50 protein-coding genes and 1 pseudogene (1 of these 51 cut by a window edge) are annotated in these 56,866 nt (G+C 71.7%); 21 read left to right on the forward strand and 30 right to left on the reverse strand.

Annotated features, from left to right (window positions below; translation table 11 throughout):
• Positions 1-36 precede the first annotated feature (36 nt).
• Together LG395_RS28055 and LG395_RS28060 are read right to left on the reverse strand one after the other, a co-directional pair.
• Positions 37-393 (reverse strand): ATP-binding protein, encoded by a 357-nt coding sequence (locus LG395_RS28055; RefSeq protein WP_225811631.1) that lies wholly within the window; start codon positions 391-393, stop codon positions 37-39.
• Positions 390-611: a hypothetical protein gene (locus LG395_RS28060; protein WP_225811632.1), complete on the reverse strand. Its 222-nt coding sequence runs from the start codon at positions 609-611 to the stop codon at positions 390-392. The genes LG395_RS28055 and LG395_RS28060 overlap by 4 nt, the downstream gene beginning before the upstream one ends.
• Positions 612-726: 115 nt before the next feature.
• On the opposite strand from LG395_RS28060, the gene LG395_RS28065 reads away from it, so the two are divergent.
• Both LG395_RS28065 and LG395_RS28070 read left to right on the forward strand, forming a co-directional pair.
• Entirely contained in the window at positions 727-1,590 is an 864-nt protein-coding gene (locus LG395_RS28065; RefSeq protein WP_225811633.1) for a helix-turn-helix domain-containing protein, read from the forward strand.
• Positions 1,562-1,765: a DUF397 domain-containing protein gene (locus LG395_RS28070; protein WP_225811634.1), complete on the forward strand. Its 204-nt coding sequence runs from the start codon at positions 1,562-1,564 to the stop codon at positions 1,763-1,765. The genes LG395_RS28065 and LG395_RS28070 overlap by 29 nt, the downstream gene beginning before the upstream one ends.
• A gap of 61 nt (positions 1,766-1,826) precedes the next feature.
• Here LG395_RS28070 and LG395_RS28075 read toward each other — a convergent pair whose 3' ends face one another.
• The 3 genes from LG395_RS28075 to LG395_RS28085 form a co-directional block, all read right to left on the reverse strand.
• Positions 1,827-3,767: a S53 family peptidase gene (locus LG395_RS28075; protein ID WP_225811635.1), complete on the reverse strand. Its 1,941-nt coding sequence runs from the start codon at positions 3,765-3,767 to the stop codon at positions 1,827-1,829.
• Between the two features lie 210 nt (positions 3,768-3,977).
• Complete coding sequence (locus tag LG395_RS28080; RefSeq protein ID WP_225811636.1) at positions 3,978-4,607, reverse strand: DUF305 domain-containing protein; 630 nt, start codon at positions 4,605-4,607, stop codon at positions 3,978-3,980.
• On the reverse strand, positions 4,607-5,290 hold the full coding sequence (locus LG395_RS28085) for a thioredoxin-like domain-containing protein (protein WP_225811637.1): 684 nt from the start codon (positions 5,288-5,290) through the stop codon (positions 4,607-4,609). Before LG395_RS28085 ends, LG395_RS28080 begins: the two co-directional genes overlap by 1 nt.
• 137 nt (positions 5,291-5,427) lie before the next feature.
• Between LG395_RS28085 and LG395_RS28090 the strand changes: the two genes are divergently transcribed.
• The gene (locus tag LG395_RS28090) at positions 5,428-5,877 is read left to right on the forward strand and encodes an RrF2 family transcriptional regulator (RefSeq protein ID WP_225811638.1); all 450 of its coding nucleotides are present in this window, start codon (positions 5,428-5,430) and stop codon (positions 5,875-5,877) included.
• 88 nt (positions 5,878-5,965) lie between these two features.
• Here the strand turns inward: LG395_RS28090 and LG395_RS28095 are convergent, their stop codons facing one another.
• Positions 5,966-7,150, reverse strand: coding sequence for a globin domain-containing protein (locus tag LG395_RS28095; protein ID WP_225811639.1), 1,185 nt, complete (start codon positions 7,148-7,150; stop codon positions 5,966-5,968).
• Positions 7,151-7,458: 308 nt separating this feature from the next.
• Between LG395_RS28095 and glnA2 the strand changes: the two genes are divergently transcribed.
• Positions 7,459-8,820, forward strand: coding sequence for a gamma-glutamylpolyamine synthetase GlnA2 (gene glnA2 / locus LG395_RS28100; RefSeq protein WP_030653337.1), 1,362 nt, complete (start codon positions 7,459-7,461; stop codon positions 8,818-8,820).
• 74 nt (positions 8,821-8,894) lie between these two features.
• On the opposite strand, the pseudogene LG395_RS28105 reads toward glnA2, so the two are convergent.
• A pseudogene (locus tag LG395_RS28105) lies at positions 8,895-9,091 on the reverse strand (site-specific integrase); the annotation flags it as partial.
• 217 nt (positions 9,092-9,308) lie between these two features.
• On the reverse strand, positions 9,309-10,031 hold the full coding sequence (locus LG395_RS28110; RefSeq protein WP_225811640.1) for a hypothetical protein: 723 nt from the start codon (positions 10,029-10,031) through the stop codon (positions 9,309-9,311).
• An 831-nt stretch (positions 10,032-10,862) separates the two neighbouring features.
• Here LG395_RS28110 and LG395_RS28115 point away from each other — a divergent pair.
• Positions 10,863-12,212 carry an MFS transporter gene (locus LG395_RS28115; protein WP_225811641.1) on the forward strand — a complete coding sequence of 450 codons (1,350 nt, stop codon included), beginning with the start codon at positions 10,863-10,865 and terminating at the stop codon, positions 12,210-12,212.
• A gap of 17 nt (positions 12,213-12,229) precedes the next feature.
• On the opposite strand, the gene LG395_RS28120 is transcribed toward LG395_RS28115, so the two are convergent.
• The 4 genes from LG395_RS28120 to LG395_RS28135 form a co-directional block, all read right to left on the reverse strand.
• The gene (locus LG395_RS28120) at positions 12,230-14,593 is read right to left on the reverse strand and encodes an Orn/Lys/Arg family decarboxylase (protein WP_225811642.1); all 2,364 of its coding nucleotides are present in this window, start codon (positions 14,591-14,593) and stop codon (positions 12,230-12,232) included.
• 140 nt (positions 14,594-14,733) lie between these two features.
• Positions 14,734-15,756 (reverse strand): TolB family protein, encoded by a 1,023-nt coding sequence (locus LG395_RS28125; RefSeq protein WP_225811643.1) that lies wholly within the window; start codon positions 15,754-15,756, stop codon positions 14,734-14,736.
• The gene (locus tag LG395_RS28130) at positions 15,753-17,006 is read right to left on the reverse strand and encodes an MFS transporter (RefSeq protein ID WP_225811644.1); all 1,254 of its coding nucleotides are present in this window, start codon (positions 17,004-17,006) and stop codon (positions 15,753-15,755) included. The genes LG395_RS28125 and LG395_RS28130 overlap by 4 nt, the downstream gene beginning before the upstream one ends.
• Position 17,007: 1 nt before the next feature.
• A complete protein-coding gene (locus LG395_RS28135) occupies positions 17,008-17,904 on the reverse strand; it encodes an alkaline phosphatase family protein (RefSeq protein WP_171156909.1) in 897 nt (298 codons plus the stop codon).
• Between the two features lie 127 nt (positions 17,905-18,031).
• Here LG395_RS28135 and LG395_RS28140 point away from each other — a divergent pair, with 127 nt between their 5' ends.
• Positions 18,032-18,922, forward strand: coding sequence for a DUF72 domain-containing protein (locus LG395_RS28140; RefSeq protein ID WP_225811645.1), 891 nt, complete (start codon positions 18,032-18,034; stop codon positions 18,920-18,922).
• 676 nt (positions 18,923-19,598) lie between these two features.
• Complete coding sequence (locus LG395_RS28145; protein WP_225811646.1) at positions 19,599-22,619, forward strand: bifunctional [glutamine synthetase] adenylyltransferase/[glutamine synthetase]-adenylyl-L-tyrosine phosphorylase; 3,021 nt, start codon at positions 19,599-19,601, stop codon at positions 22,617-22,619.
• On the opposite strand, the gene LG395_RS28150 is transcribed toward LG395_RS28145, so the two are convergent.
• Positions 22,601-23,461: a phosphatase PAP2 family protein gene (locus tag LG395_RS28150; protein WP_225811647.1), complete on the reverse strand. Its 861-nt coding sequence runs from the start codon at positions 23,459-23,461 to the stop codon at positions 22,601-22,603. The two genes, LG395_RS28145 and LG395_RS28150, sit on opposite strands and share 19 nt — an antisense overlap.
• Before the next feature lie 69 nt (positions 23,462-23,530).
• The gene (locus LG395_RS28155) at positions 23,531-24,565 is read right to left on the reverse strand and encodes a LacI family DNA-binding transcriptional regulator (RefSeq protein ID WP_212768283.1); all 1,035 of its coding nucleotides are present in this window, start codon (positions 24,563-24,565) and stop codon (positions 23,531-23,533) included.
• Positions 24,566-24,942: 377 nt separating this feature from the next.
• On the opposite strand from LG395_RS28155, the gene LG395_RS28160 reads away from it, so the two are divergent.
• The 7 genes from LG395_RS28160 to LG395_RS28190 all read left to right on the forward strand — a co-directional run bounded on the left by LG395_RS28160 (position 24,943) and on the right by LG395_RS28190 (position 37,574).
• Entirely contained in the window at positions 24,943-26,217 is a 1,275-nt protein-coding gene (locus LG395_RS28160; RefSeq protein ID WP_225811648.1) for an extracellular solute-binding protein, read from the forward strand.
• A 103-nt stretch (positions 26,218-26,320) separates the two neighbouring features.
• A complete protein-coding gene (locus LG395_RS28165; protein WP_171156919.1) occupies positions 26,321-27,325 on the forward strand; it encodes a carbohydrate ABC transporter permease in 1,005 nt (334 codons plus the stop codon).
• A 19-nt stretch (positions 27,326-27,344) separates the two neighbouring features.
• Positions 27,345-28,250, forward strand: a complete 906-nt coding sequence (locus LG395_RS28170) for a sugar ABC transporter permease (protein ID WP_225811649.1) — start codon at positions 27,345-27,347, stop codon at positions 28,248-28,250.
• A gap of 117 nt (positions 28,251-28,367) precedes the next feature.
• Positions 28,368-30,035, forward strand: a complete 1,668-nt coding sequence (locus tag LG395_RS28175; protein ID WP_171160064.1) for a glycoside hydrolase family 13 protein — start codon at positions 28,368-28,370, stop codon at positions 30,033-30,035.
• 177 nt (positions 30,036-30,212) lie between these two features.
• Complete coding sequence (locus tag LG395_RS28180; RefSeq protein WP_225811650.1) at positions 30,213-31,589, forward strand: alpha-amylase; 1,377 nt, start codon at positions 30,213-30,215, stop codon at positions 31,587-31,589.
• Positions 31,590-31,680: 91 nt separating this feature from the next.
• Positions 31,681-37,080: a pullulanase-type alpha-1,6-glucosidase gene (gene pulA / locus LG395_RS28185; protein ID WP_225811651.1), complete on the forward strand. Its 5,400-nt coding sequence runs from the start codon at positions 31,681-31,683 to the stop codon at positions 37,078-37,080.
• Positions 37,081-37,211: 131 nt separating this feature from the next.
• Complete coding sequence (locus tag LG395_RS28190) at positions 37,212-37,574, forward strand: 5-carboxymethyl-2-hydroxymuconate Delta-isomerase (protein WP_225811652.1); 363 nt, start codon at positions 37,212-37,214, stop codon at positions 37,572-37,574.
• Positions 37,575-37,587: 13 nt separating this feature from the next.
• Here the strand turns inward: LG395_RS28190 and LG395_RS28195 are convergent, their stop codons facing one another.
• The gene (locus tag LG395_RS28195) at positions 37,588-38,034 is read right to left on the reverse strand and encodes an ATP-binding protein (RefSeq protein WP_171156929.1); all 447 of its coding nucleotides are present in this window, start codon (positions 38,032-38,034) and stop codon (positions 37,588-37,590) included.
• A gap of 246 nt (positions 38,035-38,280) precedes the next feature.
• On the opposite strand from LG395_RS28195, the gene LG395_RS28200 reads away from it, so the two are divergent.
• The 3 genes from LG395_RS28200 to LG395_RS28210 are packed head-to-tail and all read left to right on the forward strand — an operon-like array spanning position 38,281 to position 40,258.
• Positions 38,281-39,153, forward strand: coding sequence for a Sco1979 family transcriptional regulator (locus LG395_RS28200; RefSeq protein ID WP_225811653.1), 873 nt, complete (start codon positions 38,281-38,283; stop codon positions 39,151-39,153).
• Positions 39,150-39,401, forward strand: coding sequence for a DUF397 domain-containing protein (locus LG395_RS28205; RefSeq protein ID WP_225811654.1), 252 nt, complete (start codon positions 39,150-39,152; stop codon positions 39,399-39,401). Before LG395_RS28200 ends, LG395_RS28205 begins: the two co-directional genes overlap by 4 nt.
• A gap of 38 nt (positions 39,402-39,439) precedes the next feature.
• Positions 39,440-40,258 (forward strand): SAM-dependent methyltransferase, encoded by an 819-nt coding sequence (locus LG395_RS28210; RefSeq protein ID WP_225811655.1) that lies wholly within the window; start codon positions 39,440-39,442, stop codon positions 40,256-40,258.
• Here LG395_RS28210 and LG395_RS28215 read toward each other — a convergent pair.
• From LG395_RS28215 to LG395_RS28225, 3 genes are all read right to left on the reverse strand, one after another.
• Positions 40,255-40,944 carry a TetR/AcrR family transcriptional regulator gene (locus tag LG395_RS28215; protein WP_225811656.1) on the reverse strand — a complete coding sequence of 230 codons (690 nt, stop codon included), beginning with the start codon at positions 40,942-40,944 and terminating at the stop codon, positions 40,255-40,257. The two genes, LG395_RS28210 and LG395_RS28215, sit on opposite strands and share 4 nt — an antisense overlap.
• A 106-nt stretch (positions 40,945-41,050) precedes the next feature.
• Positions 41,051-42,970, reverse strand: coding sequence for a hypothetical protein (locus LG395_RS28220; protein ID WP_225811657.1), 1,920 nt, complete (start codon positions 42,968-42,970; stop codon positions 41,051-41,053).
• Positions 42,971-43,019: 49 nt separating this feature from the next.
• Entirely contained in the window at positions 43,020-43,520 is a 501-nt protein-coding gene (locus LG395_RS28225) for a tetratricopeptide repeat protein (protein WP_225811658.1), read from the reverse strand.
• 115 nt (positions 43,521-43,635) lie between these two features.
• Here LG395_RS28225 and LG395_RS28230 point away from each other — a divergent pair, with 115 nt between their 5' ends.
• The gene (locus LG395_RS28230; protein WP_225811659.1) at positions 43,636-44,028 is read left to right on the forward strand and encodes a hypothetical protein; all 393 of its coding nucleotides are present in this window, start codon (positions 43,636-43,638) and stop codon (positions 44,026-44,028) included.
• An 80-nt stretch (positions 44,029-44,108) separates the two neighbouring features.
• Here the strand turns inward: LG395_RS28230 and LG395_RS28235 are convergent, their stop codons facing one another.
• From LG395_RS28235 to LG395_RS28265, 7 genes are all read right to left on the reverse strand, one after another.
• Positions 44,109-45,659, reverse strand: coding sequence for a DUF1996 domain-containing protein (locus tag LG395_RS28235; protein WP_225811660.1), 1,551 nt, complete (start codon positions 45,657-45,659; stop codon positions 44,109-44,111).
• A gap of 136 nt (positions 45,660-45,795) precedes the next feature.
• Complete coding sequence (locus tag LG395_RS28240) at positions 45,796-46,449, reverse strand: LuxR C-terminal-related transcriptional regulator (protein ID WP_171156944.1); 654 nt, start codon at positions 46,447-46,449, stop codon at positions 45,796-45,798.
• The gene (locus tag LG395_RS28245; protein WP_225811661.1) at positions 46,434-47,711 is read right to left on the reverse strand and encodes a sensor histidine kinase; all 1,278 of its coding nucleotides are present in this window, start codon (positions 47,709-47,711) and stop codon (positions 46,434-46,436) included. The genes LG395_RS28240 and LG395_RS28245 overlap by 16 nt, the downstream gene beginning before the upstream one ends.
• A gap of 31 nt (positions 47,712-47,742) precedes the next feature.
• Positions 47,743-48,792, reverse strand: coding sequence for an NAD-dependent epimerase/dehydratase family protein (locus LG395_RS28250; protein WP_225811662.1), 1,050 nt, complete (start codon positions 48,790-48,792; stop codon positions 47,743-47,745).
• Between the two features lie 201 nt (positions 48,793-48,993).
• Positions 48,994-49,569: a winged helix-turn-helix domain-containing protein gene (locus LG395_RS28255; RefSeq protein WP_171156950.1), complete on the reverse strand. Its 576-nt coding sequence runs from the start codon at positions 49,567-49,569 to the stop codon at positions 48,994-48,996.
• A 493-nt stretch (positions 49,570-50,062) separates the two neighbouring features.
• Positions 50,063-51,094 carry a glutamine synthetase gene (glnII, locus tag LG395_RS28260; protein WP_225811663.1) on the reverse strand — a complete coding sequence of 344 codons (1,032 nt, stop codon included), beginning with the start codon at positions 51,092-51,094 and terminating at the stop codon, positions 50,063-50,065.
• Positions 51,095-51,291: 197 nt separating this feature from the next.
• Entirely contained in the window at positions 51,292-51,756 is a 465-nt protein-coding gene (locus LG395_RS28265; RefSeq protein ID WP_225811664.1) for a MarR family transcriptional regulator, read from the reverse strand.
• Between the two features lie 68 nt (positions 51,757-51,824).
• Between LG395_RS28265 and LG395_RS28270 the strand changes: the two genes are divergently transcribed.
• A complete protein-coding gene (locus tag LG395_RS28270; RefSeq protein ID WP_225811665.1) occupies positions 51,825-52,679 on the forward strand; it encodes an alpha/beta fold hydrolase in 855 nt (284 codons plus the stop codon).
• A gap of 3 nt (positions 52,680-52,682) precedes the next feature.
• Here LG395_RS28270 and LG395_RS28275 read toward each other — a convergent pair whose 3' ends face one another.
• Entirely contained in the window at positions 52,683-53,366 is a 684-nt protein-coding gene (locus LG395_RS28275; RefSeq protein ID WP_225811666.1) for an SCO2207 family protein, read from the reverse strand.
• Positions 53,367-53,485: 119 nt separating this feature from the next.
• Positions 53,486-53,857 (reverse strand): ArsC/Spx/MgsR family protein, encoded by a 372-nt coding sequence (locus LG395_RS28280; protein WP_225811667.1) that lies wholly within the window; start codon positions 53,855-53,857, stop codon positions 53,486-53,488.
• A gap of 164 nt (positions 53,858-54,021) precedes the next feature.
• On the opposite strand from LG395_RS28280, the gene LG395_RS28285 reads away from it, so the two are divergent.
• Positions 54,022-54,336, forward strand: a complete 315-nt coding sequence (locus LG395_RS28285; protein WP_059263820.1) for a hypothetical protein — start codon at positions 54,022-54,024, stop codon at positions 54,334-54,336.
• Between the two features lie 82 nt (positions 54,337-54,418).
• On the opposite strand, the gene LG395_RS28290 is transcribed toward LG395_RS28285, so the two are convergent.
• Entirely contained in the window at positions 54,419-55,600 is a 1,182-nt protein-coding gene (locus tag LG395_RS28290; protein WP_225811668.1) for a winged helix DNA-binding domain-containing protein, read from the reverse strand.
• 181 nt (positions 55,601-55,781) lie between these two features.
• Here LG395_RS28290 and LG395_RS28295 point away from each other — a divergent pair, with 181 nt between their 5' ends.
• Positions 55,782-56,063: a hypothetical protein gene (locus tag LG395_RS28295; protein WP_171156964.1), complete on the forward strand. Its 282-nt coding sequence runs from the start codon at positions 55,782-55,784 to the stop codon at positions 56,061-56,063.
• Positions 56,064-56,088: 25 nt separating this feature from the next.
• Here the strand turns inward: LG395_RS28295 and pspAB are convergent, their stop codons facing one another.
• Positions 56,089-56,673, reverse strand: a complete 585-nt coding sequence (pspAB, locus tag LG395_RS28300) for a PspA-associated protein PspAB (protein ID WP_225811669.1) — start codon at positions 56,671-56,673, stop codon at positions 56,089-56,091.
• A gap of 3 nt (positions 56,674-56,676) precedes the next feature.
• Positions 56,677-56,866, reverse strand: partial view of a zinc metalloprotease HtpX gene (gene htpX, locus LG395_RS28305; protein WP_171156968.1) — the final stretch only. The gene runs 731 nt beyond the window's last position; 190 of the gene's 921 nt are visible here — the last part of the coding sequence; the start codon falls outside the window, past its right edge — the gene reads right to left on this strand; its stop codon occupies positions 56,677-56,679.

Here is a 56,866-nt window from a genome sequence, read left to right on the forward strand (position 1 = left end):
CCCGGCACGCGCTCGACTCAGGCCGCGTAGCCCCGCTCAGTTCCTCAGTTCGCACCACACCGTCTTCCGGTCCGGTCCCTGGACCACGCCCCACCGCTCGGCCAGCGCGTCCACGAGCGCCAACCCCCGCCCCGACTCGGCCGTTTCCCCTGCCGACAGCAGGACGGGCAACGCGCGCGGGTCGGGATCGGTCACCTCGATCCGCGTACGCCCCACCGCCGTACCCCCGACCCGGACCGTCACCGGTGTTCCCTCGCCGAGGTGGTCGATGACGTTGGTCAGCAGCTCCGTCGCACACAGGCGGACGTCGAAGCCGTGCGCACGGAGGTGGTGGCGCAGTTCCGGCGCGGCCTTCGCGGTGGCCAGCAGGTGCAGTTCCAGCGACGTCGTCACTCCGCCGCCGCCTTCCTCAGCACGGCGGCCAGCGCCCGCGCCGTGGCGGTGTTGCAGTTCCCGAGCGTGACGAGTCCGGCGGGCGGGGCGTACGTACCCGCGAAGCTCGGCAGGTCGGCCCGGAGCGAGGGGAGGGTGATGCCGTGCAGGGCGAGCGCGGCGCGGAGGTCCTCGACGCAGAGCGTGACGTCGTAGGCGGTGGGGGAGCGGTCGGACATGAGAGGCGGCAACCTTCTGTGCTGTGCGTGACGAACGCCTCACAGACTGTCGCCGCGCTCGCTACCGTGGAAGAGGTTTCGCGTTCGCGACCAGGGCAGCGGAGGAGAGTGAGCGGTGGCCCGGGGCAAGGACATTGACGGCTCGATGAGCGTCCCGACCTTCTACGGCAAGGAGTTGCGGTGGAAGCGGGAGGCGGCCGGCCTGTCGTTGGAGGCGTTCCTCGAGGGGAGCTTCTACGGCAAGACGTACCTCAGCGACATCGAGCACGGGGAGCGGAGGATGCCCATCGATCTGGCTCGGCATGCGGATCGTGTGCTCCGGACCGACGGCTTCTTCGAGCGCCGTTGCGAGGATGTGCGGAGGGCGAGGAGGGCTGGGCACCCCACGTATTTCGAGAAGGTCTTGGAGGCGGAGAGGTATGCGCTGACCATCGAGGAGTGGTGTCCGACGCTCTTGCCGGGGCTACTTCAGACTCCGGCCTACGCGCGGGCCGTCATCCTGGCCGATCTTCCGCTGTCCTCCGACGCCGAGGTGGAAGAAAAGGTCAGCGGCCGAACAGCGCGCGCCGCCCTGTTCGAAGCGGATCACCGCACCCCGGAGTACTGGGTCATCATGCACGAGTCGCTACTCACCCAACCGCTCCTCGAAGCACCGGACATGGCGGCGCAGCTCGATCACATCGGGGATTTGGCGGACCGGCGCCGGATCACTCCGCAGATCGTTCCGTGGAAGCAACGGGCGTATCCCCTGATGGCTGCTTCCATCATGACCATGACGTTCCCAGATGCCCCGCCGCTGGTGTACACCGAGGCGTCCTACAGCGGAGTCACCGTCGATGATCCAGCTCTCGTGGAGCGGTACCGCAAGGCATACGATCGGCTCAGGGCCGTCGCGCTGTCACCAGACACGTCCCTCGCCATGATCAAGTCAGCGGCAGAGGATCACCGAAATGGCAAGCAATCGGATCGACTTGAGTAGAGCTCTCTGGTTCAAGAGCAGCTACAGCAACGAAGACGGCGGTAACTGTCTGGAAGTCGCCTCCAACATCCAGGAAGTCATCCCCGTACGTGACTCCAAGCTCCCCCACGGCCCCGTCCTCCTCCTCACCCCCACCGCCTGGACCCCCTTCGTCACCGCGCTCAAGGCCCGATGACGCCGAAGGGGCGTGAGGTGCACGCACCCCACGCCCCTTCAACTGAGCGAACCCCGGCGACTTACCGCCGGAACGACTCCACGTACCCGTTGGCCGGCGAGCCGACTCCCGTCACGTCGTCGTAGCCCTTCACCGCGGACAGCGAGCTGTCCTTGCCCAGGCTGCGGACCGAGGTCAGCAGGCCGTCGGCGGCGTCCAGGCCGTTGGCGTAGTCGACGCGGGCGACCGCCAGGCCGGAGCCCGTCGGGTTGTCCGTGACGTCGTGGAAGACGCCCTTCTTGCCGTACTTGGCGTAGATCACCGGGTTGGCGAAGCCGAGGGGCTTGCCGCCGCGGGCCTCCTGGGCCAGCGCCTGGACCGCCGCGATGACCGGCGCGGCCAGCGAGGTGCCGCCGATGCGGTACTCGCTGTACTGCTCGGTGCCGTCGGGGAAGGTCTGGGTCTGGCCGACCAGGAAGCCGGTGTTCGGGTCGGCGATGGCCGCGATGTCCGGGACGACGCGGTTGCCGGCGGCGTTGTTGGCCGTGGCCAGCGCGTTCGGGACGACGCCCTTCTGGTAGTACGGCTGCGGCACCGTCTTGCTGGTGCCGCCGCCCGCGCCCGAGGTGAACGCGCCGGGGAAGCCGACCCAGCTCTTGCCGTCGGGTGCCAGCGTGGCCTTCTCGGTGCCCCAGCCGGTCTCCCACTGGTACTTGTCGCCCTTGCCGACGGCCAGCGAGGTGCCGCCGACCGCGGTGACCCAGGCGGAGTTGGCCGGGGTGTCGACCTGCTTCACGCCGGTGTTGGCGACCTCGTCGCCGTTGTCACCGGAGGAGAAGTAGAAGCCGATGCCCTGGACCGCGCCCAGCTGGAAGACCTGGTCGTAGGCCGCCGCGAGGTCCGGCGTCTGGTTGGCCTCGATGTCGCCCCAGGAGTTGGAGACGATGTCGGCCAGGTGGCTGTCGACGACCTTGCTGAGGGAGTCCAGCAGGTCGTCGTCGTAGCAGGAGGCCGCGCCCACGTAGGTGACGTCGGCGTTCGGGGCGACCGCGTGGACCGCCTCGACGTCCAGGGTCTCCTCGCCGTACCAGCCGGCGGCCCCGCACTCGTCGGTCTTGGTGTAGTTCTTCGGCAGCACCTGGTGCAGCTGGCCGGTCTTCCAGGCCGCGTCACCGTTCTTCACGGCGTACTTGCCGGCGTCGTAGGCGATCGTCGGGGAGGCGTACGCGTCGGTGATCGCCACGCGGACGTTCTTGCCGGTGTACGTGCCGGCGCCGTACGCCGCGCGCAGCTGCTCGCCGGTGTAGCCCTTGATCGCGTACGGGATCTTCTGGCCGTAGGCGTCCGGGAGCGTCGTCGCGACGTTCGAGCCGTAGTACGACGAGAAGGGGCCCGCGTTCTTGAAGACCGCGTCCGGGGGCGGCAGCTGGTCGTCGTGGTTCGCCTTGTGCGGGGCGTTGTCCAGGCCGGTGACGGTGAGGACCGCGCCCTTCAGGGCGGCCGGGGCGGAGGCCGTGCGCGCCGGGGCGCGGTAGGTCTTGGAGCCCTTGGCGTAGTTGTGCAGCTGGGTGCCGAACGCCTTCTCGGCGGCGGCCACGTCACCGGAGACGGCGACGTAGTGCGGGGTGACCGCGGTGACCGTCAGGCCGGCCGACTTCAGCCAGGACGTGACGGCGGCCACCTGGGCCTTGGTGGCCCCGAAGCGGGCCTGCGCCTTCTTGGCGCCGAGGTACTTGCCGTACAGGGGCGAGTTGGGGTCGGACACCGCCTTGGCGTAGGCGGCGAGTCCGGCCGCGTCCCGGCCGGCCAGGTAGACGCGGGCCTTGACCTGGGCCTTGTCCGAGGTCGCGCCCTTGTCCGCCTTGGCCGTGGCCCACAGCGGCTTGGTGCCCTTCAGTACGTCCCGAGCGGGGCTGTCCGCGGCGTGTGCCGCGGGTATGCCCAGCGCCAGCGCACCGGCGATCATGGGCAGTGTCGCTGCCATGCTCACACCGGCGCGCACGGTGGCGCGGTTGGATCTCATAGAACCCCCTGCGATGCGGTTCGCATGCATGTAGTGGTTGGCACGTCGTGGAGGCGCGCGCCGGCCCGCGGCGGTGTCGGCCGACGAGTGGATCACACGATGGGGGCCACTCTTGCGATGAACCGTTCATGCAAGGGGAACGTAAAAGTCAAGAGAAGCTCAAGTAACCGCCCCGCAGGGCGGTTTGACCGGTTCGTCCTTACGGCGGTGTTACGAACGGGCTTGCGCGCCCCGTTCCTTGAGCATTCCGGCCATCAGCTCGATCTCCGACTGCTGCGCGTCGACCATGCCCTGCGCGAGCCGCTTCTCCACGCCGACCGTGCACTTGGCGACACAGCCCTCGGCCATGTGGATGCCGCCCTTGTGATGGGCCGTCATCAGCTGGAGGTAGAGGATCTCGGCCTGCTTGCCGCTGAGCGACCCGAGCTTCTTCAGCTCGGTGTTCGTGGCCATCCCCGGCATCAGCGCGCCGTCCTTGCCGGAGGCCATGCCGCCCATGCCCATCCAGGTCATCGGCGGATCGGCCGACACCTTGGGCAGGTTCCACAGATCCAGCCAGCCCAGCAGCATGCCGCGCTGGTTGGCCTGCGTCTGCGCGATGTCGTAGGCGAGCCGCCGCACCTCCTCGTCCTTCGTGCGGTCGCGCACGATGTACGACATCTCGACGGCCTGCTGGTGGTGGACGGCCATGTCCCGGGCGAACCCGGCGTCCGCCGACTCCGCGCCCGGCGTGGCCGGACCGGATCCGCCGGGCTCCTCGGCGACCGCGTAGGTGATCGCGCCGGCCGCGACGAGCACCGCCGCCGCGGTTCCGGCGACCCAGCCGACGTGCCGCCGCATCACTTCATGACCCCGCCGGTGCACGAGGCGCCCGGCTCGGGCGTCTGCTGCCCCTGCACGTACGTGGCGAAGAACTTGTCCACTTCCGGGTCCTTGGCGCTCTTCACCGCGACCTGGTGGCCCCACGCCGACAGGATCAGCGGGGCCTCCTGGTTCTCATACGGGCTCATCAGCGAGTACGGGGTCTTCTTCACCTTCGCCGCGAGCGCGTCGACGTCGGCCTTGGCCGCCTTGCCGGTGTACGTCACCCAGACCGCGCCGTGCTCCAGCGAGTGCACGGCGTTCTCCTCGGGCACCGCCTTGGTGTACACGTCGCCGTTGCAGTTCAGCCAGACCGGGTTGTGGTTGCCGCCGACCGGCGGGTGCATCGGGTACGACACCTTGGTCGTCACGTGAGTCCGGGACAGCTTGCCCGACCAGGTCTTCACCCCGTCCGCGCCGGTGGTGAACTTCCCGGAGTCCCCGGAGCCCTTGGCGTCACCGCTCGGCGTGGCCTGGTCCTTGCCGGAGTCGCCCTGGGTCTTGACCAGGACCACACCGCCGACGACGAGACCGACGACGACCACCGCGCTGGCGGCGATGGTGAGCACCCGGTTGCGGCGCTCGCGGGCACGCTCGGCGCGCCGCATCTCCTCGATGCGCGCCTTGCGCGCCGCGGTGCTGCTGTTCTTGCCGGAACCCATGAGGCGTGTCCTTCTGGGGAAGGGGACGTGGACGGTGGGGCCCGCTGATCGTAATGCGGCGGGGCCGCGCTTGACGCCGCCGAGGCGCAGGAACCGGATAATTTGAAGACGGGATGCGCATTACCTACGCTCGCGGTATGCGGCTGCTGCGCTCCACCGACCTGGCCCTGCGCGTCCTGATGCGACTCGCGGTCGCCGACGCCACGCCCACGACCCGTCAGGTCGCCGCCGACATGGACGTGCCCTACACGCACGCCGCGAAGGTCGTCGCCGAACTCCAGCACCTGGGCCTGGTCGACGCCCGGCGCGGGCGGGGCGGCGGGCTGGCGCTCACGGAGCGGGGCCGCACCGCGTCGGTGGGCGCGGTCGTGCGGACCTTCGAGGGCGAGGGCGACGTGGTGGACTGCGAGGGGACGCAGGCGACGGCGGCCTGCCCCCTGCGCTCCGGCTGCCGCCTGCGGGGTGCTCTGCGGGGGGCTCAGGAGGCGTTCTTCGCCGCGCTGGACTCCGTCAGGGTCGGGGAACTCGTCGCCGAGCCGACGGGGCCTTTGCTGCTGGGGATCTCCCGGCGGCCGGGGCTGGACTGAACGCGTCGCGACCGGCCGTGTGAGGTCGTCGGGCGTGTGCCGCGTCGTCGTGGCCGGTCGCGCAGTTCCCCGCGCCCCTTCGGCGCGCTCAGCCCTGGGCCAGCCAGAGGTCCGGGCCGAAGACCTCGTAGTGGACGTCGGCCGGGGCGACGCCCTTCTCGATCAGCCGGGCGCGGATCGCGCGCAGGAAGGGGAGGGGGCCGCACAGGTACGCGCGCGTGCCGGGGTGGACGTCGATGCCGGTCAGGTCGACCAGGCCGGTCCGGGTGCCGGGCTCGGCGTCGCGCTCGTAGAAGAAGTGCGCGGTGGCGTCGGGCAGCTTCTGCGCGTACGCCGTGTGGTCGGCGCGCAGGGCGTGGTCGGCGGGGGAGCGGTCGCCGTGGACGACGGTGACCGGGGCGCGGTGGCCGCCGGCGGCGAGGTCGGCCAGCACGGCGATCATCGGGGTCACGCCGATGCCGGCGGAGGCGAGCAGCAGGGGCGTGTCCGGGTCGCCGGCCGGTACCAGGTCGCCGTACGGCTCGGACAGCTCCAGGACGTCGCCGGGCCGCACGCGCGCGTGGAGGTGGTTCGAGACCTCGCCGTCCGGCGTCGTCCCGCCCCGCACGCGCTTGACGCTGATCTGGCGCACCGTCTCGCCCGGCGCTCCGGTCAGGCTGTACTGCCGTATCTGCCGGGCGCCGTCGGGCAGGGTGACGCCGACGGAGACGTACTGCCCGGCGCGGAAGCCGGCCACCGGGCCGCCGTCGGCCGGGCGCAGCCGGAAGGTGACGACGTCCAAGGTCTCCTCGAAGCGCTCGACGACCTCCCAGGCGCGCAGGCCGGGGCCGCCGCTCTCCTCGTACAACCGCTTCTCGATCGCGATGAGGGCGTTCGCCATCAGCCAGTACACCTCGTCCCAGGCGGCGGCCACCTCGGGCGTGACGGCCTCGCCGAGGACCTCGGCGATGGCGGCGAAGAGGTGCTCGTGGACGACGTCGTACTGCTCGGGGGTCACGCCCAGGGAGGCGTGCTTGTGCGCGATGCGGCCGAGCAGGGCGTCCGGCCGCTGGTCCGGACGGTCCAGCAGGTGCGCGGCGAAGGCGGCGATCGAACCGGCGAGGGCCTGCTTCTGGGTGCCGGCGGCCTGGTTGCCCCGGTTGAAGAGGTTGCGCAGCAGGTCGGGGTGGGCGTCGAAGAGGCGGGCGTAGAAGCGCTCGGTGATCTCGCCGATCGCCGCGCCGACGGCGGGCAGGGTGGCGCGGACGGTGGCTGCGGACGGCTCGGTCAGCATCAGGACTCCTCGGAGGGCTCGGCTGATCGGCACGCTATGAAAACTTGCATCTCGGATGCAAGTTTTAAGGGCGTGGCGTCGGCCACGGGGGAAGCGGACCGGCCATTACGGATGCCGGCCCGAGCAGGCAAGATGGGGCGAGAGCGCAGTACACCTGCCGTACGGGAGGCGTTCAGGGCGAGGACGCCCGGGCGATCAAGGTCCGCAACGCGCGTGAAATGGTGTTGTGGTGGGATGCTCAGGTGCCCGACCGCCTCCCGTGATACGGGGGACAGGCGGCCTGACCAGCAAGGATGGGGAAGCGGAAGATGGACAAGCAGCAGGAGTTCGTGCTCCGGACCTTGGAGGAGCGCGACATCCGGTTCGTACGGCTGTGGTTCACGGACGTGCTGGGCTTCCTCAAGTCCGTCGCCGTGGCCCCCGCCGAGCTGGAACAGGCCTTCGACGAGGGCATCGGCTTCGACGGCTCCGCCATCGAGGGCTTCGCCCGGGTCTACGAGTCCGACATGATCGCCAAGCCGGACCCCTCCACCTTCCAGGTCCTGCCGTGGCGCGCCGAGACCCCCGGCACCGCCCGCATGTTCTGCGACATCCTCATGCCGGACGGCTCCCCCTCCTTCGCCGACCCGCGGTACGTCCTCAAGCGCGCCCTCGCCCGCACCTCCGACCTCGGCTTCACCTTCTACACCCACCCGGAGATCGAGTTCTTCCTGCTGAAGGACCGCCCGCTGGACGGCTCCCGCCCCACCCCCGCCGACAACTCGGGCTACTTCGATCACACCCCGACCAACGTCGGCATGGACTTCCGCCGCCAGGCGATCACCATGCTGGAGTCGATGGGCATCTCGGTGGAGTTCTCCCACCACGAGGGAGCGCCGGGCCAGCAGGAGATCGACCTGCGCTACGCCGACGCGCTCTCCACGGCCGACAACATCATGACGTTCCGGCTGGTCATGAAGCAGGTGGCGCTGGAGCAGGGCGTGCAGGCGACGTTCATGCCGAAGCCCTTCTCCGAGCACCCCGGCTCCGGCATGCACACCCACCTGTCCCTCTTCGAGGGCGACCGCAACGCCTTCTACGAGTCCGGCGCCGAGTACCAGCTCTCCAAGGTCGGCCGCTCCTTCATCGCGGGCCTGCTGCGGCACGCGGCGGAGATCTCCGCGGTCACCAACCAGTGGGTGAACTCCTACAAGCGCATCTGGGGCGGCTCCGAGCGCACCGCCGGCGCCGGCGGCGAGGCCCCCTCCTACATCTGCTGGGGCCACAACAACCGCAGCGCCCTGGTCCGCGTCCCGATGTACAAGCCCGGCAAGACCGGCTCGGCCCGCGTCGAGGTCCGCTCCATCGACTCCGGCGCCAACCCGTACCTGGCCTACGCCGTCCTCCTCGCCGCTGGCCTGAAGGGCATCGAGGAGGGCTACGAGCTCCCGCCGGGCGCCGAGGACGACGTGTGGGCCCTGTCCAACGCCGAGCGCCGCGCCATGGGCATCGAGCCCCTCCCGCAGAACCTGGGCGAGGCCCTGACCCTCATGGAGGGCAGCGACCTGGTCGCCGAAACCCTCGGCGAGCACGTCTTCGACTTCTTCCTCCGCAACAAGCGGCAGGAGTGGGAGGAGTACCGCTCCGAGGTCACGGCGTTCGAGCTGCGGAAGAACCTGCCGGTGCTGTAAGCGCAGGTCGGAGCGGGTCCCCGCTGACTTGGCGGATGGGGCCGACGGTCGCGGACCGTCGGCCCCCTCGCGTCTCACTGACCCTGGGCCGTCCCTGGGCCGTCCGGCGTCGGATCGGTGCCCTCGTACACGCCGTCCACGGCCTTCCGAGCCCGTGCGTCGTTGCTCGGCATGAGGTGCGTGTAGACCGGAGCGTGAACCGCGGATCATTGTGGCCGAGGTAGTGACTCAGTGCCTTGATGTTCTCGCCGGCGTCCAGCAGGACCGAGGCGCGGATCTAGTTGCGCTTAGGAGGGGCAAACACGAGACCCGGCTTCGTCACCTTCTCCTGGTTCACGCACCCACAGCAGGCGGACGGACCGATTGCGCATGGCGCGGGTTCTTCGCCAGGTGACCGTCGGGCAAGCGCCTGTCCGGGTCCTCGGCTGGTCATTGCGAGGCTGCCGCAGGGTTCCAAGGACCCAGTCGACACTGTGCGTCTGTGCGACTCACTCACTCGTCTCGAAGCGGCGCCAGCCCTTGCATGAGTCGAAGCTGAGGGCGCTTTCTCCCCACGGAGAGCCCCAAGGAGCGGGGAAAATCCAGATATGCGTCATGGGCGCGGGCAAGGACGGACGAGTAAGCGGAACAACACTGGAGTCCAGGAGCCCTCGCCAGACGCTCCACGGCACCGCACTCATATGCGCGAACACCGCCAAGTGGGCCTCGGTCGCACCAGGCACGGTCAGCTTCTTGATGTTGTCCTCACAGCGCGGAGAAGACAAGAAATCGTTGACCCAAGTTGTGATATCTTCTCCAGATCCGTCCCAAGAGCCCCAATTCTGATTGAAGACGAGTGCAATCTTAGGTGCGCCCTCGACAGCGGGGCGGGAGTGTGCGCTCTCAACACCTAGTCTGCAGAGATTTTGGGCAGCTGCAATGATGTTTTCGCCATGGCGATCATGCATCCAGATGCCGGACTCGAAAACATGAATCCCTGCGTTTTCGAGCACCTCCAGGTTGGACTCCAAGTGTTGCCATAGATGTCTGAGACGTGGATTCTTGTTGACCTGAACAAGCCACAGATGTTGGAGTGGCGGAGCTTCCCAGAGTCCTTTATTGTAGTTTTTTGTAAGGGAGCTCAGTGTCGAAACGGTCCGGCTATCGACGTCCGAGGTGACTTCAACCGGAGCTGCCGGCCTATCCGCATGCATGATTTTCAGGTCATACATGCTGGATCGTGACTGGTCATCGTGAGCCTCTACAGGTGCACCTAGCGTCCTGGAAAGACAGGCCCGCACATACTCTTCCTCTGGAGGCAGATTCGAGATGCTCGACATTCAATCCCTTGTTGTGCGGAATCATGTGACCTTCAGGCAAGGAACCCGTGCACTCTGAGCTCGACCCGCAACGCCTCTCTGCTGTATGCCGTCCCCTCAACTAGGATTCTGCGGCAGTGGGAATCGAGAAGGTTCAGCAGATCGGCCGGGTAGCCTGCCTTTTTCGGAATATCCCAAGCGCCCTTGAGTAGTTTTTGGAGTTCCCCGCCACTCGTGCGGATCTCGATATGTGTGTCCCACTTCGGGATGTGCGTAAGTCGCCCTCTGGGTGAGCGGTTCTCGCGTGCCCTAAGTCGACTTCCGGCCAATTCTAAGGACCGTAGAGTAGCCACTTCTGCCAAGGTGAAGAGCAGGCGATCAGGGCTTTTGAAAGGTTCTCCCTGAGGGTGCGTCATAGCAGTAACTGTATCGAAGTCATCCTGCTTCGTCCGCTCGTTTACGTGATCCGGTCTGGCCGACAACGGTGATGGCCCTGGCAATGGTTGAGACGAACGGGTATCGGGCCGTCTCTGGGCCGCTTGGTTAGCGGCCAAGGCTGCGACGACGTCACTCTGAGGAGGTCCGGTCTTGACCGCACCACCAGTTCTCCGATGACATGCTCGCGCTTGCCGCGGTGGACAGGCACCTCGTCCCAACTCCGCGGCGTACCGAACACGCACCCGGAACCGTGAACACGCGCCCGAGGTCGCCGATCCGGCCGCCCCCCGGCCCTAGCATGCGGCTGTGGCACCGCTGCTCGCCGTGTGCGCCGGGTACTTCATGGTCATCCTGGACGTCACGATCATCAACGTCGCCGTGCCCGCGGTGGGCCGGGAGCTGGGGGCCTCGCTCACCGGCATCCAGTGGATCACCGACGGCTACACCCTCGTCCTCGCCGGGTTCCTGATGACGGGCGGTGCGCTCGGCGACCGGCTGGGCAGCCGGCGGGTCTTCTGCGCGGGCGTGGCGCTGTTCACCGTGGCGTCGGCCGCGTGCGCGGGCGCCCCCAGTGCCCCGGCCCTCGTCGCCGCCCGGCTGGTGGAAGGGCTCGGCGCGGCACTGATCGTCCCCGGCTCGCTCGCCCTGCTCCAGGAGGCCTACCCCGAGCCGGCGGCGCGCTCGCGCGCCTTCGGGCTGTGGGGGTCGATGGCGGGGATCGCCGCCTCCGCCGGGCCCCTGCTGGGCGGGCTCCTGGTGTCCACCGTCGGCTGGCGGTGGGTGTTCCTCGTCAACGTGCCCGTCGGCGCGGCCTGCCTGGTCCTGACGGCGCGGTTCGTCGCGCCCTCGCCGCGGCACCCGGACCGGGCCGTGGACTGGCCGGCCCAGGCCGCCGTGGTGGCCGCCGTCACCCTGCTGACGGCCGCCCTGAACGAGGCCGGACGGCGCGGCTGGTCCGACCCGGCCGTCCTCGCCGGACTGGGGCTGGCGGCCCTGGCCGTGGCCGGGTTCGCGCTGCGCGAGCGGCTCGCCCGGACCCCGGCCCTCCCGCTGCGGCTGCTGCGCTCACCGGCGATGGGCGGAGCGGCCGTCGTAGGGCTCCTGTTCAACTTCGGCTTCTACGGCATGGTGTTCACCGCCAGCCTCTACTTCCAGCACCAGCGCGGCTTCAGCGCGCTGCGGACCGGGCTGGCGCTCTTCCCGGCCGTGGCGGTGACCATGTTCGCCTCCGTCCTGTCCGGGCGGCTGACCCGCCGTACCGGAGACCGGCCGCTGGTGGTGACCGGCATGTTCCTGGGTGCCCTGGGGCTGGCCGGCTGGGCCGCCGCCGGCGCGGATCCGGCCTACCCGCTGCTGGTGGCGCCCATGACGGCCGCCGGGTTCGGTACGTCCTTCGCCCTGACCGGCTCGACCGCCACGGTGATGGGCGCCGCGCCCCGGGCGTACGCGGGAGCCGCCTCCGCCCTGTTCAACACCACCCGACAGATCGGCAGCGCCACCGGCGTCGCACTCGGCGGCAGTCTGCTCGCGTCCAGTGCCCACTACGGCTCCGGAGTGCGCCTGGCCATGGCGGTCGGCGCGCTCGCCTACCTGCTCGCCGCGGGACTGGCCTGGCGGTGCGTGCCGGCCGGGGCGGCCCCGGCCGCCGCCCCGTGACGCCTTCGGCGGCCGGCTCAGTTCTCGCGCAGGCACTCGATCTCGTAGTCCCCGCTCTCCTCGTCGATCGTCACCCCGTGCGTCTCGCTGCGGAAACCGGGGAAGCGGCGGTCGAAGGTCTCCAGGGCCGTGAGGTAGCGCAGGAGGGGGCCGTCGGGGGCGCCGGTGGACTCGCCCGGCATGAGGACCGGGATGCCGGGCGGGGTGACCGTGACCATCGCCGCCGCCACCCGGTGCGCCGCGTCGGCGATCCGCACCCGCTCGGTACCGCCCCGCACCAGCCGCTGGTAGCAGTGCTGCGGCGGGTGGACCGGCTCCGGGAGCTGCTGGAACGCGGTGTCCAGCAGCTCCACCAGGCGCGCGGAGCGCAGCTGCTCGTGCATCTGCCGGCACAGCTCGCGCAGGGTCAGGCCCGAGTAGCGGCGAGGGTGCGCGGCGACGGCCTCGGGAAGGACCCGGACGAGCGGGGCGTCGGCGTCGTACAGGGCCTTGAAGTCCATCAGGGCGTCCAGCAGCGTGCCCCACTTGCCCTTCGTGATGCCCATCGAGAACAGGATCAGCGTGGTGTAGCTGTCGGTCTTCTCGACCACGATGTTCCGGGTCGCCAGATAGGCGGTCAGCACGCGCGCCGGGATGCCCTCCTCGGCCATCTCCCCGGTCGCGGTGATGCCGGGGCAGGTCAGCGTGACCTTGACCGGGTCCAGCATGCAGTGGCCCTCGGTCAGCCCGGGGAAGCCGTGCCAGGAGGCGCCCGGCTCCAGCAGCCAGCAGGACTGCTCCGTGCGCAGCAGCTCGGGCGGGGCCTCGTCGAAGGGCAGGCGTTCGCCGGTCGCCGGGTCGGTGACCTCCTCCGGCTGCCAGACGCCGAAGAACCACGGCGGCCGGTCCCCGGCGCCCTCCACCCGCCGGCGCAGCCGGACCATCTCCTGCCGGAAGCGGACCGCCTCCGTCACCGCCTCGTCCACCAGCCACTCGCCCTGCGGGCCGTCCATCATCGCCGTCGCCACGTCCAGCGAGGCGATCATCGGGTACAGCGGCGAGGTGGTGCCGTGCATCATCAGGGCCTCGTTGAACCGGTCGTGCTCCACCGGCGCCCGGGGCGCGGGCCGTACGTGCACCATCGCCGACTGGGACAGCGCGGCCAGCAGCTTGTGCGTGGACTGGGTCGCGAAGACCGTCGGCCGGTCCGGCCCGGGGAAGGTGTCCGCGTCCACCGACATGCCGTACCGGCCCCGGTACAGCGGATGGAACCGGGCGTACGCGAACCAGGCCTCGTCGAAGTGCACCCGGGGCGTGCTGGCCGCTAGTGCCCGCGCGGCCGGTACGGCGGCGTAACTGAGGCCGTCGTAGGTGGAGTTGGTGAACACCGCGTACTGCGCCTCGCGGGAAACGGCCCCTTCGGCCAGCGGGTGCGCGGCGATCCGGGCCGCGATCGAGTCCGCCGCCAGCTCCGCCGGGGGCAGCGGCCCGGCGAGGCCGTACCCGTTGCGGGTGGGCACCAGGTAGACGGGCCGGGCGCCGGAGACCACCAGGCCGTGCAGCACCGACTTGTGGCAGTTGCGGTCCACCAGCGCCAGTTCGTCACGGGTGACGCTGAAGTGGCCCACCAGGCGGTTGCAGGTGGAGTCGCCGTGCAGCACGAAGTAGCTGAGGTCGGCGCCGAAGACACGGGCCGCGTTGCGCTCCGCCTCCCCGATCGGGCCGGTGTGCTCGAACAGCGAGCCCAGCTCCTCCACCGAGATCGACAGGTCCGAGCGGAGCAGCCGTTCGCCGAAGTAGTCGTGGAAGGCGCGCCCCGCGGGCGACTTGAGGAAGGCGACGCCACCGGAGTGGGCCGGGGTGTGCCAGGAGTACTCATGGGCGTCGTCGAAGCGCCGCAGCGCCCGGAAGAACGGCGGCAGCACGTCCTCCCGGTAGGCGCGGGCCGCGCTGGTGATCCGGCCCGCGATGAACCCCGGGGTGTCCTCCAGCGGCCACACGTACCCGACGACCGTCTCCGACACCCACAGCGGCAGCTCCCGCACGCCCTCCTCGGCCATGACCAGGAACACCGGCAGGTCCCGGAACCGCCGCCCGATCCGGCGCAGCACGGCGGCCCCGCCCGGGCCACCGCCGGGGGTGCCGTCCGCCGGGGCGAGCACGGCGCCGGGACCGTCGCCGTGCCGCCGTGCCCCGTCCCCGGGCAGGTCCCAGGCGATCACGGCCGCCGCGAGACCCGCCTCGGTCCGCAGCACCGCCTCGGCGTCCTCGGCGCTGACCGCCCAGCGCACCTCGAAGCCGTCCGCCTCCACGGCGTCCCGGATCTTGCGCAGCTGCTCGGCCCCGGCGCCCTCGGCGCGCGGGTGCTGCGGTACCGCGACCAGGATCCTGCTGTCGGCCATCGCGCGCCCTCGCCTCCCCGGCGGCCACCCGGCCACCCCGCCGGAAAGTCTCGGGCGTGACCGCGGACGACGAGGGGGGCCGCGTACGGCAAACCACCGGGACGACGGAAAACCCGGGTCGCCGCGTTGACCCCCGACGGTCAGCCGAGGTACGCCGGTGACACCGCCGCCGGGCTGATCCGGTGGGGCCGGCCGGAGCCGTCCGCCGGGACCTCGTACAGGTCGGCGCCGTAGTCCCCGGGCAGTGCGTACACGAGCGTGCGGGCGTCCTTCCACACCGCCTGGTCGTCCACGCTGCGGGGCTCGGCGAGCGGGGTCTCGCGCAGTGTGCGCAGGTCCAGGACGTACAGCCGCCAGGGCGCGTCCTTCGGCAGCCCCGCGACCCGCTTCTTGTACGCGACCCGGGTGCCGTCCGGCGACAGGGACGGGCACTCCACGTTGGCGTGCAGCGTGGTGACGGTACGGCGGCGCAGGTCGCCGCGGACCAGGTACGTCCGCCCCTTGGTGGCCAGCGTCGCGTAGAAGGTGCGGTCGTCGGCCGCGAACGTCACCCCCCAGAAGTTGACGTCCGCCGCCCGGTACGGACGGCCGTCCTTGACGATCCGGAAGGCCTCCAGGGACGGGATCAGCTTCCCGGTGCGGGTGTCCACGATGGCCGCGCGCGTGGAGAAGTCCGTCCCGGCGTACGAGTCGCCGCCCACGAACGCCGTCCAGGCGGCGAAGTGCCCGGTGGGGGAGACCCGGGCGCGGGAGGGGATGCCCGGCACGTCGTAGCGGTCCACGGTCCGCAGCCGGGCGTCCAGGATCAGCGCGCGGTAGGTGTCCGACACCGGCCCGTGCACGGCCTGGAGGCACACGCCGGTGCCCGACGCGGCGTGGAACCGCAGGCACTTGAGACCGGAGGCGGTGCGCGGGGCGTCCGGGGCGGAGGCCGGGACGCTGGTCAGCTCGTCGCGGTGCGGCCCCCACGCCATGTTGCGGAACACCAGCCGCCCCGGCTCGCGCAGCGTCACCGTCCCCGGCGTGACGCCCGGCCCGCCCGCCTGTGCGCGGTCACGGCGGTCCGCCCGCGCGGAGGCGTGCAGCACCGACGCCAGCCCGACCGCCGCCAGCACGCAGACGGCCGAGACCAGGATCAGGACGCGGGTGCGTACGGTCGTCATGCGGGCACCGTTCCCTTCGGGCGCAGGGTGAGGGAGAACGCGGCGCACACGGCCAGTGCCACCGCCGCGCCCGCCAGCGCCGCCCGGTCGCCCCACACCGTCCAGGCCGCGCCGAACAGCAGCGAGCAGGCGAACCGGGTCAGCGCCTGCCCGGTCTGCACGACGGCCAGGCCGGAGGAGCGCAGCCGTTCCGGCACGCCGTCCGAGGCGGCGGCCATCAGCACCCCGTCGGTGGCGGCGTAGAAGCAGCCGTGCAGGGCGAGCACGAGGTACGGCAGGCCGGTCCCGTGCCAGGAGGCGAGCAGCAGCGCGTACACGACGAGCAGCGCGCCGTGGCCGGCCAGGAAGACCGTCCAGCGGCCCACCCGGTCCGCGAGCCGGCCGAGCGGCACCGCCAGCAGCAGGAAGGCGGCGGCCGTGCCCAGGGGCAGCAGCGCGAACCAGCGGTCCGGGACGCCGAGGCGGCGCTGGAGCAGCAGGTAGACGAAGGAGTCGCTGACCGTGGCGAGGCCCAGCAGCAGCGCGCACACCGTGATCCGGCGCAGATCGCGGCCGCGCAGCAGGGCGAGGGCCGCCCGGACCGTCGGCCGTTGCGCCGGGACCGCGCCGCCCCGCCCGCCCGGCACGAAGAGCACCAGCACCAGCACGCCCAGCACGGCGACGCAGAAACTCACGGTGAAGACCGCGTCGTACCCGTCGACGGTGGCCCGCAGGATCAGGAAGGCCACCATCGGCCCGAGCAGGGCCCCGGCCGTGTCCATCGCCCGGTGCACCCCGAAGGCCCGCCCGCGCGTCTCCGCAGTACTCGCCAGCGAGATCAGCGCGTCCCGGGGGGCCGTGCGCAGCCCCTTGCCGGTCCGGTCGGCGGCGAGCACCAGCCCGATCGGGGTCAGCGTGTGCGCCACCAGCAGCAGCGGCTTGCACACGGCCGAGATGTCGTAGCCGAGCCCGGCGACCCACTTGTGCCGCCCGCCGCCCCGGTCGGCGAAGTGCCCGCCCACCAGGCGCACGAGCGCCGAGAACCCGTTGTAGACGCCGTCGAGCAGCCCGAAGCCCAACGGCGACAGGCCCAGGCCGGTCACCAGGTACAACGGCAGCACCGCCGTCACCATCTCCGACGAGACGTCGGTGACCAGGCTCACCGTCCCCAGCGCGAGCACGGTCGGCGCGACCGCCGCACGGCGCCGCCCGGCCGGAGGCCGGACGGCGCCCTGAGCGGACGTACTCGCACGACTGTCCGCTACGTACACGTCAGGACGCCCAGATCCCGGTGATGTCCTTGGCGGAGGCCGCGTTGCCCGCGTGCGTGGTCAGGCCCTGGGAGTCCTCCAGGGTGCGCAGCAGGTCGTAGTGGTTGTACGTGGTCGAGGAGCTGGACCCGGCGGCGACGGGCTGCCCGTAGAACACGGTCGGGATCTTGTTGCCGCTCAGCCGGTTGTCCTCGTCGAAGGTGACGACGAGCAGGCTGTTGTGGGTCTTGGCCCAGGTCGCGTAGGCGCCCAGGTTGTTCTTCAGCCAGGTGTCACCGGTGGACACCGAGCAGTCGTGCATGTCGCTGCACAGGTTCGGGACCACGAACGACACCTGCGGCAGCGTCGAGTAGTCCGTCGGGAACTGGGCGAACGTCTTCGCGGTCGAGGTCGGCACGTTGCTGAACCCGAACCAGGGGTTGTGCTTGCGGGCGTAGTTGCCGCTGCTGCACGTCGTGGAGCCCTGGCTGGGCAGGGTCTCGTTGTAGCTGGCCCAGGTGCGGCCGGCGGCGATCAGCTCGGACGCGAGGTTGCGCGCCGAGGAGAACCCCGGGGTGTAGCAGCTGTCGTCGGTGATGCCCTGCGTCGACCCGGAGAACAGCGCGAAGTAGTTCGGCTGGCTGGGGTGGGTCTCGGCGTACGACTGGGTCAGGTTGGCACCCCCCGCCTTCAGCGAGTTGATGTACGGCGCGCTGGAGGAGCCGATGACCTGGCTGTAGGCGTGGTTCTCGAAGACCACGACGACCACGTGGTCCGGGCTGGGCACGGCGCCCGCGGCGTGCGCGGACCCCTCCCCGAGCCCGGTCCACAGCCCGACCGCGGCCGCGGCGAGGGCGGCCGCGGACGCCACGACGGCGCGGGCGCGGCGAAACGCCGAACGAGCAGAACTGCCGGACACATCAACCTCCGGGTATGGATGGGCGGCTGGCGGTGCGGACAGAGCATGCTCATGCCGACATGCCCGTAGCCCACGCCCGCCGACCCCGCGGGTGAAAACCCGGTGAACGCCGGGTACAAGCGCCCGCATGGCGGACATCCTCATCGGCACCTGCGGCTGGACCGACCCGGCGCTGCTCCGGAGCGGCTGGTACCCACCCGGCCACCGGGACACCGAGAAGCGGTTGCGCCACTACGCCACGCGCTTCCCCCTCGTCGAGGCGGACTCCCCGTACTACGCCCTCCCGGCCCCGCGCACCACCGCCCTGTGGGCCGAACGCACACCTCCCGGTTTCCGATTCGACGTCAAGGCGTTCTCCCTGCTCACCGGCCACCGTACCCGCCCCGCCGCCCTGCCGCCCGACCTGCGCGACCACCCTCGTGACGAGGCCCTGCGCAAGGAGGTCTGGACCCGCTACGCCGAAGCGCTGGCCCCGCTGCGCGACGCCGGCCGCCTGGGCACCCTCCTCTTCCAGTACCCGCCCTCCCTCACCCCCGGCCCGCAGGCCGAGGCCTTCGTCCGCGCCGCCCGCGAACGCGCCCACGACTGGCCGTTCGCCGTCGAGTTCCGCGATCCCGCCTGGTGGCACCCCGACCGGGCGGACCGTACGGCGGCGTTCCTCGGCGACCTGGACGCGACGGCGGTGGCCACGGACACTCCCGACGCCCCGCCGCCCGCCCCCGTCACCACCCCCCGCCTCCACCTGATCCGCTTCCACGGCCGCAGCCCTCACTGGGGAAAGGGCACGAAGGAGGAGCGCTTCCGCCACAGCTACACCGAGCAGGAACTCGCCACCTGGTTGCCTCCCGTCCGGCAGGCAGCCGCCGAGGCCGAGGAGGTGCACATCCTCTTCAACAACTGCTGCGGAGACGCGGCCCCGAGGGCGGCCCAGACCCTGCGCGACCTGCTGGCGACGGCATTCCCACACCAACTGCGCCGCGCGGAAACCCACGAGGCCCCGCACCCGCGCCCGGCATGACCGAATCCACGGCGGCGCCGACCGGGGTGGAACCGGCGCAGACGGGAGGCCATCCGGGAACCCGTGACGGCCCGCACTCGCGCACGGCGGGAAGGGGACGTGTCGGGTGGTGTCCGCCCGCAGCGGCCGGCGAGAACCCCGGCACCGCACGAGCAACAGCCCGCCGGACCGAGGACGGACACCACCCGGCGCGGCACCGACCCCCACCCCACGGCAGGCGCGACCCGAGCCACGACTCACCCGGACGGGCCGCCGCAGGCACAGGACCCGCGACCCGAAGGCGCCCGCCGGGGTAAGCCGCGAACTTCACCGGCCGGCGCCTCACCCACGGGCCGGCGCCTCACCCACGGGCCGGCACCCCCACCCACCAGACAGCGCCCCACCCACCGGAGGGCACCCCACCCACCGGCCGGCGCCTCACCCACCAGACAGCGCCTCACCCACCAGACAGCGCCCCACCCACCGGCCGGCACCCCACCCACCGGCCGGCGCCCCACCCACCGGCCGGCACCCCAGGCACCCCACCCCCGCCCCACCACCTCCTCCGCCCCACTCCACCCCACCCCACCCCCACCCCACCCCGCCCCACCACCTCCCCCGCCCCAACCGCCGGACGGCCCCCGCTCCGGTTAGGCTCTGGCCAGGACGACAGCGGATCCGAGGGGAGACCACGGACATGACGCCGGGGCGCAGGAGCAGCACTTTCACCCGTCTGCTGCGGCACGGCTTCACCGACCCGTCCGCCGCCGAACGCCTCCTCGACGGCCCCGAACTGGCCCCGGTCCGCAACGACCCCGTCCTCCTCGAAGCCCTCGGCGCCACCGCCGACCCCGACCTCGCCCTGCACGGCCTGGTCCGCCTCCTGGAGGCCCAGCCCGGCCCCACCGCCCACCGCGAACTGCTGGACACCCTCATCGCGGCCAAGCCGCTGCGCGACCGCCTGCTCGGCATCCTCGGCGCCTCCGCCGCCCTCGCCGACCACCTCGCCCGCCACCCCGGCGACTGGCACGCCCTGGTCACCTACGAGCCGCACGACCTCCACCCGGGCGTCGCGGAGTTCGAGCGCGGCCTGGCGGAGGCCACCGACCCGGTCTCGCTCCGCGTCGCCTACCGCCGCTGCCTGCTCTCCATCGCCGCCCGCGACGTCTGCGGCACCACGGACGTCGCCGAGGCGGCCGCGGAGCTCGCCGACCTGGCCACCGCCACCCTCCGCGCGGCCCTGTCCCTCGCCGAACGCGCGGCGCCGCAGGACGCCGCCGCCTGCCGCCTCGCGGTGATAGCGATGGGCAAGTGCGGCGGCCACGAGCTGAACTACGTCTCCGACGTGGACGTCATCTTCGTGGCGGAACCGGCCGAGGGCACCCCCGAGCCCCAGGCGCTGCAGGCCGCGACGAGACTCGCCGCGCACCTGATGCGGATCTGCTCCGAGACCACCGTCGAGGGATCCATCTGGCCGGTGGACGCCAACCTCCGCCCCGAGGGCCGCAACGGCCCCCTCGTGCGCACCCTCAGCAGCCACCTCGCCTACTACCAGCGCTGGGCGAAGACCTGGGAGTTCCAGGCCCTGCTCAAGGCCCGTCCGGTGGCCGGCGACGCGGCGCTCGGCGCGGCGTACGTCGAGGCCCTCGAACCCCTCGTGTGGCAGGCGGCGGACCGCGAGAACTTCGTGGCGGACGTGCAGAAGATGCGCCGCCGGGTGGTCGAGAACATCCCGGCGGCCGAGATCGACCGCGAGCTCAAGCTGGGCCCCGGCGGCCTGAGGGACGTCGAGTTCGCCGTGCAGCTCCTGCAGTTGGTGCACGGCCGCACCGATCCCGCCCTGCGCAGCGGCACCACCCTGGACGCCCTGACGGCCCTCGCCGCCGGCGGCTACGTCGGCCGGGAGGACGCCGCCCGCCTGGACGAGGCGTACCGCTTCCTGCGCTCCATGGAGCACCGCATCCAGCTGTACCGCCTGCGCCGCACCCACCTCGTGCCGGAGGCGGAGCCGGACGTGCGCCGCCTCGGCCGCTCCCTGGGCCTGCGCGCCGACCCGGTGGCCGGGCTGAACCGCGAGTGGAAGCGGCACACCGGCGTCGTGCGCCGGCTGCACGAGAAGCTCTTCTACCGCCCGCTGCTCGACGCGGTCGCCCAACTCGCCCCCGGCGAGGCCCGGCTGCGCCCGGAGGCGGCCCGCGAACGCCTGGTGGCGCTCGGCTACGCCGACCCGGCCGCCGCCCTGCGCCACCTGGAGGCCCTGGCCTCCGGTGTCTCCCGCAAGGCGGCGATCCAGCGGACCCTGCTGCCGGTCCTCCTCGGCTGGTTCGCGGACTCCGCCGACCCGGACGCCGGCCTGCTGAACTTCCGCAAGGTCTCCGACGCGCTCGGCAAGACCCCCTGGTACCTGCGCCTGCTGCGCGACGAGGGCGCGGCGGCCGAGAACCTCGCCCGCGTGCTGTCGGCGGGCCGCCTCGCCCCCGACCTGCTGATGCGCGCCCCCGAGGCGGTGGCCCTGCTCGGCGACGGCAGCGGAGCGGGGCCCGCGACGGCCGGCGGCGGCCTCGCGCCGCGGCAGCGGGCCGCGCTGGAGCAGGAGATCCTGGCGGCCGTGGGCCGCGCGGAGAACGCCGCCCAGGGTGTCACCGCGGCCCGTGGCGTCCGCCGCCGTGAGCTGTTCCGTACCGCCGCCGCCGACATCGTCGGCTCCTACGGCACCGAGACCAGCCCCGCCGAGGCCGACCAGGGCGCCCTGGTGGACCGGGTCGGCGCGGCCGTCTCGGACCTGACCAAGGCGACCCTGGCGGGCACCCTGCGCGCGGTGGTCCGGGAGGGCTGGGGCGACACCCTGCCCACCCGGTTCGCGATCATCGGGATGGGCCGCTTCGGCGGGCACGAGCTGGGCTACGGCTCCGACGCGGACGTGCTGTTCGTGCACGAGCCGCAGGACGGTGTGGACGAGCACGAGGCGTCCGCCGCCGCGAACAAGGTGGTCGCCGAGATGCGCCGCCTGCTCCAGCTGCCCAGCGCCGACCCGCCGCTGCTCATCGACGCCGACCTGCGCCCGGAGGGCAAGTCGGGCCCGCTGGTGCGCACCCTGAAGTCGTACGAGGCGTACTACCGCCGGTGGTCCCTGGTCTGGGAGTCACAGGCGCTGCTGCGGGCCGAGCCGGTCGCCGGCGACGCGGACCTGGGCCGCCGGTTCGTCGAGCTGGTCGACCCGCTGCGCTACCCCGCCGAGGGCCTCACCGACGACGGGGTCCGCGAGATCCGCCGGCTGAAGGCCCGCATGGAGTCCGAGCGGCTGCCGCGCGGCGCCGATCCCAAGCTGCACACCAAGCTCGGCCCCGGCGGTCTGTCCGACGTCGAGTGGACGGTCCAGCTCCTCCAGATGCGCCACGGCCACCAGGAGGCGGGCCTGCGCACCACCCGCACCCGCCAGGCCCTGGCCGCCGCCCGCGAGGCCGGGCTGCTGTCCGCGGAGGAGGCGGAGATCCTGGACGAGGCCTGGGTGCTGGCCACCCGGGTGCGCAACGCGGTCATGCTGGTCCGCGGCCGGGCCGGGGACACCTTCCCGACCGAGCCGCGCGAGCTGGCCGCCGTCGGCCGCTACCTGGGCTACGGCGCCGGGCACGCCGGGGACATGCTGGACGCGTACCGCCGTACCGCCCGCCGGGCGCGCACGGTGGTGGAGGAGCTGTTCTACGGCGACAGGGCCTGAGCCGGCGCGGGCGTCCGGGCGGCGACCCGCCGGGGCAGGGCGTGCGGCAGGCTGCCGTACCACACCCGGGCCACCGAGAACCCGAAGGCGAGGCAGAGGACGCCGCCCACCGCGTCCAGCCAGAAGTGGTTGGCGGTGGCGACGATCACCAGCAGGGTGGCCGCCGGGTACAGCAGCCCCAGCACCCGCACCCACGGCACCGAGGCCAGCGCGAAGACGGTCAGCCCGCACCACAGCGACCAGCCGATGTGCATCGACGGCATCGCCGCGTACTGGTTGGACATGTGCTTGAGGTCCCCGGAGGCCATCGAGCCCCAGGTGTGGTGCGCCATCACGGTGTCCACGAAGTGCCCGCCGCGCATCAGCCGGGGCGGCGCGAGCGGGAACAGGTAGTAACCGGCCAGGGCCACACCCGTGGTCGCGAACAGCACCAGCCGGGCCGCCGCGTAGCGGCCGGGATGCCGGCGGTACAGCCACACCAGCACCCCGATGGTGACGACGAAGTGCAGCGTGGCGTAGTAGTAGTTCATCCCGATGATGAGCCAAGTCACCGAGTTCACGGCGTGGTTGACCGACTGCTCGACACCGATGCCCAGCGCGTGCTCCACGCGCCAGATCCAGTCCGCGTTGCGCAGCGCCGCGGACCGCTGCTCCGGCACGGCGTTGCGGATCAGTGAGTACGTCCAGTAACTCACCGCGATCAGAAGGATCTCGAACCACAGCCGGGGCCGCCTCGGCCGCCGCAGCCGGCCCAGCGGACCACGTGGGACCTCGCCCGTGACGGCCCGCGGAACGGCCACCTCCTCGCGACCTTCCGGCTCTGTCACGGTCGAGTCACTCATAGGCACAGAGTCTGCCAGACAAGCCTTCCCTCGGCCGATCATCCCAAGGTCGGGTCCGCGGCGCACCTCCTACGACGTACGGAGGACATGCGGCGCCGAAGCGGTGGAGCCGCGCACCACCAGTTCCGGCATGAACACGAACTCGCTGTGCGGCGCCGGAGTCCCGCCGATCTCCTCCAGCAGCGTGCGCACCGCGGCCTGCCCCATCGCCGGGACCGGCTTGCGGATCGTGGTCAGCGGCGGGTCGGTGAAGGCGATCAGCGGGGAGTCGTCGAACCCGACCACCGACACGTCCCGGGGCACTTCCAGGCCCCGCTGCCGGGCCGTCCGTATCGCGCCCAGCGCCATCATGTCGCTGGCGCAGACGACGGCCGTGCAGTTCCGGTCGATCAGCGCGCTCGCCGCCGCCTGACCGCCCTCCAGGGTGTACAGGGAGTGCTGGATCAGCTCCGTCTCGACGGTCTGGGCGGCCAGCCCCAGCTGGTCCTGCACCGCGCGGACGAAGCCCTCGATCTTGCGCTGCACGGGCACGAACCGCTTCGGCCCGAGCGCCAGCCCGATCCGGGTGTGCCCCAGCGACACCAGGTGGGTGACCGCCAGCGACATCGCCGCACGGTCGTCGGGGGAGATGAACGGCGCCTGCACCTTCGGCGAGAACCCGTCCACCAGCACGTACGGCACGCCCTGGGCGCGCAGCCGCTCGTAGCGCTGCATGTCGGCGGTGGTGTCCGCGTGCAGTCCGGAGACGTAGATGATCCCGGCGACCCCGCGGTCCACCAGCATCTCGGTCAGCTCGTCCTCGGTCGACCCGCCCGGGGTCTGCGTGGCGAGCACCGGCGTGTAGCCCTGGCGGGTCAGTGCCTGCCCGATGACCTGCGCCAGGGCGGGGAATATCGGGTTCTCCAGCTCCGGCGTGATCAGGCCCACCAGGCCCTCGCTGCGCTGCCGCAGCCGTACCGGGCGCTCGTAGCCCAGCACGTCCAGCGCGGCGAGCACGGACTGGCGGGTGGTGGCGGCGACTCCCGGTTTGCCGTTGAGGACCCGGCTGACGGTCGCCTCGCTCACCCCCGCCTGCGCAGCGATGTCGGCAAGCCGTGTGGTCACGGCACCGGACTGTACCGGTCGTACCTCCCCTTGCACACCGGCCGGACGCCGGGCGCGGGCGGGCGCACGGCCTGCCGTGGGTTGCTGCGTCATCGCGCTCCCTCGGGAATCTCGGTGGCAAGAGCTTGCAAGTCTTGCACAAGTGCCGTCACCGCCGCTCAGCGCCTGCGCCTTCGGGTCGCGTCACGGTCGACGACTGGTCACGACGGGGTAACCATCGTGTCGCCTTGCACTTTTTTTCTGCAAGGTCTTTCGAAACGCTTACATGGCTGTTACGTTCCCAGTCGCCCGGCCGCGGCAACGGCGCAGTCGGCAAGTCGCAGGGGCGGACGGGACCGTCCCCTGTACCACTCGGGCTTAACCCTCAAGGAGAACTCATGCGGCGTGGCATAGCGGCCTCCGCGCTGGTGGCGTCCCTCGCCCTGACGGCGACGGCGTGCGGCGGGAGCGACGGCGACAGCGGGAAGTCGGACGGCCCGGTCACCATCACGTGGTGGGACACCTCCAACGCCACCAATGAGGCGCCGACGTACAAGGCCCTGGTCCAGCAGTTCGAGGCTGCCCACAAGGACATCAAGGTCAAGTACGTCAACGTCCCCTTCGACCAGGCGCAGAACAAGTTCGACACCGCTGCCGGCGCCAAGGGCGCCCCGGACGTGCTGCGCTCCGAGGTCGGCTGGACCCCCGCCTTCGCCAAGAAGGGCTTCTTCCTGCCCCTCGACGGCACCGAGGCCCTCGCCGACCAGGGCAAGTTCGAGCCGAACCTGATCAAGCAGGCCCAGTACGAGGGCAAGACCTACGGCGTGCCGTTCGTCACCGACACCCTCGCGCTGGTCTACAACAAGGCCCTGTTCAAGAAGGCCGGCATCACCGAGGCCCCCAAGACCTGGGACGAGCTGAGGGCCGACGCCGCCAAGATCAAGGACAAGGCCAAGGTCGACGGCTACTGGGGCTCCACCCAGGCCTACTACGCCCAGACCTTCCTCTACGGCGAGGGCACGGACACCGTCGACGTCGCCGCCAAGAAGATCACGGTGAACTCGCCGGCCGCCAAGAAGGCCTACGGCACCTGGCTGAGCCTGTTCTCCGGCAAGGGCCTGCACAAGGCCGACGCCACCGCCGACGCCTACGCCCACATCCAGGACGCGTTCGTCAACGGCAAGGTCGCCGCGATCATCCAGGGCCCCTGGGAGATCACGAACTTCTACAAGGGCTCGGCCTTCTCGGACAAGTCCAACCTCGGCATCGCCACCGTCCCGGCCGGCTCCGCCGGCAAGGCGGGCGCCCCGACCGGCGGCCACAACCTCTCGGTCTACGCCGGCTCGGACAAGGCCCACCAGACGGCGGCCCTGAAGTTCGTCAAGTTCATGACCTCGGCGCAGTCGCAGGAGGCCATCGCCCTGAAGAACTCCACCCTGCCCACCCGCTCCGACGCCTACACCGACAAGGTCAAGGCCGACCCGGGCATCGCCGGCTACCAGGGCGTCCTGGCCGCCGCCCAGCCGCGCCCGGCGCTGCCCGAGTACAGCTCCCTGTGGGGTCCGCTCGACACCGAGCTGCCCAAGGTCGCCAGCGGCAAGGAGTCGCTGGACAAGGGCCTCGGCAACGCCGAGCTGGCCATCTCCAAGCTGGTGAGCGGCTTCAGCAAGTAAGCCCGCGTGGCCGTCGGATCCCTCCCGCGGGAACGGGGGGAAGGATCCGACGGCCACCGCCCTGTGCCCGGCCCAACCCCTTGATCTTTGAAGGTGTCGAACCATGACAGTCGCCATCGACCGCGCGACCGGCAAGCGCCGCGGTGACCGCGCGCCTCGGCCCGGGCTGGGGCAGCGCGTCAGAAACGGTTTCCAGAGGTACTGGTACGCCTACGCGATGATCGCCCCGGTGGTCGTCGTGCTCGGCGTCCTCGTGGGCTACCCGCTGGTCCGTGGCTTCTACCTCACCCTCACCGACGCCAACAGCCTGAACTCGGCGCGCACGATCGGCGTCAACCACATCGACGCCACGTACAAGTTCATCGGCCTGGACAACTACCACGACATCCTCTTCGGCCCGACGGCGTACGACCGGTTCTGGTCGCACTTCCTGTGGACCGTGTTCTGGACGGCCGCCTGTGTCGCCCTGCACTACGGCATCGGCCTCGGTCTCGCGCTCATGCTCAACCAGAAGCTGCGCGGCCGTACCGTCTACCGGCTGCTGCTCGTCCTGCCCTGGGCCGTGCCGACCTTCGTCACCGTCTTCTCCTGGCGGATCATGCTCGCCGACTCCGGCGTGCTCAACCAGATCCTCGGCTCCCTCCACCTGCCCCAGCCGGAGTGGCTGGAGGACACCTTCTGGCAGCGGTTCTCCGCGATCATGGTCAACACCTGGTGCGGTGTGCCGTTCATGATGCTGTCCCTGCTCGGCGGCCTGCAGTCCATCGACTCCTCGCTCTACGAGGCCGCCGAGATGGACGGTGCCGGCGCCTGGCAGCGGTTCCGGCACGTCACCCTGCCCGGCCTGCGCTCGGTCAGCTCCACCGTCGTGCTGCTCGGCATCATCTGGACCTTCAACCAGTTCGTCATCATCTTCCTGCTGTTCGGCAAGAACTCCGCCCCGGACGCCCAGATCCTCGTCACCTGGGCCTACCAGCTGGGCTTCGGCCAGCAGCCGCGCGACTTCGCCCAGTCCGCCGCGTACGGCGTGCTGCTGCTGTCGATCCTGACCGTCTTCACCTCCTTCTACTTCCGCTGGCTGAAGCGCAATGACCAGCTCGCCGTCTGACGCCGCAGGAGCCGCCGCCATGAGCACCACGACCCTGGACAAGACCGACACCGCCCCGGCCCCCGCACCCGCGCCCCGGCGCGGCGTGCGCCGGCGCGGCGAGCGCGGCCCGGCCGGCGCCGCCCTGCTGCACGGCGGGCTCGTCGTGGCGAGCCTGATCGCCCTGGCCCCGGTGGCCTGGCTGTTCTACCTGTCCCTCGGCCCGGACAAGGAGGACTACCTGCACCCGGCCGGCATCGCGGGCAAGTTCAGCTTCTCCAACTACGGCTTCGTGCTGGAGCACACCGGGTTCCTCGACTGGTTCAAGTCGACGATGATCGTGGCCCTCGGTACGACCCTCATCGGTGTCTTTGTCGCCGCCACCACCGGCTACGCGGTCTCCCGCATGCGCTTTCCCGGCTACAAGCAGCTGATGTGGGTCCTGCTGCTCACGCAGGCCTTCCCGATCGCCATCCTGATCGTGCCGATGTACGAGATCTTCAGCGAGCTCGGTCTCATCGACACCTACTGGGCGCTGATCATCATCAACTGCTCCACCGCCGTGCCGTACAGCGCCTGGCTGCTCAAGGGGTACTTCGACACCATCCCCTTCGAGATCGACGAGGCCGGCCGCGTGGACGGGCTCAGCCCCTTCGGCACCTTCTTCCGGCTCATCCTGCCGCTCGCCCGCCCGGGCCTGGCCGTGGCCGCGTTCTACAACTTCATCACCGCCGTCGGCGAGGTCGCCTTCGCGACCACCTTCCTGCTGGACGACTCCAAGTACACCTTCGCCGTCGGTCTGCAGACCTTCGTCAGCGAGCACGACGCCCAGTGGAACTACATGGCCGCCACCGCGGTGCTGATCGCGATACCCGTGACCGTGTTCTTCTACCTCGTGCAGAAGAACCTCGTCACCGGTCTCACCGCCGGCGGCACCAAGGGCTGACGCCCGCACCGACCAGGCGGGCCGCGGTACCTGCCCAGACCCCGCTGTCACCGCGGCCCGCCTCGCCGCCGCACCCACCGACTGCCCACCATGCCCCAGTTACGTATCAAGGACGCCATGAGCCAGCAGCACTCCGCCGCACCGGCCCGCCACCTCGCCGTCACCGTCGCCGACCGCCGCGACTGGTGGCGGGACGCGGTCATCTACCAGGTCTACCCGCGCAGCTTCGCCGACAGCAACGGCGACGGCATGGGCGACCTGGAGGGCGTACGCTCCCGCCTGCCCTATCTGCGTGACCTCGGCGTCGACGCCGTGTGGCTCAGCCCCTTCTACGCCTCCCCGCAGGCCGACGCCGGCTACGACGTCGCCGACTACCGCGCCGTGGACCCGATGTTCGGCTCGCTGCTGGACGCCGACGCGCTCATCCGCGACGCCCACGCGCACGGCCTGCGCATCATCGTGGACCTGGTCCCGAACCACTCCTCCGACCAGCACGAGTGGTTCAAGCGCGCCCTCGCCGAGGGCCCCGGCTCCCCGCTCCGCGAGCGCTACCACTTCCGCCCCGGCAAGGGGAAGAACGGCGAACTCCCGCCCAACGACTGGGAGTCCATCTTCGGCGGCCCGGCCTGGACGCGTGTGGCCGACGGGGAGTGGTACCTGCACCTCTTCGCCCCCGAGCAGCCCGACTTCAACTGGAACCACCCGGCCGTCGGCGACGAGTTCCGCTCCATCCTGCGCTTCTGGCTGGACATGGGCGTGGACGGCTTCCGCATCGACGTCGCCCACGGCCTGGTCAAGGCCGACGGCCTGCCCGACCTCGGCGCCCACGACCAGCTCAAGCTGCTGGGCAACGATGTCATGCCGTTCTTCGACCAGGACGGCGTGCACGACATCTACCGCCAGTGGCGGAAGATCCTCGACGAGTACGCCGGGGAGAAGATCTTCGTCGCCGAGGCGTGGACCCCGACCATCGAGCGCACCGCCCACTACGTCCGCCCCGACGAGCTGCACCAGGCGTTCAACTTCCAGTACCTGAGCGCCGAGTGGGACGCGGAGGAACTGCGGGCGGTCATCGACCGCACCCTGGAGGCCATGCGCCCGGTCGGCGCCCCCGCCACCTGGGTGCTGTCCAACCACGACGTCACCCGGCACGCCACCCGCTTCGCCAACCCGCCCGGCCTCGGCACCCAGATCCGCACCGCCGGGGACCGGGAGCTGGGCCTGCGCCGCGCCCGCGCGGCCACCCTCCTGATGCTCGCCCTGCCCGGCTCGGCGTACATCTACCAGGGCGAGGAACTGGGCCTCCCGGACGTCGTGGACCTGCCCGACGAGGTGCGCCAGGACCCGGCGTACTTCCGGGGCGCCGGCCAGGACGGCTTCCGCGACGGCTGCCGGGTCCCGATCCCGTGGACCCGCGAGGGCTCCTCCTACGGCTTCGGCAGCGGGGGCAGCTGGCTCCCGCAGCCCGCCGACTGGGCCGGGCTGAGCGTCGCGGCGCAGACCGGCGTCCCCGGCTCCACGCTGGAGCTGTACCGGGCCGCGCTGCGTGCGCGCCGCGCCCACCCGGACCTCGGCGCGGGGGAGGCGGTGGAGTGGCTGCGCGCGCCCGAGGGCGTCCTGGCCTTCCGGCGCGGCGACTTCGTGTGCGTCGCGAACACCACGGGCGAGTCGGTGACGACCCCGTCGTACGGCCGTGTCCTGCTCACCAGTGGTGAGGTGACCGAGGCGGACGGCGAGACCAAGGTGCCCGCCGACACCACCGTCTGGTGGACGACGACGGACTGACAGCCGGACGCGGGGCCGGTTCTGAGGCTCCGTCTGAAAGTTCTTGCATCAAGTTCACAACGGCCCGCTGCGCTTCGGCCAGCGGGCCTTTAACATCTGCGTCACCGCAAGCTTGCTGAAATATTTCAGCAAGCGCCGTCAGCGGTCCAGTTGCCTTCAACGTCGAAGGAACCCCACATGGCACGCAGGACCCTCCCCACGGCGGTCGCCCTCACGGCCGCCGCTCTGGCTGGCATGACCCCGACGGCCGCCGAGGCCTCCCCGCCCGGCACCAAGGACGTCACCGCCGTCCTCTTCGAGTGGAACTACGCCTCGGTGGCCAGGGAGTGCACCACCACCCTCGGCCCCGCCGGCTACGGATACGTCCAGGTCTCCCCGCCCGCCGAGCACATACAGGGGGCGCAGTGGTGGACGTCGTACCAGCCCGTGTCGTACAAGATCGCGGGCCGCCTCGGCGACCGCACGGCCTTCCGGAACATGGTGAACACCTGTCACGCGGCCGGGGTGAAGGTCGTCGTCGACACCGTGATCAACCACATGTCGGCGGGCAGCGGCACCGGCACCGGCGGCTCGTCGTACACGAAGTACGACTACCCGGGCCTGTACTCGGTCTACGACTTCGACGACTGCACCTCCCCGGTGTCGAACTACTCCGACCGCTGGAACGTGCAGCACTGCGAACTCGTCGGCCTCGCCGACCTGGACACCGGCGAGGAGTACGTCCGCAAGACGATCGCCGGGTACCTGAACGACCTGCTCGGCCTCGGCGTCGACGGCTTCCGCATCGACGCGGCCAAGCACATCCCGGCCGGTGACCTCGCCAACATCAAGAGCCGCCTGACCAACCCGTCCGCCTACTGGAAGCAGGAGGTCATCTACGGCGCGGGCGAGGCCGTCCAGCCCTCCGAGTACACCGGCAACGGAGACGTCCAGGAATTCCGCTACGCCTACGACCTCAAGCGCGTCTTCACCAGCGAGAAACTCGCCTACCTCACCAACTACGGGGAGGGCTGGGGCTACCTGAACAGCTCGGTCGCCGGTGTCTTCGTCGACAACCACGACACCGAGCGCAACGGCAGCACGCTGAACTACAAGAGCGGCGCCGACTACACCCTGGCCAACGTGTTCATGCTCGCCTGGCCCTACGGCGCCCCCGACGTCAACTCCGGCTACGAGTGGTCGGACGCCGACGCCGGCCCGCCGAGCGGCGGCCAGGTGAACGCCTGCTGGCAGGACGGCTGGAAGTGCCAGCACGCCTGGCCCGAGATCAAGTCCATGGTCGCCTTCCGCAACGCGACCCGCGGCCAGGCGGTCACCAACTGGTGGGACAACGGCAACAACGCGATCGCGTTCGGCCGGGGGAGCAAGGGCTACGTGGCGATCAACCACGAGTCCTCGTCCCTGACCCGCACCTACCAGACGTCCCTCCCGGCCGGGACCTACTGCAACGTCCAGAACAACACCCCGGTGACCGTGAACTCCAGCGGGCAGTTCACCGCCACCCTCGGCTCGAACACGGCCCTCGCGCTCTACGCCGGCAAGTCGAGCTGCTGAAAACCCGCCTGACGGTGCGTGAAACCTCTTGCCGGAGGTTTCACGCACCTTGCTGCAAACACCCAGCCACCCTCGCAAGGAGTCATCCCCTGTGATACCGAGATGGCCGGCGCCGCGCAGGCGCCGATCCCCGCACCGCGGACGAGCCGCGGCCGTCACCGCCGCCGCCCTCGCCGCCGCACTGCTCCAGCCGTCGGCCGCCCACGCGGCCACCCCGCCCGCGCCCCCCTCGGACGCGAAGCTCGCCGCCGTGCCCGCCCGGCACGACGACACCCGCGAGCAGTTCTACTTCGTCCTGCCGGACCGCTTCGCCAACGGCGACCCGTCCAACGACAGGGGCGGACTGACCGGCTCCCGCCTGTCCACCGGGTACGACCCCACCGACAAGGGCTTCTACCAGGGCGGCGACCTCAAGGGCCTGACCAGGCGGCTGGACTACATCAAGAATCTCGGCACCACGGCCATCTGGCTGGCGCCCATCTTCAAGAACCGCCCGGTGCAGGGGACGGGCAGCAACGCCTCGGCCGGCTACCACGGGTACTGGATCACCGACTTCACCCAGGTCGACCCGCACTTCGGCACCAACGACGACCTCAAGTCCCTCATCTCCAAGGCCCACGCCAAGGGCATGAAGGTCTTCTTCGACGTCATCACCAACCACACCGCCGACGTCGTCGACTACGACGAGAAGTCCTACGGCTACCTCTCCAAGGGCGCCTTCCCCTACCTGACGAAGGACGGCAAGCCCTTCGACGACGCCGACTACGCCGACGGCGGGCGCCCGTTCCCCGCCGTCGACGCCGGCTCCTTCCCGTACACCCCGAGGGCCACGAGCGGGGGCAAGGTCCCGGCCTGGCTCAACGACCCGGCGATGTACCACAACCGGGGCGACTCGACGTACGCCGGCGAGTCCACCACCTACGGTGACTTCTCCGGCCTGGACGACCTGTGGACCGAGCGTCCCGAGGTCGTCCAGGGCATGGAGAGGATCTACGAGCGGTGGGTGCGGGACTTCGCCGTCGACGGCTTCCGGATCGACACCGTCAAGCACGTGAACATGGAGTTCTGGACCCAGTGGGCCACCGCGCTGGACCGGTACGCGGCCGGGCGCGGACGGAAGAACTTCTTCATGTTCGGCGAGGTCTACTCCGCCGACACCGCCGTCACCTCCCCGTACGTCACCCAGGGCCGCCTGGACGCCACCCTCGACTTCCCCTTCCAGGACGCGGCCCGCGCCTACGCCTCCCAAGGCGGCAGCGCGCGCAGGCTGGCGGGCGTCTTCGGTGACGACTACCGGTACACGACCGACAAGGCCAACGCGTACGAGCAGGTCACCTTCCTCGGCAACCACGACATGGGCCGCATCGGGTACTTCCTGAAGCAGGACAACCCGAAAGCGACCGACGCCGAGCTGCTGAGGAAGGACAGGCTCGCCAACGAGCTGATGTTCCTCAGCCGGGGCAACCCGGTCGTCTACTACGGCGACGAGCAGGGCTTCACCGGCTCCGGCGGCGACAAGGACGCCCGCCAGACCATGTTCGCCTCCAAGGTCGCCGACTACCTGGACGACGACGAGATCGGCACCGACCGCACCCACGCGAGCGCCGCCTACGACACGAAGGCCCCGCTGTACCGGCAGATCGCCGCGCTCGCGAAGCTCCGCAAGGCCAACCCGGCCCTGACCGACGGTGTGCAGACCGAGCGGTACGCGGCCGACGGCGCCGGCGTCTACGCCTTCACCCGTACGGACGCAGGGAGCGGCCAGGAGTACGTCGTCGCCCTCAACAACGCCGACGAGGCGAGGACGGCGACGTTCGCGACCGGATCCGCGGACATGTCGTACCGGGGGATCTACGGCACCACCGGCTCCGTCCGGACGGACGGCGACGGGAAGGTCACCGTCACCGTCCCGGCCGGCGCCACCGTCGTCTACAAGGCCACCGGCCCCCTCGCCGAGCCGGCCGCCAAGCCGGTGGTCACCCTGACCGCCCCCGCCGCCGGCGCCACCGGAACGGCCGTGCTGAAGGCCGACGTCGACGGCGGACAGCTCAACCGGGTCGTCTTCGCCGCCCAGGTCGGCGACGGCGCGTGGAAGACGCTCGGCTCCGCCGACCACGCCCCCTACCAGGTCACCCAGACCCTCGGCAGCCACGTGCCCGCCGGCACCGCCCTGCGCTACAAGGCCGTCGTCATCGACTCCGCCGGGCACACCGCGAGCGCCACGGCGAGCAGCACCACCGGCACCCCGCCCGCGCCCGAGGTCCCCACGGCCTCCTCCCGGGACTACGCGATCGTCCACTACAAGCGAACGGACGGCGACTACGCCGACTGGGGCCTGTACGCCTGGGGCGACCTCGCCGACGGCGAGGCCACGAACTGGCCCGCCAGCCACCCCTTCACGGGCCGGGACGCCTACGGCGCCTTCGCCTACGTCAAGCTCAAGCCCGGCGCCTCGAACGTCGGCTTCCTGGTCATCGACAAGGACGGCGACAAGGACGTCTCCGCCGACCGGTCCATCGACGTCACCAGGACGGGTGAGGTGTGGATCGAGCAGGGCAAGGCCGACGTCCTGACCACGAGGCCCGACTACCCGGCGCAGGACCGGACCAAGGCGGTCATCCACTACCACCGCGCCGACGGGAACTACGACGGCTGGGGCCTGCACGTCTGGACCGGTGCCGCGAACCCCACCGACTGGTCGAACCCGGTGAAGCCGGTGAAGACTGATGCCTATGGCGCGGTCTTCGAGGTGCCGCTCAGCGCGGGTGCCACCAGTCTCAGCTACATCATCCACAACGGCGACGACAAGGACCTGCCCACCGACCAGTCCCTCGACCTCACGTCGAACGGCCACGAGGTGTGGCTGTTGAACGGCCAGGAGAAGTATCTGCTGCCGCAGCCCGCGGGCAGCGCGGCCGCACTCGACCTGACCACCTCCAAGGCGATCTGGATCGACCGTGACACCGTCGCCTGGAACGGCGTCGACGCAGCCGCCTCCACCCAGCTCCTCTCCTCCCACGACGGCTCGATCACCGTCAAGGACGGCGTGCTGACCAGCGACGACGAGCGCTGGCTGCGGCTGACCAAGACCACCCTGACCGACGCCCAGAAGGCGAAGTTCCCGCACCTGAAGGACTACACCGCCTGGTCCGTCGACCCCCGCGACCGGGACCGGGTGCGCGGCGCGCTCACCGGGCAGCTCGTCGCCACCCAGCGGGCCGCCAACGGTGCCGTCCTGGCCGCCACCGGCGTACAGACCGCCGGCGTGCTGGACGACCTGTACCCCGGCGCGACGAAGGCCGCCCTCGGGCCGGCCTTCCACGACGGCAGGCCGACCCTCGCCGTCTGGGCGCCGACCGCGCAGAGCGTCCACCTCGACCTCGACGGCACGTCCGTGAAGATGCACCGCGACGACACCACCGGCGTCTGGTCCGTCACCGGCCCCGCCTCCTGGAAGGGCAAGCCCTACCGCTACGTCGTGAAGGTCTGGGCGCCCAGCGTCCGCAAGGTGGTCACCAACAAGGTCACCGACCCCTACTCGGTCGCCCTGACCACGAACTCGGCGCGCAGCCTCGTCGTCGACCTGAACGACAAGGCGCTCTCCCCGAGCGGCTGGGCGGCCCTGAGCAAGCCCAAGGCCGTACCGCTGAAGGACGCGCAGATCCAGGAGCTGCACATCCGGGACTTCTCGGTCGCCGACAAGACCGTCCCGGCCAAGGACCGGGGCACCTACCTGGCCTTCACCGACAAGAACAGCGACGGCTCGAAGCACCTGCGGGCGCTGGCCAAGGCCGGCACCTCCTACGTGCACCTCCTGCCCGCCTTCGACATCGCCACCATCCCCGAGAAGAAGGCCGACCAGGCCACCACCGACTGCGACCTGGCCTCCTACCCGGCCGACTCCGGCAAGCAGCAGGAGTGCGTGGCGAAGACCGCCGCCGCCGACGCCTACAACTGGGGCTACGACCCGTACCACTACACGGTGCCCGAGGGCTCCTACGCCACCGACCCGGACGGCACGGCCCGTACCGTCCAGTTCCGCCGGATGGTGCGGGCGCTCAACCAGGACGGGCTCCGGGTCGTCATGGACGTCGTCTACAACCACACGGCGGCGAGCGGCCAGGCGGACACCAGCGTCCTGGACCGGATCGTGCCCGGCTACTACCAGCGGCTCCTCGCCGACGGCTCGGTGGCCACCAGCACCTGCTGCGCCAACACCGCGCCCGAGAACGCGATGATGGGCAAGCTGGTGGTGGACTCCATCGTCACCTGGGCGAAGCAGTACAAGGTCGACGGGTTCCGCTTCGACCTCATGGGCCACCACCCGAAGGCCAACATCCTGGCCGTCCGCAAGGCCCTGGACGCGCTGACCCTGAAGAAGGACGGCGTCGACGGCAAGAAGATCATCCTGTACGGGGAGGGCTGGAACTTCGGCGAGGTCGCGAACGACGCCCGGTTCGTCCAGGCCACGCAGGCCAACATGGCCGGCACCGGCATCGCCACCTTCTCCGACCGCGCCCGTGACGCGGTGCGCGGCGGCGGCCCCTTCGACGAGGACCCCGGTGTCCAGGGCTTCGCGTCCGGGCTCTATACCGACCCCAACTCCTCCACGGCCAACGGCACCGAGGAGGAGCAGAAGGCGCGCCTGCTGCACTACCAGGACCTGATCAAGGTCGGCCTCACCGGCAACCTGGCCGGCTACCGCTTCACCGACACCGACGGCAAGGAGGTGACCGGCGCCGGGGTCGACTACAACGGCGCGCCCGCCGGATACGCGCACGCCCCCGGTGACGCCCTCGCCTACGTGGACGCCCACGACAACGAGTCGCTCTTCGACGCGCTGACCTACAAGCTGCCGAAGGACACCTCCGCGTCCGACCGGGCCCGGATGCAGGTCCTCGCGATGGCCACGGCCGCCCTCTCCCAGGGCCCCGCGCTCTCCCAGGCGGGCACCGACCTGCTGCGCTCCAAGTCCCTGGACCGCAACTCCTTCGACAGCGGTGACTGGTTCAACGCCATCCACTGGAACTGCGCCGACGGCAACGGCTTCGGGCGCGGGCTGCCCCCGGCGGCCGACAACCAGTCCAAGTGGGAGTACGCCAAGCCGCTGCTGAGCACCGTCAAGGTCGGCTGCGAGCAGATCACCGGCGCCTCGGCCGCCTACCGGGACCTGCTCAGGATCCGCACGACCGAGAAGGCGTTCTCCCTCGGCACGGCCGCGCGGGTGCAGCGGGAGCTGTCGTTCCCGCTCTCGGGGAAGGACGAGACGCCGGGCGTGATCACCATGCGCCTCGGTGACCTGGTGGTGGTGTTCAACGCGACGCCCGGAACGCAGGAGCAGCGGATCGCCTCGCTGGCCGGGGAGCGCTACCGGCTGCATCCGGCGCAGGCGTCGGGGGCGGACCCGGTCGTGAAGAAGGCGGTGTGCGTCCCGGACTCGGGGACGTTCGCCGTCCCCGGCCGTACCGTGGCGGTCTTCACCCGGCGGTGACGCGCGGGTGCCGGTGAGGTGGGGCGGACCCCGCCCGGGGTCCGCCCCACCTCACCGCAGGGAGGCGCCAGGACGGGGCGGCGGCACCCGGGCTAGGGTGACACCGTCGCCCGGGAACAGGAGTGAGCCCCATGCCGCAGATCACCGTCGACTACTCCGCCGTGATGACTCCGGCCTTCGACCGTGTCGGCTTCGCCCGCGCCCTGCACACGGCGACCGTCGAGATCGCGGACGCGAAGCCGGAAGCGTGCAAGACCCAGTACCGGCCCAGCGCGCTCACGGCGTTCGGTTACGAGGACCCCGAGGAGCAGCGGCACGCCGTCGTCCACGTCACGATCGGCCTGCTCGCCGGCCGTACGGAGGAGACCAAGACGCGCCTGACCGAGGCCGTCCTCGAACTGCTGCGCGAGCACGTGCGCGACGACGGGTTCGTCCTGCACGCCTCCGCGGAGGTGCGCGACCTCGCGGCCTCCTACCGTAAGTTCGAGCGCTAGGGCCCGCCGGTGCTCACAGGCCCGTGGCCAGGTTCGCCCAGACCGCATTGCCCCCGGTGAGCGGCGAAGGGACGACTCCCCAGCTGTCCGCGATCTCCTGCACGAGCAGCAGTCCTCGGCCGCACTCGTCGTCGGGGCCCGGCGCGCGGCGGGGCAGGCGGCGGGCCGAGTCGTCCCGGTCGTGCACCTCCAGGCGCAGGCCGGCGTCCGACAGCAGACGGATACCGCACAGGATGCGCAGGCTGAAGGTGTGCAGTACCGCGTTGGTGGCCAGCTCGGACACCAGGAGCACGGCGTTGGCGCAGGCGTCTTCGGGCACCCGCCAGGAGGACAGCCGTGCGCTGACGAAACGCCGCGCCGTTCTGACGCTCGTGCGGTGACCCGGCAGTTCGAGCCAGTGCGCGCGGTCGGTGTTCGCTCCGCCCAGGTGCCGGAGTGAGGAAGTCGTGTGGGGGGACACGGCGGTCGCCTTCCATGGAGGGGCGCGATAAACGACGCGTTCACCAACTCACCCAACCAGTACGGCTGTTGGCGCGTCTGCGTCTCGTGTGACGGGGGCTTCGCCACACAAGTAATCATGCTCGCGGTCTAGTTCACACTGCAACCGACTCCCTGATAATTTCAGCCGGACGTGATCCGGTCCGATCGGCTCGTCAAGACGCCATATCCTCGGTCCTGGTGACGGACTCTCAGGAGGCAGGGCAGCATGAACGAGACACGCGCGGGCGCCGGCAGCAGTGCACCCACCGTTCTCCGCATGATCCTCGGCCGGCGGTTGCAGGACATGCGCCTCGGCGCGGGCGTCTCCCTGGACGACGCGGCCAGGGCCCTGCGGGTGAAGCCCCTGACCATCCGCCGGCTGGAGAAGGCCGAGGTCGGCCTGAAGATCCTCTACGTCGAGAAGCTGCTCCAGACCTACGGCGCCGACCAGCAGGAGATCGACGAGTTCGTCGCCCTCGCCGAACGGGCCAACGAGCCGGGCTGGTGGCACCCGTACCGCGATGTGGTACCCGCCTGGTTCACGGCCTACGTGAGCCTGGAGACCGGTGCGAAGGTGCTGCGCACCTACGAGCCGCACTATGTCACCGGGCTGCTGCAAACACCCGCCTACGCCCGGGCGACCCTGGGCGGCGGTTTCCCGAACGACACCACAGAGGACCTCGATCGGCGCGTCGACCTGCGGCTGCGCCGCCAGAGCCTGCTGGAGAAGCCCGACGCGCCCACCCTCTGGGTGGTGATGGAAGAGACCGTGCTGCACCGGGTCGTGGGCGGGCCCGAGGTGATGCGGGAGCAGATCGACCGGCTACTCGAAGTCTCGGAACTGGAGCACGTCAGCCTCGACATCGTGCCCTTCTCGGCGTGCGCGCACGTCGGGGCGTGCGCCCCCTTCACCTACTTCCGGTTCGAGGAGCCGGAACTGCCCGACATCGTCTACAGCGAGCTCCTCTCCGCCGCCGTGTACCTCGACCAGCGCTCCGATGTCGTGGCGCACCTGGAGGCACACAACCGCATGTCGCTGCTGACCTCGTCCGCGGACAGCAGGGCGCTCTTGGACCGCATGCGCAAGGAGTACTCATGACCATCGCCCGGAGCGGTGTGTACAACGGGATGCCCGCCTCGGCCCTGGGGGACCACGGCTGGGAATGCCCGTGGAGCGGCCCCAACGGGGGCCAGTGCGTGGAGACGAAGCGACTCGCCGACGGACGCGTGGCCGTGCGGCAGTCGACGGATCCCGACGGTCCCGCGCTGATCTACACGCCGGAAGAGATCACGGCGTTCGTCACGGGGGTCAAGAGAGGCCTGGCCGACCACCTGACGGCCCACTGACCCGGACAGCCGACGCACCCCCCACCGAAAGGGACAGGATGACCAGCTCGCAGCCCACACGGAGTATCGACACCAGCAGGCCGCACTCCGCCCGCATGTACGACTACTACCTCGGCGGCAAGGACCACTTCGAGGTCGACAAGCAGGCCGCCGAACGCGTGGCCGAGGCGTATCCCGCCATCTTCGTGTGCGCCCGTGAGAACCGGGCCTTCATGCACCGGGCCACCCGCGTCCTCGCCCGGGAACACGGCATCCGCCAGTGGCTGGACATCGGCACCGGCATCCCCACCGAGCCCAACCTGCACCAGGTGGCCCAGTCCGTGGTCCCCGACGCCCGGGTGGTCTACGCCGACAACGACCCGCTCGTCCTCAAGTACGCCGAGCGCCTCATGCGCAGTACCCGCGAGGGCCGTACGACGTACATAGAGGCGGACGTCAACAACGTCGACACGCTGCTGGACTCCGCCGAGCTCACCGCGGTACTGGACCTGAGCCGGCCCGTGGCGCTGTCCCTGAACGCCCTCATGCACTTCGTCACCGACGCCCAGGACCCGTACGGCATCGTCCGTCGCCTGCTCGCCATCCTGCCCTCCGGCAGCGCCCTGGCACTCAGCCACTGCACGCCCGACTTCGACCCGGACACCTGGCAGAAGGTCACCGACATCTACACCTCCGCCGGCACCCCGGTGCGGTTCCGCTCCCGTGCCGAGGTCACCCGCTTCTTCGACGGGCTCGACCTCCTCGACCCGGGCGTCACCGTGGGCCACCACTGGCGCCCCGACCCTGCCCGGCCCGGTTCCGACACCCCGACGGACGCCGAGGTCAGCCTGTGGACGGGGGTGGGCATCAAGCCCTAGGAGGCGAGCGCTATCAGCCGGCCGACCAGTTCGCCGAACGGACTCTCGGCCGGCTCCTCCCGGAGGGCGCCGCGCAGGACCGCCGCCATGCTCTCGTCGTAGGCGGCGCTGACGGCGGCCAGCGCGGCGAAGTCCTGCACGAGCTGCTTCTCCAGCTCGGCGCGCGGGATGCGCCGGCCGTCCAGCCAGATCAGCGCCGTCGACTCGGCGAGCGAGATCCAGGAGCGGACGACCAGTTCCAGGCGCGGGGAGGCTTCACTCACGCCCAGGTGCGACAGGATCTGGTCGAACGCGGCCTGCCGGACGGAGTCGACGAGCGCGTTGGTCGTGGTGGAGCCGACGGCCGGGCCGCCGCGCATCAGGGCCGAGAAACCGGGACCGTGCTCGTCGACGAAGTCGAAGAAGCGGCCCATCACGCGATGCAGACGGGCGCCCAGCGGGCCCTCGCGCGGCTCGGCGAAACGGCTCGCGAGGTCCTCCGACGCACGCTTCAACGCGGCCTCGTACAGGCTGAGTTTGCCCGGGAAGTAGTGGTAGACGAGCGGCCGCGAGATGCCCGCCGCCGAGGCTATCTCGTCGATGGAGACCTCGTCGGGTGAGCGTCGGCTGAACAGGTCGAGGGCGACGCCGATCAGCTGCTGCCGACGTTCCTCGACACCCATCCTGCGGCGAACCCCGGTACTCATGCGAACACTTTACCGATCGATTCCGGCCGCCCGTGATCGCTCGCGGGGAACCAGGTGATCACCCCGCGTCGGGGAGATGCGGACCGGAGCCGATCGCTCCTGGCGGCTAGTGCAGCCCGCTGATCTCCCGACCGTCCGTCAGGGTGCCCTTCAGGTCCGCCCGCGCGCCCTGCTCGGCCTTGACGGCGAGCAGCGGCCCCTGCCCGGACGCGGTCACCCCGCCCGTCGCGGAGACCGACGACGTCCCCTCGCTGCCCGCGGCCAGCAGGTACCAGCTCCCCGCCGCCGACTTCCACAGCACCCCGGCCAGCACATGGGGATCACGCGGTCCGCAGGCCGGCACGTCCGTGCCCTTGGCGACGACCGCCCCGGCCGCCCCGCCCGGCGTGCGGAACTGGGCCAGCACGGCCGTGCCGTCACCGCGCCAGGTCTCCGCCCGGGTGCACACCCACGCACCGGTCCCGGTGCCTTCGGGCAGCGGCTGCTCGGCGTACGCCCAGGCGTTGACGCTGCGGATGCCCGACGAGCGCTCGGCCGCCATGGAGCAGGCGAACGGCGCCCAGGTGCGCAGGCCGCGCCCGTCGGACGCCTCCCCGGCCGCTCCGGGCCGGCCGGCCGTGAGGTGGGCCGGGACCAGCTCGCCGAGGTCGGTGGTGAGCCGGGTGCCGGAGGCGTCGGTCAGCTGGAGCACGGTCCACGAGGCGCAGCCGCCGGTCCGTACGGCGGGACTGGCCAGCGGCGCGGTGACGCCGTCGGCGAGGGCGAGCGGCGTCGCGGGCGCGTCCGGCTTCGTCAGGTCCCGTTGCGCCGCCTTCGTCACCCACGGGGCGGTCAGATAGCGGACGTTGCCGTCGGAGCGGCCCAGCACCAGCGCGCTCGCCCCGGCGTCCGTGGCCCCGTCGACCCGGGCGAAGTCCAGGGCCGCGCCCCGCGTGCCGTTCTTCGGCTCGGCGTAGCGGGCGATGCGCAGGCCGTCGTAGAGGATCACCACCCGGGCGGTGTCGACCTCGCCCGCGTACAGCAGCTGGGGCGGGCCGGCCGGGCCGCCGGTCTGGGTGCCCGGGGTCGCCGAGACGCGGACCGTGTCCCCGGGGCGGGCCCAGACGGCGAGGGCGCGGCGCAGCAGGGCCCGGTCGCCGGTGAGCGGGCCGCGCGCGGGCCACACGGAGAAGTCGGTACGGGCCGAGGTCCGCCAGGCGGTGGGGGAGACCCGGACCACCTTGCCGGGGTCGAGGGCGGCCTCGGCGGCCGGGTTCCCGGCGTAGGAGGGGGCGGCGGGGCCGTCGGGGCCCCAGCCGCCGCCCGGCAGGGCGACCAGCGCGCCGCACACCGCGAGGGCCGCCGCCGCGGCGAGGGCGGCCTTGGTGTGCCGGCGGCGGCGCGTCAGGTCGCCGGGCCGGGCCTGGAGCGAGCAGGGGTCGAACTCGGGGGAGGCGAGCAGCCCCGGCTGCATGGGCACGCTGTTCGCCGAGGCCAGCGCGCCACCCGGGTCGCGGACCCCGGCGGCGTCGAGCAGGTCGCGGATGTCCGGGTCGGGCAGCCTCTCCAGGCCGCGCAGGACGTAGGCGGCGCGCGCCGGACCGGACAGGGCGGACAGCCGCTGGTCCAGGGCGAGTTCGTCGGCGCCGCCGGAGCGCGGGAACAGCTTCAGACCCCACACCTGGGGCAGCGGCGGCGGCAGCTGGGTGAGCCGGGGCAGGCCCCTGCGGGGGCGGGCCGCCGCCAGGGCCGTGCACAGGACCCGCTCGCGCAGGTAGGCGTAGCCGGGGTCGGCCTCCCGGCCGGGGGCCTGGGCCGGGATCACGGACGGCTGCTTGCGGCCCCGGGGCAGGGCGCGCTGGACGAGGGCGTGTGCGGTCAGGACCCGGCGGCTGCGCCCGAGGCCCGGCGGCAGCACCAGGTAGGCGAACCGGACCAGCCGGGGGTAGTGCTCGACGAGCGCGGCCTCGGCCTGCTCGGAGCCGGCCGGGCCGGCGGGCCCCCCGGGGGAGGGCGCGTGACGCTGGGACACATCCTGTGACTGCACGTCCGGGAGAACGAGCGGGCCGGCGGTTGGTCACCGCCGGACGAGTGATTCACACCCCGGGTTCGACCAGGGCGCGCGCGTAGTTGGCCATGGAGCGCTGGTAGCGCGGCAGGTGGGGGGCGAGCGCTCCGAGCACCAGGGACAGGCCCTCGCGGTCGCGGCCCAGGCTGGACAGGCACAGGGCGAGCGCGGCCCGTACCGCGTCGTCCAGCTCGTCGGACGGGGCGTCGAGTTCGGGCGTCAGCAGCTTGACGCCCTCCTCCGCCTGTCCGGTGTTGCGCAGCGAACTCGCCAGCTGGATCCTGGCCCGGCGGCCCTTGTACCCGTCCAGTCCGCGGGCCAGCGCCTCGCGGTACAGCGGCACCGCCTTGTCGGAGTGCCCGGTGGAGTCCCAGGCGCAGGCCCGCTCGAAGGGCCCGAGCGGGCTGTCGTCCGGCAGTTCGGCGACGAGGGTGTCGATCAGGGAGCGGAACTCGTGCGCGCGTTCCTCTGGATACTCGTCGAAGGCGGCCCAGGCGGCGGTCACGCGGTCTTCCCAGTTCTGGTTCACCGCGTCACCTTCGCACACCCGTGCGCGCCCGGTCACCGGATTTGAGCGCAGCGCGCGCGGGAGCCGTATCCGAGGGCGCTGGGGCACGCTCGGCACACCGGACCGGAGGAAACAGATGAGGTTGACAGGACTGCTGCTCGGCGCCGCGGCCGTACTGGCGCTGGCGGGCTGCGGCTCGGGCGGCAGGACGGAGTCCGTGCCGCCCACCGCGACCGGCAGCCTGGAACACCTGGCCGCCGAGGTGAAGTGCGAGCCGAACATGCAGACCGACGCGGACGAGATCCGCCAGGCCATCTGCGGCACCGGGAAGGGCAGGTTCATCCTCGCCACCTTCGCCACCGACCGCGGCCAGCGCGAGTGGATCAACGACGCCAAGGACTACGGCGGCCACTACCTGGTCGGCCGCAAGTGGGTCGCCGTCGGCGACGACGGGGTGGTCAAGGCGCTGCGCGGCACGCTCGGCGGCGACCTGGAGGACGGCGCCGACCACCACGGGCACAGCGGCTGACGAGCGCGTCCGGGCACGGCGAAGGCCGGTGACGGGAGGGGGGTTCGTCACCGGCCTTCTGTCTTGCGCCCGTTACGGGATCACGAGCATTTCTGACCGCGGTTGACGCAGTTGGCGATCTTGTTGGCCAGACCGTTCTTCGTGACGCTGATGAAGTCGTCGTGGTCCGTGGCCGCCTTGTGCAGCTGCTCCGGGAACCCGTCCACCGCGTAGGCGTTCTTCACCTGGCCGTTCTGCACGGTCGGGGGCGTGATGTCGTACACCAGGCGCATCGTCAGCTGCGGGATCGCCTTGAAGCCGTTCTGGCAGTTGCCGTTCGGGTCGGCGAACGCGACGTGCGTGCGGTGGTTGGCGCTGTCGACGTTCTGGCCGTCCCAGCAGCTCTGGAAGGCGAACGTCCGCACCACCTTGCTGCCCTGCGGGCAGATCGGGTACTGCGTGGTGAGCTGGACCTTGTTCTCGAAGCCGGTGCAGCTCCAGTGCGCGTTGGCGTTGGCCAGACCGTTGGTGGTGGTCTTGGCGTCACCGGTGATGATGCGCAGGAACTGCGGCATCGCGACGACCTTGCCGCGCGGGCTGCCCACGTACTTGATCTGCGCCTGCACGGGGGTCAGGATGCGGCCGACGTTGCCTTCCTTGCCACCGCCGTCGGCGTTCTGGTCGAAGTCCTGGGTGCCGTCCTGGACGCGGACCACCGGCCAGTAGTACGACGACAGGTCGTTCTGGTTCTGGCAGCTGGTGGCGGCCTGGAGGAACGTCTGGTTGCTGGAGAAGGCGTTGACCTTCTGGTTGCCGACGTAGTCGTGCAGGTGGTGCGCGCCGTTGGCCACACCGGGCGCCACGATCACGTTGTCGGTGTTGTGGTTCTTGTTGGCGTTCACACCGCAGCGCGTGGTGAAGGAGCCGGTCGAGGCGTTGCGGCCGGCGCGCGGCTTGGCCTTGACGTTCGCCTGGACCTTGGTGATGTCCACGAAGTCGGCCGCGACCGGGCCGTTGCCGGCCTGCCCGCCGATGTTGCCCTGCTGCCCGTTCTGACCCTGCTGGCCGCCCTGCTGCTGGCCGCCGTTCTGCTGGCCGCCCTGCTGCTGCCCGCCGTTCTGCTGGCCGCCTTGCTGCTGCCCGCCGTTCTGCTGGCCGCCGGCGGTGGTCTGGTTGGCGTTCTGCGCCGTGCAGTTGACCAGGGTGTCGAGGCTGCCGGGAGCGGTGCCGCCGACACGGGTGATCTCCAGCCTGATCCGGTCGAGGATCACCTTCCGCCGGTCCTGGAGCGGCTGAAGGATGGAGTTCTGCACGAAGCTCGCGTCCCTGGCCTGCGCGTCCCGCGTGGTCGCCAAGCGCTGGTAGGCGTCGGTGATCTGGCGGTCCAGGTTGGCCAGCTCCCCGGCGACCTCGGTACGGGCCTGCGCCGGCACGTTGGTGAGCTTCTGGCCCACGTCCGGGCAGGAGATGGTCGCGACCTGCGCCGTCGCGGCCTTCGTCTGGTTGCCTCCCCACGACTGGTTGTCCGACTCGTGAGCCGAGGCGTAGAAGTTCGCCCAGATCAGCCCGCCCCCACCGAGCGCTAGGGCCGCCGATGCGGCTATGGCCTTGGTGGCCAGCGGCGTACGGCGTTTTCGTGTGTTGCGTCCCATGGAACTCCTCTGACTTCCTTGCGGGGCAGCATCGAGGCGCCCGACAGGAGTGAAGCGGCGCCCTTCCATACGGACGCCGCCCCGGAGGTGTTCACCGGCCTCACAAATTCCTCTTCGTCACAAGGGAGTTGGCAGCTCACCGGTCGCGGTCGAGATGGGCGAGGACCGCCAGGACACGCCGGTTGTCGTCGTCCGACACCTCGAGGCCCAGCTTGGCGAAGATGTTCGAGGTGTGCTTGGCGATCGCCCGTTCCGTGACGACGAGCTGTGCCGCGATGCCCGCGTTGGACCGGCCCTGCGCCATCAGCTCCAGCACCTCCCGCTCGCGCGGGGTGAGCCGGCCGAGCGGCGTGGTGCCGGCCGACCGCCGGGACAGCAGTTGCCGGATCACCTGCGGGTCCATCGCCGTACCGCCCGCCGCCACCCGCCGTACGGCGTCGATGAACTGCTCCGCGTCGAACACCCGGTCCTTCAGGAGATAGCCGATCGCGCCGTTGCCGTCGGCGAGCAGCTCGCGCGCGTAGAGCTGCTCCACGTGCTGGGAGAGGACCAGCACCGGCAGTCCCGGCCGCGCCCGCCGCGCCGCGAGCGCGCACTGCAGGCCCTCGTCGGTGTGCGTCGGCGGCAGGCGTACGTCGACCACGGCCACGTCCGGCTCCAGCTCGTCCAGCGCGCGGGCGAGTTCCGGTCCGGACTCGACGGCCGCGGCGATCTCGAAGCCGTAGGCCTCCAGCATCCGCACCAGGCCGTCGCGCAGCAGGAAGAGGTCTTCGGCTAGGACAACACGCACGGGATCTCCATGGTGACCATGGTGGGACCGCCCGCGGGGCTGCTGACGGCCAGGACGCCGTCGAATGTACCGAGCCGGCGCTCCACCCCGGCGAGCCCCGAGCCCGCCCCGACCGACGCGCCGCCCCGGCCGTTGTCGGTGACGGTGACCCGCAGCCGGCCGTCGGTGTGGTGCACGTCGACCCACACCCGGTCGGCGCCGGAGTGCTTGACCGCGTTGGTGAGCAGCTCGTTCACCGCGAAGTAGGCCGCCGACTCGACCGGCGCGTCCGCGCGGCCGGGCAGCTCCACGGTGACCTCCGTGACCAGCGGCAGCCGGAGCGCCAGCGCCCGTACGGCGTCGCCGAGCCCGCGTTCGGCGAGGACCGGCGGATGGATGCCGCGCACCAGGTCGCGCAGCTCCTCCAGGGCGTCGGCGGAGTTCCGGCGGGCCTGGGCGATCAGCCTCTTCGCCTGTGCCGGGTCCCGCTCGACCAGCATCTCGATGGTGCCGAGGTCCATGCCCATGGCGACCAGCCGGGCCTGTGCCCCGTCGTGCAGGTCCCGTTCGATGCGGCGCAGTTCGGCGGCCGAGGTGTCGACCGCGTCCCGCCGGGTCTCGGTCAGCACCTGGACCCGCTCGGCGAGCGCGGCGTGGGAGGCGCCGATCATGGCCCGGGTGAGGGTGAAGTGCGCGGTGAGCAGGCGCGGCGGGAGGCGCCAGGTGGCGGCGAGGACCACGGCGCCGAGCGCTGCGGCGCCGAGGGCCGTCGCCTGGCCGGTGACCGGCACGAACGCGTACCAGTAGACGGCGCCCGGTTCGCCGGCGTACGCCCTCCACAGCCCGGCGCCCACCAGGAGCCCCTGGACCGGGAAGAACACCAGCACCGCCGGCAGCAGCGCGGTGACGAATCCCGCGGTCATGTCGACCGGCAGCCACAGCGCGTCCCGCCGTACCTGCGGGTCCCCGAGCAGCGCGACGGTGCGCGTCCACGGGTTGGCGCCCGCCGGGAGCGGCCGGTACACCGCGGGGATTGTGACCCCGCACCACTCGGCCGCGAGCCTCCTGCGGGCGTCCGCCAGCGCCCGCACCCCCGTGAGGACCGCCGGGGTGGTGACGAGCCCGATGCCGAGCGGGACGAGCGCCACGGACAGGAGCGTCAGGGCGAGGAACGCCACCCCGCACGGCAGGACCACGACGGCCAGCACCAGCCCCTGCACGGCGGCCAGCAGCGTCTCCTTCGCCTGGGCGCGCAAGCCGGCCCTGTCTTCGTCGGTGTTCATGCCGTCAGTCTTGCCCAAGGCCGCGCCGGGGTCAGTCGTCCGAGGGCCCCTCTTGGGGGGTGGTGCCAGGTACACCCCCGGTCCGCGCCAGCAACTCCGCCTCGACTTCCGGATCCAGGCCCGTGCGGGTACGGTCCGGGCGCTGCGGCGCGCTGCCGCCGATCTCCGTCAGCCACCGCCAGGTGTCCGCGACGGTCTCGCCCACCGGCCGGCACACCAGCCCCGCGGCCACCGCCCGCGACACGTCCGCGCCGTGCACGGCGTCGTGCGTCTCGCCGCCCGGCGGCACCCACACCGGCAGCTCGGTCCACGGTTCGATACCGGCCTCCAGGATCGCCTCCGGGTCGGTCCAGCGCAGTTCCGCGTCCGCGCCGGTGACCCGCAGGCACGCCTGGAGCAGCTCGCCCATGGTGGTGTGGCCGGGCGGGCTCACCAGGTCGTACGGCCCGGACAGCCCGTGTTCCAGCGCGCCGAGCAGCCACTCGGCGAGGTCGCGCACGTCGACGTAACTCACGGGCAGGTCGCGCGGGCCGGGCGCCAGGACCGGGCCGCCGCGGGCGATCCGGGTCAGCCACCAGGGCAGCCGGCCGACGTTCTCGTACGGGCCGAGGATCAGTCCGGCCCGGACCAGCAGCGAGTCCGCCGCGCCGAAGGCCTCCACGGCGGCCAGTTCCCCGCCGCGCTTGTCCCGCGCGTAGTCCGTCGCCCCGGCGTCCGCGGCCGCGCCCCCGACCAGCGGGGCGTCCTCCGCGCCGCCGCGCGGCCAGGGCCAGGCGTACACCGACCGGCTGGAGACGTACGCGTACCGTCCGGCCCGGCCGCGCAGCAGCCGGGCCGCCTCGTGCACGGCGCGCGGGGCGGCCGACCAGGTGTCCACCACGGCGTCCCAGCCCCCGCCGTCGTCCGCCGCGAGGGCGGCGAGGCCGTGGGGCGCGGTGCGGTCGCCGTGCAGCGACCGCACCCCGGCCGGGGGCTGGTGCCGTCCCCGGTGGAAGACGGTCACCTCCCAGCCGCGTCGAAGCGCGGCCTCCACCACGGCCCGTCCCACGAACTCCGTTCCGCCCAGCACGAGAAGTCTCATGCCGGGGATCGTGCCCGGTCCGGGCGGTGGTGGCGCGGGGCTCTGCCGAGGGCAGAGCGGGGCCCCGGCACCCGGCTCGCACCCGAAGCGCACGGCCGGCGGCCCGGCACCGAAGCCCGGCGACCGCCCTCGGCCCCGCCGGGGCCGTACGGACGGTGGTGCCAGGACTGTGGCAGTCGGCGTCCGGCCGGAGGCGGATCGTCAGCGGGCGGTCGGCGGGGTGTACTTGTAGCCGACCCGGCGCACCGTCTGGATCGCCTGGCGGTGCTCGGCGCCCAGCTTGCGGCGCAGCCGGGCGATGTGGACGTCGACGGTGCGGCCGTCGCCGACGTGGCCGTAGCCCCACACCGTGGTGACCAGCTGGTCGCGGGTGTGCACCCGGTGCGGGTGCGCCACCAGGTGCGCCAGCAGCTCGAACTCCAGGTAGGTCAGGTCGAGTTCACGGCCGTCGACGCTGGCGGTGCGCCGCACGGGGTCGATCCGCACCAGCGGTTCGGTGCCGGAGGCGGCCTCGGTGTCCGGCTGGTCCGGGACCGCGACCGGCAGGAACGGGGGCCGCTGGTCGGCCGGGACCAGCACCAGGTAGCCGACCATCGGCGGCTGGCCCGGCAGGGTCGGCAGGGTGTGCTGCGGCGCGGGCAGCCAGGTGGCGCCGGGCGGCAGGAAGTCCGCGACGTCCACCACCTCGTCCCGGTCGACGGCGCGCAGCCGGTGCCGGGTGCCGTTCGCGGCGGGGGCGGACAGGGTGGCGGTGGACAGGGAACGGGTGGTCGCCATGAGAGGTCAGCTCTTTCGCGCGAGAGGTTCGTCGGAAGGTGCGGCGGCCGCGATTCGTGGTCGGGCGCGCCGGAGGACGTACGTCGTTCCGCGCTGGCCGAAGGCCGGGGTGTACGGCTTTAGAGGGCCCGCGCGTTCCTCGCGGGGCGACACACACGGTCGAAGTCGTGGTGCTGACGGGAAGGCCAGAACGGCTCAAGGTCGTGGCGACCCGTCGCGGTGATCTGCTGGAAGCCGTTCATGCGCCCATTGAAGCAGAGGCGTGCGCCGGGCAGGAGTCATCTCTCACTGCTTGGACGCTTCCTTGGCGTGAAATTGACGTTGCGTCCACCCGGGACCCCGGCTTTACGCCCTGGTCAGCGCCCTTCCGCGGCCCGTCGGTGGCCGGATCACCGTCTCACTCCTCGGACGGCGGCGGGGCGGATCAGGGCGTGCACGCGCGCGAGGGGCGCCCGCCGTCACGGCGGGCGCCCCTCGGACGCGTCGGTACGGATCAGACCTGGCCGGCCTTCTCCAGCGCGGTGCAGCAGGTGTCCACCAGCAGGCGGGTCACCACGTACGGGTCGACGTTGGCGTTCGGGCGGCGGTCCTCGATGTAGCCCTTGCCGTCCTTCTCGACCTGCCACGGGATGCGGACCGAGGCGCCGCGGTCGGAGACGCCGTAGGAGAACTTGTCCCAGGGGGCGGTCTCGTGCAGGCCGGTCAGCCGCTCGTCGATGCCGGCGCCGTAGCTCTTCACGTGGTCCAGCGGCTTCGAACCCTCGCCGAGCGACTCGCACGCGGTGATGATGGCGTCGTAGCCCTCGCGCATGGCCTTGGTGGAGAAGTTGGTGTGCGCGCCCGCGCCGTTCCAGTCGCCCTTGACCGGCTTCGGGTCCAGGGTCGCGGAGACGCCGAAGTCCTCGGCGGTGCGGTACAGCAGCCAGCGGGCCACCCACAGCTGGTCGGAGACCTCCAGCGGGGCGAGCGGGCCGACCTGGAACTCCCACTGGCCCGGCATGACCTCGGCGTTGATGCCGGAGATGCCGAGACCGGCCTTCAGGCAGTTCTCCAGGTGGGCCTCGACGATCTCCCGGCCGAAGATCTCGTCGGCGCCGACACCGCAGTAGTAGCCGCCCTGCGGGGCCGGGAAGCCGCCCTCGGGGAAGCCCAGCGGGCGGGAGCCGTCGAAGAAGGTGTACTCCTGCTCGATGCCGAAGACCGGCTCCTGCGCGGCGAACCGCTCGGCGGCCTCGGCCAGCGCGGCGCGGGTGTTGGACGGGTGCGGCTTCATGTCGGTGTCGAGGACCTCGCACAGCACCAGCACGTCGTCGCCGCCGCGGACCGGGTCCGGGCAGGTGAAGACCGGCTTGAGCACGCAGTCCGAGGAGTGGCCCTCGGCCTGGTTGGTGGAGGAGCCGTCGAAACCCCAGACCGGCAGCGCGTCGAGACCGGCCGGGGCACCCGCGATGATCTTCGTCTTGGAACGCAGCTTGGCCGTCGGCGCGGTGCCGTCGATCCAGATGTACTCAGCCTTGAAGACCACGGGGCCACATCCTTCGGGGGTGGGTCGGGTGCACGCGCGTTGCTGCGGCGCTGCGGCACCGGTGCGCCGCTCGATCTGCCGGGCAGCCTGTCAACAGGCCGTTTCCCGTCCATTGCCCGTCCGTGAACCCCGTGTTACCTGGTCATTCCGGGTCCCGGCTCACCTGGTGAGGCCGCGCCGGGTGAGGTGCCGGCCGCTCACCGTCCGCCGGCGGCGGCCTCCCGTACGCCGGTGAGGAAGTCCCGGATCGCCGCGAGCTGGTGGTCGTCACAGCCGCGCAGCAGCTCCACCGAGCGCTCGATCAGCGGTCCGAAGAAGGCCCAGCCGAGCTCCACCGCGCGGTCCTCCACCTCGATCACCACCCTGCGCCGGTCCCGCTCGCCGCGCACCCGGCGCACCAGCCCGGCCCCCTCCAGCCGGTCGACGAGCGCGGTCGTGCCCGCCGAGTTGAGCCCGAGCACGCCACCGAGCCGCCCGGCGCTCATCTCCTCGCCCGCGCGGCGCGCGTCCATGAGCGCGATCAGGGCGCGCACGTCCGTGGGGTGCATGCCGTTGCGGTGTGCGAACCGGGCGCTGTGCAGACCGAGTTCGACGGTGGTGGCACGCAGCAGGTGGACGATCTCCAGCGCGGCCCCCGGGGCGGGGCCGGACGGGGTGGACACGGGGGGCCTCCCGGCTATCATCTCGCTCGGCGAATATCTTGCTGAGCGAGATGATAGGGGGAGCCGCCATGGCCGGACACGACCGGGAGGCGTACCGGGTTGCGTACGACAAGGTGATGGCGAAGTGGCCCGACGGCCGCGAGACGCTGAGGGTCGCCACGCCCTTCGGCGAGGCCCACGTCACCGTCTGCGGCCCGCGTGACGCGCCGCCGCTGCTCCTGCTGCCGGGCGGCGGCGGAGCGACCTCGGCCTCCTGGTACGCGCAGGCCGCCGGCCTTGCCGGGATCCGCCGGGTGCACGCCGTGGACCTGCCCGGCGGGCCCGGCCTGAGCCGGGCCGGCGACCGCCACCCCCGTACGGTCGCCGACCTGGCCGACTGGCTGGACGCCGTCCTGGACGGACTCGGTGTCTCCGCGACCGACCTCGGCGGCCACTCCTACGGCGGCTGGATCGCCCTGCACCACGCGCTGCGCGCGCCGGCTCGGGTGCGCCGTCTGTTCCTCCTGGACCCGACCCGGTGCTTCGCCGGGTTCAAGACGGCGTACCTGCTGCACGCGCTGCCGATGCTGCTGCGGCCCGCACCCCGCCGGATCCGCGCCTTCCTGGAGTGGGAGACCGGGGGAGCGGCGCTCGACCCCGACTGGCTGGCCCTCCAGGAGGCCGCCGCCGGTTTCCCGGCCGCGAAGCCGGTGACCGGTCCCCGGCCGGCTCCGGAGGCCTTGCGCGCCCTGCGGGTGCCGGTCCTGCTGCTCGTGGCCGCGAACAGCAGGACCCATGACCCTCACGAGGTGGTGGCGCGGGCCGGTGCGCTGCTGCCGCACGTGGAGACGGCCGTACTGCCGGACGTCTCCCACCACGCGCTGCCGCAGACCGCGCCGCCGGCCCTGGTCCGCCACCTCACCGGTTTCCTGTCGGCTCCCTGAGCCTCACCCCACCTTCTCGATCACCGCGCGCCTGATGAGGAACTTGCCCGGTTCCCGGACCTGTTCGAAGGCGGCGTTGTTGAGCAGGACACAACTCCCGGAGACGGACGTCACCTTCACCGTGGTGGACTTGTTGTTGTCCAGGTTGGTGACCTTCAGGGTCGTCCCCGCCGGGAACTGGTTGCTGGACGCGGCCGGGGCGCCGCCCTCGCCGGAGAGCGTCACGGTGGAGCCCTTGCACACCTGCTGGCCGGCACCCTGCTGGGCGCCTCCGCCCTGCTGCGCACCCCCCGCCTGCTGGCCCGCGCCCTGCTGGCCCGCGGCCTGCCCGGCGTCGCCGCCCTGCGCCGCCTGGGAGCCCTGAGCCGACTCCCCAACGGTGCAACCGGACGCCTTCTGCTGGACCTTGATCTGCTCGACGACCGCCTGCCGGTTGGCGATCCGGGCCGCCGACTGCGCGTCCGGTTTCGCCTTCTGGTCCGCGATGAACCTCTCGTTGTTGCCGAGGGCCGTGGCCAGCCCCTGGCAGACGGTCGAGTCCCCGGCGGACAGCGTCCTGGCGCCTTGCGGGCTCTGCGCGGCGTTGGAGGTCGTCGCCAGGGCGAAGGCCCCGCCGCCCGCCACCGCCGCGGCGCCGACGAGCAGCGCGAGCTTCTTCTTCGTACCGAGAGTTCTCCTGCGCGACATGCGCGCCTCCTGAAGAGGTAGGGGAGCGTACGCCGCTATGTACGAGATACCGAACGTGGTTACTCAGCGGTTACGGGAGTCGCTGAAGTGACCTGTGTCACGCCGCGGGTGAGCGGCCGTCAGCCCTTGCCGCCGTGGGAGATGGCCTCCCGCACGGCCTCCTCGCTGCGGGCCACCAGCGCCGTGCCGTCGTCCGCGGTGATGATCGGACGCTGGATCAGCTTCGGGTGCTCGCTGAGCGCGGCGATCCAGCGGTCCCGCGCGCCCGCGTCCCGCGGCCACTCCTTGAGCCCCAGCTCCCGGGCGACCGGCTCCTGGGTGCGGGTGATGTCCCACGGTTCGAGGCGGAGCCGGTCCAGTACGGCCCTGATCTCGTCGGCGCTCGGCACGTCCTCCAGGTAACGGCGGACGGTGTACGCGGCCCCCTCGGCGTCCAGCAGACCGAGCGCGCTGCGGCACTTGGAACAGGCCGGATTGATCCAGATCTCCATGCCGCACACGGTACGCGAAAACCGTTCGGCACCCCCGTCACTGGAGCCCCGAAAACCCTTGTGGCCAGGGGCTTTTGTCAGTGGCGGCCCGTAGAATAGAAGCAGTGTTCGAGGGTGCGCGCCGGACCCCGGTGCGTCGCCCTGACCGCGACAGGAGGATGCCCGTGCCCGCTGCCGCCCTGAAGCCGAAGCCGTTGCCGACCCAGTCCACCGCCCAGCGTTCCGTGCTGTTCGACTCGCCCTACGAGCCCGTGGCGAAGCGACCGCTGCCGGCCGGACGGCCGCGCGAGTGGTACGTCACGCACAACCGGCGTCTGAAGGCCATGCGCCTGGCCATAGCCCTGCTCGACTCCGGCGTGTACCTGCCGGACCAGGCCCGGAATGAGACGATCCGCGGCACGGCGGAGCGGATCGGGATGCGCCCGCCGTCCGACACCACGTGCCACATGGTGCGGGCGCTGATGCGTTACTCGCGCTGAGCCGGCCGTGCTGCCGGGTGCCCCGCGTCACCGGCGCGGGGCACCCGGCACCGTCACGCCGTCCCAGCGCCCCAGCGCACCGTCACGCCGTCAGTTCCCGCTCCAGCGGAGTCCGGAAGCGCGGGGTGATCCGGGTCGCGCCCAGCCAGCCGCGCAGCCGCTCCGCCTCCGCCGCGACCTCGGCCGTGGCCTCCCGGCGGACGCCCTCCTCGGGAATCCGCCAGACGATCCCGCCGTCCGCGCGCTGGGCCCAGCCGCCCACCACGCGGCCGTTCCACCACACCGTCGGACCCACGTTGCCGCTGCGGTCGAAGAGCAGGGGGCGCAGCGCCGGGTCCAGGTACCAGTCGCGCTGCTGCCAGGCCATGGCCGTGGGGTCCAGGGCGGGCAGCAGCGCCGCCCACGGCGCCCCGGGGTCCGTCACCGGCTCCGCGTCCCCGGCGTCGACGTATCCCGTCCCCTCGTCCAGGGCGACCTCTTCGGCGCCGATCGCGGCCAGCGCCCGGCGGACCTCCCGGAGCGTCCAGCCCGTCCACCACTTCAGGTCCGCCTCGGTGGCCGGCCCGCACGCCCGCAGCCAGTGGCGCAGCAGGTCCGCCTGAGCCGCGGCCGGGTCCAGCTCGGGGTGGGGCGGCGCCGGCGCCCAGCGGAACTGGCTCGACGTCCAGGAGCCGAGCGGGCGGCCCCTGACCACCTTGCCCTCCACGCCGAGCACGCGCAGCAGGCGGGTCGAGACCGTGTGGACGCCCTCGTAGCTCTTCCCGGCCGCGTGGACGAACCGCTCGCGCAGGCGCGGCTCGTCCGCGGCCAGCTCCGCCGCCGTCGCCTGGCCGCGCCGGGCCAGCGCGGCGAGCGTGGCCTCCTCGACCTCCGCCAGCCACGCCGCGTCGGGCGCGCCGGCCAGCGCCATGTCCCGCAGCAGGGACGCGCGCTCCCGGGAGGCCACCGTGAGGCCCGTCGAGGCGTGGACGACGGCCGTCAGGGCCGCCGGGAACACGAACACCGTGTGCCGCATGCCGTGCATCCGCACCAGCGTGCGGTCCTCGTACAGCGCCCGCTCCGTCTGCGGCACCGCCTTCGCGGGGTCGGTCAGCCGGGCGGCCACCGCCAGGTGCACGGTCGCCGGGTCCGAGCCGTGCAGGGCGACCAGGGAGGCCGCGACCTCCTCGGGCGTCACCGCCCGCGCCGCCCCGGCCAGCCGGTGCCGCACGGCAAGCCGGGTCCGCCGTTCCACCCCGTCGACGTACCGCCGTCCCTCCGCCATACCGGCCTCCCCTTCGGCTCGCGATCCGTTCCCGCCATGGTCGCCGGTGCCACCGACACCGCGCGGGCGCCCGGTGGAAACGGTCCCGCGCCCCCCGGAAAACGGGATGCACGCACCGTCACGGTCTCCCTACGCTGAGCGAACCCGCGTACGTCCCCCGACTCACCCCAGGAGGTCCGCCATGCGTGGCATTCTCGCGGCCGGGACCGTCGTCCTGGTGATCCTCGGAACCGGCGACCACCTCTGGTGGCTCGCCGCCGTCGCCCTGCTGTACCTGTACGCGACACACGGCCGCGGCTCGCCCGGCACCACCCCGCCGGCCGGCCCCGGCACCGGCGCCCCGCCCGACAGCTACCGGGCGTACCGGGACCGCCGGGACCGCCAGGCCAGGTGGGAGCGCCGCTACCGCCGCGAGCGGCCCTTCGAGGCCCGGCGGCAGGAGCGGGACAAGAGCCGGAAGTGAGCGGGCTCCGGGGCGTCGCCGGCCGTCACAGGCCGGGGGCGCCCCACACCGGGAACCAGCGGCCGAGGTCCTGCTCGATCCGCAGGTCGCCGTCGAGCGTGGCCTTCAGCTGGAGTTCCAGCGCGGTGTCCCGCCGCTCGGCGGAGCCGGGCAGCGGGGCGAACGGGTAGAACGTGCCGCGTTTGTAGAGGTAGACGAGCGCCAGCTTCCGGCCCGCGCCGTCGGTGAACCCGGCCAGCGAGCACAGCAGCTGCGGGCCGAAGCCGTTGACCTCCAGCGAACTGTTCACGGCGTGCAGATCGTTGACCAGCTCGGGCAGCCGGTCGGGCGAGCGCCGGGACACCAGCCAGGAGTAACCGTAGCCGTCCCGGCGCAGTTCCACCGGCGGTCCGGTCCGGTCGGTGTCCGCGTCCAGCAGCGCCTGCACCTCGCGGTGCATCTGCTCGAAGGCCGCGCCCTCCACCGTGGCGAAGCACACCGCCCCCTCCCCGGTCGGCGTGAAACCCGCCGCCGCCTCCAGCGTCACGGCCGCCGACGGCAGCGCGAAGAGCTGGTCGAGATCGGGCGCCACCGGTTGCGTACGGCCCAGCAGGATGTCCAGCAGCCCCACAGCTCAGCCCGCCTTCCCCGGGGTGGCGGGCTCGCCCAGCTCCGCCGAGATCCGGCTCAGCTGCTCCAGCCGCTGCTCCAGGGTCGGGTGCGTGGAGAAGAACCGCTCGATGCCGGGCTCCCGGCCGGTCGCCGGGGTGAAGTAGAAGGCGTTGAACGCCTGCGCCGTGCGCAGATCCTTGGTGGGGATCCGC

This window comes from Streptomyces spinosus (genome assembly GCF_020400655.1).
GTDB lineage: Bacteria > Actinomycetota > Actinomycetes > Streptomycetales > Streptomycetaceae > Streptomyces > Streptomyces argyrophylli.

Coding starts and splice junctions, on each gene's coding strand:
- LG395_RS28275 (WP_225811666.1), bottom strand. CDS start 53,366: ATGTCGCGCAGGAGAACTCTCGGTACGAAGAAGAAGCTCGCGCTGCTC.
- LG395_RS28075 (WP_225811635.1), bottom strand. CDS start 3,767: ATGAGATCCAACCGCGCCACCGTGCGCGCCGGTGTGAGCATGGCAGCG.
- LG395_RS28060 (WP_225811632.1), bottom strand. CDS start 611: ATGTCCGACCGCTCCCCCACCGCCTACGACGTCACGCTCTGCGTCGAG.
- LG395_RS28160 (WP_225811648.1), top strand. CDS start 24,943: ATGCGGCGTGGCATAGCGGCCTCCGCGCTGGTGGCGTCCCTCGCCCTG.
- LG395_RS28180 (WP_225811650.1), top strand. CDS start 30,213: ATGGCACGCAGGACCCTCCCCACGGCGGTCGCCCTCACGGCCGCCGCT.
- LG395_RS28245 (WP_225811661.1), bottom strand. CDS start 47,711: ATGAACACCGACGAAGACAGGGCCGGCTTGCGCGCCCAGGCGAAGGAG.
- LG395_RS28215 (WP_225811656.1), bottom strand. CDS start 40,944: ATGAGTACCGGGGTTCGCCGCAGGATGGGTGTCGAGGAACGTCGGCAG.
- LG395_RS28190 (WP_225811652.1), top strand. CDS start 37,212: ATGCCGCAGATCACCGTCGACTACTCCGCCGTGATGACTCCGGCCTTC.
- LG395_RS28205 (WP_225811654.1), top strand. CDS start 39,150: ATGACCATCGCCCGGAGCGGTGTGTACAACGGGATGCCCGCCTCGGCC.
- LG395_RS28095 (WP_225811639.1), bottom strand. CDS start 7,150: ATGCTGACCGAGCCGTCCGCAGCCACCGTCCGCGCCACCCTGCCCGCC.
- LG395_RS28110 (WP_225811640.1), bottom strand. CDS start 10,031: ATGTATGACCTGAAAATCATGCATGCGGATAGGCCGGCAGCTCCGGTT.
- LG395_RS28200 (WP_225811653.1), top strand. CDS start 38,281: ATGAACGAGACACGCGCGGGCGCCGGCAGCAGTGCACCCACCGTTCTC.
- LG395_RS28070 (WP_225811634.1), top strand. CDS start 1,562: ATGGCAAGCAATCGGATCGACTTGAGTAGAGCTCTCTGGTTCAAGAGC.
- LG395_RS28255 (WP_171156950.1), bottom strand. CDS start 49,569: ATGGCGACCACCCGTTCCCTGTCCACCGCCACCCTGTCCGCCCCCGCC.
- LG395_RS28175 (WP_171160064.1), top strand. CDS start 28,368: ATGAGCCAGCAGCACTCCGCCGCACCGGCCCGCCACCTCGCCGTCACC.
- LG395_RS28165 (WP_171156919.1), top strand. CDS start 26,321: ATGACAGTCGCCATCGACCGCGCGACCGGCAAGCGCCGCGGTGACCGC.
- LG395_RS28085 (WP_225811637.1), bottom strand. CDS start 5,290: ATGGGTTCCGGCAAGAACAGCAGCACCGCGGCGCGCAAGGCGCGCATC.
- LG395_RS28150 (WP_225811647.1), bottom strand. CDS start 23,461: ATGAGTGACTCGACCGTGACAGAGCCGGAAGGTCGCGAGGAGGTGGCC.
- LG395_RS28210 (WP_225811655.1), top strand. CDS start 39,440: ATGACCAGCTCGCAGCCCACACGGAGTATCGACACCAGCAGGCCGCAC.
- glnA2 (WP_030653337.1), top strand. CDS start 7,459: ATGGACAAGCAGCAGGAGTTCGTGCTCCGGACCTTGGAGGAGCGCGAC.
- LG395_RS28250 (WP_225811662.1), bottom strand. CDS start 48,792: ATGAGACTTCTCGTGCTGGGCGGAACGGAGTTCGTGGGACGGGCCGTG.
- LG395_RS28120 (WP_225811642.1), bottom strand. CDS start 14,593: ATGGCCGACAGCAGGATCCTGGTCGCGGTACCGCAGCACCCGCGCGCC.
- LG395_RS28230 (WP_225811659.1), top strand. CDS start 43,636: ATGAGGTTGACAGGACTGCTGCTCGGCGCCGCGGCCGTACTGGCGCTG.
- LG395_RS28290 (WP_225811668.1), bottom strand. CDS start 55,600: ATGGCGGAGGGACGGCGGTACGTCGACGGGGTGGAACGGCGGACCCGG.
- LG395_RS28125 (WP_225811643.1), bottom strand. CDS start 15,756: ATGACGACCGTACGCACCCGCGTCCTGATCCTGGTCTCGGCCGTCTGC.
- LG395_RS28145 (WP_225811646.1), top strand. CDS start 19,599: ATGACGCCGGGGCGCAGGAGCAGCACTTTCACCCGTCTGCTGCGGCAC.
- LG395_RS28235 (WP_225811660.1), bottom strand. CDS start 45,659: ATGGGACGCAACACACGAAAACGCCGTACGCCGCTGGCCACCAAGGCC.
- LG395_RS28080 (WP_225811636.1), bottom strand. CDS start 4,607: ATGCGGCGGCACGTCGGCTGGGTCGCCGGAACCGCGGCGGCGGTGCTC.
- LG395_RS28270 (WP_225811665.1), top strand. CDS start 51,825: ATGGCCGGACACGACCGGGAGGCGTACCGGGTTGCGTACGACAAGGTG.
- LG395_RS28280 (WP_225811667.1), bottom strand. CDS start 53,857: ATGGAGATCTGGATCAATCCGGCCTGTTCCAAGTGCCGCAGCGCGCTC.
- LG395_RS28140 (WP_225811645.1), top strand. CDS start 18,032: ATGGCGGACATCCTCATCGGCACCTGCGGCTGGACCGACCCGGCGCTG.
- LG395_RS28170 (WP_225811649.1), top strand. CDS start 27,345: ATGAGCACCACGACCCTGGACAAGACCGACACCGCCCCGGCCCCCGCA.
- LG395_RS28295 (WP_171156964.1), top strand. CDS start 55,782: ATGCGTGGCATTCTCGCGGCCGGGACCGTCGTCCTGGTGATCCTCGGA.
- LG395_RS28090 (WP_225811638.1), top strand. CDS start 5,428: ATGCGGCTGCTGCGCTCCACCGACCTGGCCCTGCGCGTCCTGATGCGA.